The sequence below is a fragment of the Flavobacterium tiangeerense genome (assembly GCF_007830355.1).
GTDB classification, from domain to species: Bacteria; Bacteroidota; Bacteroidia; order Flavobacteriales; family Flavobacteriaceae; genus Flavobacterium; species Flavobacterium tiangeerense.
Window position 1 is genome coordinate 57672 of record NZ_VLKO01000004.1, and the last position, 57671, is coordinate 115342.

General features: G+C 32.4%; 48 protein-coding genes and 1 tRNA gene (2 of these 49 cut by a window edge). 25 read left to right on the top strand and 24 right to left on the bottom strand.

The window, feature by feature from the left end:
- A protein-coding gene (locus tag IQ05_RS05060; RefSeq protein ID WP_144890675.1) for a LytR/AlgR family response regulator transcription factor crosses the window boundary here: on the bottom strand, positions 1–672 show its 5' portion. It extends 78 nt beyond the left edge of the window; 672 of the gene's 750 nt are visible here — the first part of the coding sequence; the start codon lies at positions 670–672; the stop codon falls past the left edge of the window.
- Positions 673–848: 176 nt separating this feature from the next.
- On the opposite strand from IQ05_RS05060, the gene IQ05_RS05065 reads away from it, so the two are divergent.
- Positions 849–1766, top strand: a complete 918-nt coding sequence (locus tag IQ05_RS05065) for a ketopantoate reductase family protein (RefSeq protein WP_144890677.1) — start codon at positions 849–851, stop codon at positions 1764–1766.
- An 11-nt stretch (positions 1767–1777) separates the two neighbouring features.
- Here IQ05_RS05065 and IQ05_RS05070 read toward each other — a convergent pair whose 3' ends face one another.
- From IQ05_RS05070 to IQ05_RS05090, 5 genes are all read right to left on the bottom strand, one after another.
- Complete coding sequence (locus IQ05_RS05070; protein ID WP_144890679.1) at positions 1778–2371, bottom strand: RsmD family RNA methyltransferase; 594 nt, start codon at positions 2369–2371, stop codon at positions 1778–1780.
- Positions 2368–3174 carry a DUF3822 family protein gene (locus IQ05_RS05075; protein ID WP_144890681.1) on the bottom strand — a complete coding sequence of 269 codons (807 nt, stop codon included), beginning with the start codon at positions 3172–3174 and terminating at the stop codon, positions 2368–2370. The genes IQ05_RS05070 and IQ05_RS05075 overlap by 4 nt, the downstream gene beginning before the upstream one ends.
- Positions 3175–3360: 186 nt before the next feature.
- Positions 3361–4194: an OmpA/MotB family protein gene (locus IQ05_RS05080; RefSeq protein ID WP_144890683.1), complete on the bottom strand. Its 834-nt coding sequence runs from the start codon at positions 4192–4194 to the stop codon at positions 3361–3363.
- A 48-nt stretch (positions 4195–4242) separates the two neighbouring features.
- Positions 4243–5241, bottom strand: coding sequence for a glycosyltransferase family 2 protein (locus IQ05_RS05085; RefSeq protein WP_144890685.1), 999 nt, complete (start codon positions 5239–5241; stop codon positions 4243–4245).
- Positions 5242–5255: 14 nt separating this feature from the next.
- Entirely contained in the window at positions 5256–5705 is a 450-nt protein-coding gene (locus IQ05_RS05090; protein ID WP_144890687.1) for a type I restriction enzyme HsdR N-terminal domain-containing protein, read from the bottom strand.
- A 94-nt stretch (positions 5706–5799) separates the two neighbouring features.
- On the opposite strand from IQ05_RS05090, the gene holA reads away from it, so the two are divergent.
- The 3 genes from holA (at position 5800) to ettA (ending at position 8792) form a co-directional block, all read left to right on the top strand.
- The gene (holA, locus tag IQ05_RS05095) at positions 5800–6804 is read left to right on the top strand and encodes a DNA polymerase III subunit delta (RefSeq protein ID WP_144890689.1); all 1005 of its coding nucleotides are present in this window, start codon (positions 5800–5802) and stop codon (positions 6802–6804) included.
- A gap of 62 nt (positions 6805–6866) precedes the next feature.
- Positions 6867–7043, top strand: coding sequence for a CAL67264 family membrane protein (locus IQ05_RS05100; RefSeq protein ID WP_144890691.1), 177 nt, complete (start codon positions 6867–6869; stop codon positions 7041–7043).
- A gap of 54 nt (positions 7044–7097) precedes the next feature.
- Positions 7098–8792 (top strand): energy-dependent translational throttle protein EttA, encoded by a 1695-nt coding sequence (gene ettA / locus IQ05_RS05105; RefSeq protein WP_144890693.1) that lies wholly within the window; start codon positions 7098–7100, stop codon positions 8790–8792.
- A gap of 127 nt (positions 8793–8919) precedes the next feature.
- Here the strand turns inward: ettA and IQ05_RS05110 are convergent, their stop codons facing one another.
- Positions 8920–9336 (bottom strand): thiol-disulfide oxidoreductase DCC family protein, encoded by a 417-nt coding sequence (locus IQ05_RS05110; RefSeq protein ID WP_144890695.1) that lies wholly within the window; start codon positions 9334–9336, stop codon positions 8920–8922.
- Positions 9337–9406: 70 nt separating this feature from the next.
- Positions 9407–11572 carry an endonuclease MutS2 gene (locus tag IQ05_RS05115; RefSeq protein ID WP_144890697.1) on the bottom strand — a complete coding sequence of 722 codons (2166 nt, stop codon included), beginning with the start codon at positions 11570–11572 and terminating at the stop codon, positions 9407–9409.
- Positions 11573–11719: 147 nt separating this feature from the next.
- Between IQ05_RS05115 and ung the strand changes: the two genes are divergently transcribed.
- Positions 11720–12400 (top strand): uracil-DNA glycosylase, encoded by a 681-nt coding sequence (gene ung / locus IQ05_RS05120; RefSeq protein WP_144890699.1) that lies wholly within the window; start codon positions 11720–11722, stop codon positions 12398–12400.
- A gap of 163 nt (positions 12401–12563) precedes the next feature.
- Here the strand turns inward: ung and IQ05_RS05125 are convergent, their stop codons facing one another.
- From IQ05_RS05125 to porX, 5 genes are all read right to left on the bottom strand, one after another.
- Entirely contained in the window at positions 12564–12938 is a 375-nt protein-coding gene (locus tag IQ05_RS05125) for a DUF4258 domain-containing protein (protein WP_144890701.1), read from the bottom strand.
- 35 nt (positions 12939–12973) lie between these two features.
- The gene (locus IQ05_RS05130) at positions 12974–14173 is read right to left on the bottom strand and encodes an alanine dehydrogenase (RefSeq protein WP_167496929.1); all 1200 of its coding nucleotides are present in this window, start codon (positions 14171–14173) and stop codon (positions 12974–12976) included.
- A gap of 81 nt (positions 14174–14254) precedes the next feature.
- Positions 14255–14728: a GNAT family N-acetyltransferase gene (locus tag IQ05_RS05135; protein WP_144890703.1), complete on the bottom strand. Its 474-nt coding sequence runs from the start codon at positions 14726–14728 to the stop codon at positions 14255–14257.
- A gap of 6 nt (positions 14729–14734) precedes the next feature.
- On the bottom strand, positions 14735–15142 hold the full coding sequence (gene tsaE / locus IQ05_RS05140; RefSeq protein WP_144890705.1) for a tRNA (adenosine(37)-N6)-threonylcarbamoyltransferase complex ATPase subunit type 1 TsaE: 408 nt from the start codon (positions 15140–15142) through the stop codon (positions 14735–14737).
- Positions 15143–15214: 72 nt separating this feature from the next.
- Positions 15215–16795 (bottom strand): T9SS response regulator signal transducer PorX, encoded by a 1581-nt coding sequence (gene porX, locus IQ05_RS05145; RefSeq protein WP_144890707.1) that lies wholly within the window; start codon positions 16793–16795, stop codon positions 15215–15217.
- A 485-nt stretch (positions 16796–17280) separates the two neighbouring features.
- Here porX and IQ05_RS05150 point away from each other — a divergent pair, with 485 nt between their 5' ends.
- From IQ05_RS05150 to kdsB, 4 genes are all read left to right on the top strand, one after another.
- Positions 17281–17562 (top strand): hypothetical protein, encoded by a 282-nt coding sequence (locus tag IQ05_RS05150; RefSeq protein WP_144890709.1) that lies wholly within the window; start codon positions 17281–17283, stop codon positions 17560–17562.
- A 151-nt stretch (positions 17563–17713) separates the two neighbouring features.
- The gene (locus tag IQ05_RS05155) at positions 17714–19135 is read left to right on the top strand and encodes an ATP-dependent DNA helicase (protein ID WP_144890711.1); all 1422 of its coding nucleotides are present in this window, start codon (positions 17714–17716) and stop codon (positions 19133–19135) included.
- 98 nt (positions 19136–19233) lie between these two features.
- Positions 19234–20064 (top strand): 4,5-DOPA-extradiol-dioxygenase, encoded by an 831-nt coding sequence (ygiD, locus tag IQ05_RS05160; protein WP_144890713.1) that lies wholly within the window; start codon positions 19234–19236, stop codon positions 20062–20064.
- A 103-nt stretch (positions 20065–20167) separates the two neighbouring features.
- On the top strand, positions 20168–20893 hold the full coding sequence (gene kdsB / locus IQ05_RS05165; protein ID WP_144890714.1) for a 3-deoxy-manno-octulosonate cytidylyltransferase: 726 nt from the start codon (positions 20168–20170) through the stop codon (positions 20891–20893).
- A 12-nt stretch (positions 20894–20905) separates the two neighbouring features.
- Here the strand turns inward: kdsB and IQ05_RS05170 are convergent, their stop codons facing one another.
- The gene (locus IQ05_RS05170; RefSeq protein WP_144890716.1) at positions 20906–21571 is read right to left on the bottom strand and encodes a spermidine synthase; all 666 of its coding nucleotides are present in this window, start codon (positions 21569–21571) and stop codon (positions 20906–20908) included.
- Between the two features lie 61 nt (positions 21572–21632).
- On the opposite strand from IQ05_RS05170, the gene IQ05_RS05175 reads away from it, so the two are divergent.
- Positions 21633–22184, top strand: coding sequence for a 1-acyl-sn-glycerol-3-phosphate acyltransferase (locus IQ05_RS05175; protein ID WP_144890718.1), 552 nt, complete (start codon positions 21633–21635; stop codon positions 22182–22184).
- Positions 22185–22262: 78 nt separating this feature from the next.
- Here IQ05_RS05175 and IQ05_RS05180 read toward each other — a convergent pair whose 3' ends face one another.
- Positions 22263–22733 (bottom strand): helix-turn-helix domain-containing protein, encoded by a 471-nt coding sequence (locus tag IQ05_RS05180; RefSeq protein WP_144890720.1) that lies wholly within the window; start codon positions 22731–22733, stop codon positions 22263–22265.
- A gap of 310 nt (positions 22734–23043) precedes the next feature.
- On the opposite strand from IQ05_RS05180, the gene IQ05_RS05185 reads away from it, so the two are divergent.
- From IQ05_RS05185 to IQ05_RS05200, 4 genes are all read left to right on the top strand, one after another.
- On the top strand, positions 23044–24198 hold the full coding sequence (locus IQ05_RS05185) for a M14 family metallopeptidase (protein ID WP_144890722.1): 1155 nt from the start codon (positions 23044–23046) through the stop codon (positions 24196–24198).
- 76 nt (positions 24199–24274) lie between these two features.
- Positions 24275–24754 carry an Lrp/AsnC family transcriptional regulator gene (locus IQ05_RS05190; RefSeq protein WP_072943262.1) on the top strand — a complete coding sequence of 160 codons (480 nt, stop codon included), beginning with the start codon at positions 24275–24277 and terminating at the stop codon, positions 24752–24754.
- Positions 24755–24841: 87 nt separating this feature from the next.
- Positions 24842–27427 (top strand): phosphoenolpyruvate carboxylase, encoded by a 2586-nt coding sequence (locus IQ05_RS05195; RefSeq protein ID WP_144890724.1) that lies wholly within the window; start codon positions 24842–24844, stop codon positions 27425–27427.
- A gap of 11 nt (positions 27428–27438) precedes the next feature.
- Positions 27439–27954, top strand: a complete 516-nt coding sequence (locus tag IQ05_RS05200; RefSeq protein ID WP_144890727.1) for a DinB family protein — start codon at positions 27439–27441, stop codon at positions 27952–27954.
- Positions 27955–27958: 4 nt separating this feature from the next.
- On the opposite strand, the gene IQ05_RS05205 is transcribed toward IQ05_RS05200, so the two are convergent.
- From IQ05_RS05205 to IQ05_RS05235, 7 genes are all read right to left on the bottom strand, one after another.
- Entirely contained in the window at positions 27959–28432 is a 474-nt protein-coding gene (locus IQ05_RS05205) for a DNA-deoxyinosine glycosylase (protein ID WP_144890729.1), read from the bottom strand.
- An 8-nt stretch (positions 28433–28440) separates the two neighbouring features.
- Positions 28441–30552 carry a DNA helicase RecQ gene (gene recQ / locus IQ05_RS05210; protein ID WP_144890731.1) on the bottom strand — a complete coding sequence of 704 codons (2112 nt, stop codon included), beginning with the start codon at positions 30550–30552 and terminating at the stop codon, positions 28441–28443.
- Between the two features lie 73 nt (positions 30553–30625).
- Complete coding sequence (locus IQ05_RS05215) at positions 30626–31030, bottom strand: DNA primase (RefSeq protein WP_144890733.1); 405 nt, start codon at positions 31028–31030, stop codon at positions 30626–30628.
- A 9-nt stretch (positions 31031–31039) separates the two neighbouring features.
- The gene (locus tag IQ05_RS05220; protein ID WP_086454768.1) at positions 31040–32011 is read right to left on the bottom strand and encodes a deoxyhypusine synthase family protein; all 972 of its coding nucleotides are present in this window, start codon (positions 32009–32011) and stop codon (positions 31040–31042) included.
- Between the two features lie 92 nt (positions 32012–32103).
- Entirely contained in the window at positions 32104–33504 is a 1401-nt protein-coding gene (locus IQ05_RS05225) for a type III PLP-dependent enzyme domain-containing protein (protein ID WP_144890735.1), read from the bottom strand.
- Between the two features lie 289 nt (positions 33505–33793).
- Positions 33794–34861, bottom strand: a complete 1068-nt coding sequence (gene aroB / locus IQ05_RS05230; RefSeq protein ID WP_144890738.1) for a 3-dehydroquinate synthase — start codon at positions 34859–34861, stop codon at positions 33794–33796.
- Between the two features lie 8 nt (positions 34862–34869).
- The gene (locus IQ05_RS05235) at positions 34870–37197 is read right to left on the bottom strand and encodes an O-antigen ligase family protein (protein WP_144890740.1); all 2328 of its coding nucleotides are present in this window, start codon (positions 37195–37197) and stop codon (positions 34870–34872) included.
- Between the two features lie 288 nt (positions 37198–37485).
- Here IQ05_RS05235 and IQ05_RS05240 point away from each other — a divergent pair, with 288 nt between their 5' ends.
- Positions 37486–38655, top strand: coding sequence for a proline dehydrogenase family protein (locus tag IQ05_RS05240; protein WP_144890742.1), 1170 nt, complete (start codon positions 37486–37488; stop codon positions 38653–38655).
- Positions 38656–38717: 62 nt separating this feature from the next.
- Here the strand turns inward: IQ05_RS05240 and IQ05_RS05245 are convergent, their stop codons facing one another.
- Positions 38718–40505 (bottom strand): ABC transporter ATP-binding protein, encoded by a 1788-nt coding sequence (locus IQ05_RS05245; RefSeq protein ID WP_144890744.1) that lies wholly within the window; start codon positions 40503–40505, stop codon positions 38718–38720.
- A 210-nt stretch (positions 40506–40715) separates the two neighbouring features.
- Between IQ05_RS05245 and IQ05_RS05250 the strand changes: the two genes are divergently transcribed.
- Positions 40716–40790 (top strand) — tRNA-Val (locus IQ05_RS05250).
- Positions 40791–41192: 402 nt separating this feature from the next.
- On the opposite strand, the gene IQ05_RS05255 is transcribed toward IQ05_RS05250, so the two are convergent.
- The gene (locus IQ05_RS05255) at positions 41193–44099 is read right to left on the bottom strand and encodes a triple tyrosine motif-containing protein (protein WP_244289526.1); all 2907 of its coding nucleotides are present in this window, start codon (positions 44097–44099) and stop codon (positions 41193–41195) included.
- A 325-nt stretch (positions 44100–44424) separates the two neighbouring features.
- Between IQ05_RS05255 and IQ05_RS05260 the strand changes: the two genes are divergently transcribed.
- The 9 genes from IQ05_RS05260 to bglX all read left to right on the top strand — a co-directional run.
- A complete protein-coding gene (locus IQ05_RS05260; RefSeq protein WP_144890746.1) occupies positions 44425–47553 on the top strand; it encodes a SusC/RagA family TonB-linked outer membrane protein in 3129 nt (1042 codons plus the stop codon).
- Between the two features lie 12 nt (positions 47554–47565).
- Entirely contained in the window at positions 47566–49077 is a 1512-nt protein-coding gene (locus IQ05_RS05265) for a RagB/SusD family nutrient uptake outer membrane protein (protein ID WP_144890747.1), read from the top strand.
- An 18-nt stretch (positions 49078–49095) separates the two neighbouring features.
- Positions 49096–49962, top strand: a complete 867-nt coding sequence (locus tag IQ05_RS05270) for a hypothetical protein (RefSeq protein WP_144890749.1) — start codon at positions 49096–49098, stop codon at positions 49960–49962.
- Between the two features lie 123 nt (positions 49963–50085).
- Positions 50086–51150: a family 16 glycosylhydrolase gene (locus IQ05_RS05275; RefSeq protein WP_144890750.1), complete on the top strand. Its 1065-nt coding sequence runs from the start codon at positions 50086–50088 to the stop codon at positions 51148–51150.
- A 160-nt stretch (positions 51151–51310) separates the two neighbouring features.
- The gene (locus IQ05_RS05280) at positions 51311–52075 is read left to right on the top strand and encodes an endonuclease/exonuclease/phosphatase family protein (RefSeq protein ID WP_317133636.1); all 765 of its coding nucleotides are present in this window, start codon (positions 51311–51313) and stop codon (positions 52073–52075) included.
- A gap of 3 nt (positions 52076–52078) precedes the next feature.
- On the top strand, positions 52079–53533 hold the full coding sequence (locus IQ05_RS05285) for a glycoside hydrolase family 30 protein (protein WP_144890754.1): 1455 nt from the start codon (positions 52079–52081) through the stop codon (positions 53531–53533).
- A 37-nt stretch (positions 53534–53570) separates the two neighbouring features.
- Positions 53571–55028 (top strand): glycoside hydrolase family 30 protein, encoded by a 1458-nt coding sequence (locus tag IQ05_RS05290; protein ID WP_144890756.1) that lies wholly within the window; start codon positions 53571–53573, stop codon positions 55026–55028.
- Between the two features lie 220 nt (positions 55029–55248).
- The gene (locus IQ05_RS05295) at positions 55249–57174 is read left to right on the top strand and encodes a cellulase family glycosylhydrolase (RefSeq protein WP_144890758.1); all 1926 of its coding nucleotides are present in this window, start codon (positions 55249–55251) and stop codon (positions 57172–57174) included.
- Between the two features lie 379 nt (positions 57175–57553).
- Positions 57554–57671, top strand: the start of a protein-coding gene (bglX, locus tag IQ05_RS05300) for a beta-glucosidase BglX (RefSeq protein WP_144890760.1). Its footprint extends 2102 nt past the window's final position; only the first 118 of its 2220 coding nucleotides appear in the window; the start codon lies at positions 57554–57556; the stop codon falls past the right edge of the window.

Sequence of the window (57671 nt, forward strand, 5' to 3'; positions counted from 1 at the left end):
TTTTAAAGTATACGTTTTACTGTTAAAAGAAGCTATCTTTTTCTTATTTATAATGGCGCTACTACTTACTTTAATAAATCTACTTTCTTGTAGTAATAACATCACATCCTTCAAGTATTTATGAATTACGATAGTATCATTAGTTGTTACAATTGTACATTTACCAGTTCCATTTTGTGATTGAAAACTTATAATTTCAGTTGTGTCAACTACTGTAAAACCGTCATTGGAAGGGAATAAAATGGTACTATTTTCACCATTCAAATTATTCTTTAATATCTCGTTCCTATTGATAGAGTTTGCCAAAGCGGTTTTAGTCTCGAATCGTTCAATAATGGCTTTGATGTTTAATGGATTTATAGGTTTCATTAAATAATTCATGGCACTTATCTCAATAGCTTTTGTATATTCGTTGGCATGTCCAGTAACAAATACGACTTCAAAAGGCAGTACATCAAAATTGTTAATCAATTCAAACCCATTTTTTTCTGGCATATCGATATCTAAAAATACTAAATCTGGCTTGTGGGTTTTGATGGCCATCAATGCGGAATCAACGGAAGGACAAAGGGCTGCAATTTGAATAACTCCATTACTATACGATTCACAAAAACTTTGAATGAGTTCTCTCGATTTTTGGTGATCATCAACGATGATTGCTTTTATTGACATAGAATAGAAAAAGTAATGAATTAGTATTTGTTAAAAGAATAGTGAAATGTATTACTTTTTTGGTAAAAAAACTAATTTTGTCAATGGGATTTATACTTTTAATGCAATACTTAATTATAAAGATTATTGTAATTTCGAATCTACTTTAAAGCATTCATCTTAATAACAAACAACTTATGAAACAAAGAATTGGAATTTTAGGAATTGGTGGAGTAGGAGGATATTTTGGTGGATTATTAGCAAAGGCTTACTTAGACTCAGATACAATCGAAATTGTATTTATTGCCCGTGGTAATACTCAAAATACCATAGCGCAAAATGGATTAAAAATAAGTACCGATACCACTGAAAGTAATGTGTTCCCTAATTTGGTTTCCAATGATCCAGCAGAGATTGGAACTCTAGATGTCCTTATTTGTGCTACAAAAACCTATGATATTGAAAACAGTTTGATGTCGATAAAAGATTGTATTACCTCTGACACTATTATTCTGCCATTATATAATGGTGTTGATGGAACGGAGCGGATTCAAACATTATTTCCTGAAAATACAATTTTGAAAGCTTGTGTTTATATTGTTTCTATGATTACCGCTCCTGGAAATATTAAGAAAATTGGTTCTTATGAAAAATTATTTTTTGGTTCTACAACAGTACCAATTTCAAAATTAGAAAGATTACAATCTATTTTTACAAATGCAAAAATCGAAAGCTATCTTGTAGAAAATATCGAGGAAACGGTTTGGGAAAAATTTATTTTCATCTCCGCTTTGGCCTCTGCAACTTCCTATTTGAATCAAAATATTGGCGGTATTTTAAATAATCCTACCAATAAAGAACTCTATATTACATTGTTAAAGGAAATTTCGGCTGTTGCTTTGGCAAAAGGGATCAACTTACCCATGGATATTGTTGCTCAAACCATAACAAAACTAGAAAAATCGCCGCAAGACAATACTTCATCCATGCACAGAGATGTTTTAGCTGGAAATACTACAGAAGTGAAATCACTTACAGAATATGTTGTTACTGAAGGATTAAAATACGGGGTTCTTACGCCTAAGTATCAGCAAATTTTAAAGAAATTGACTTAAAACACTACTATTTACTCTTCTTCTTGATTCAAAGAAATTACTTTAGTATCATCATCATCATCTTGGCTTTCAATTTCGAAAAAACTGAAAATAGATCCTCCGTAACTTTTTTGAAAAGAAAAATGCATCATATGATCGAGTTTTGTGTATTTAGAGTGTTCAATAACCATCATTCCATCTTGGTTGAGTAAATCTTTTTCAAAAACCAACATTACAATTCTTTCAAACGTTTTTTGGTCTAAACCATATGGAGGGTCTGCAAAAATGATATCATAGGATGTCTTGCATTTTTCCAAATAAGCAAACACATCACTTTTTGTAGCGGCTATATTAAAATCGTATTCAGAGGCTACTTGTTTGATGAATTTTACGCAACCAAAATCACCATCAACAGAAGTTATTGGCGTGCTACCGCGAGAAGCAAATTCATAGCTAATGTTTCCTGTCCCTGCGAATAAATCTAATATTTTGAGGTCTTCAAAACTGAAATGATTGTTTAAAACATTGAATAGCGCCTCTTTAGACATGTCTGTTGTAGGTCGAACAGGTAAGCCTTTTGGAGGTGAAATTCTTCTTCCTTTATATTTTCCGGATATGATTCTCATGAGTTAAAAAGTATGTAATGGGCTCTGTTTTCGGCAACAGAAAAATAATTATTCCAACGTAAATCTTCCACGTCAATGAGAGATACATTTCGAATGTATTTGTAAACAATTGTGTAAAAATCACTTTCTACATCTATTTTTCCAATAAATTCTAATGCAAAATATTCAGGATTCATTCCTAACTGTTCTGCAGTAAAAAGAATATAATAAATTAAATCCTCGGGGGTTTTGTAATCAAAAGAATTGAAAAATATAAGTTTTTGATTTTCTATAACTACTATTTCAAAATGACCCGTATTAAGATGAACAAACATTTTTTTACGGAGCTTGTCTTTTGTTAATTCTAATAATTTTGAAACTAAAATACTGTGTGCATGCTTGTATGTAAAGGAACCAAAATGATCTATAAAAAAATTATTAATATTCACATAAGGGATATAAACTGTATTCATTTGGTGGTTCTCTAATGTGTCAAAAGCAAAAAAATCAGTTTCAAAAACCTTAGTATTGTATTGCAAGTAACTACCTAGTGCTTCTTCATCAAAAAATAGAGTAGGGACAAATGTTGCTAAATTATTATTGTGTACAACAAGAATTTCGTCATATTTTTGAGATAATTCCGAATGGTTTTTAAAAGCATTTGCAAATAAATCTTCAATTTTTGTTGTCTTTGGAAAAGCATCAAAATATACCTCATTAAACGAAGAAACCGTATCATTCAAGGTGTCAAAACAACAAAAAGAAAGTCCAGTCAAGGAAACTTGAATAGATAATTTTTTATAATTTTTTTCGATTACATCCATAAAAACACATATTTTTTTGACCTCGCAAACTTACAAATTTAATCAGTAATAAGTATCTCATTACAATGGAAATGATTTCGATTGTTAATTATATATTTTAATACTTTAAACTAAATAAGGGTATCATCTTTATAACAAAAAAAACGCCTCTAATTGAGGCGTTTGATTTATGATTTGAATAAAAAACTATTGTTTTTGTTTTTTCATTTCTTTTTCGATCATTTCATAAAATTGATCAATTTTTGGTAAAACAACAATTCTTGTTCTACGGTTTCTTGATTTATTTTCAGGTGTATCATTAGCCACAAGTGGTATGTATGAACTTCTACCAGCAGCTATCAATTGTTCTGGTTTTACACCAAGTTGATTTGTAAGTACGCGAATAATGGCAGTAGAACGTTTAACACTTAAATCCCAGTTGTCAAGTAAAACACCTGTACCGTTGTAAGGTACATTATCTGTATGTCCTTCAACCATACACTCAAAATCTGGTTTGTCATTTACAACCTTGGCAACTTTTGCAAGTACACCTTTAGCTTGATCTGTTACATCATAGCTTCCACTTTTGAATAATAATTTATCTGCAATAGAAATAAATACTACTCCTTTTTCAACATTTATTTCAATATCCGGATCAGATATTCCTACAGAACTTTTCAAGCTAGTAATAAGCGCTAGTGTCACACTATCTTTTTTGGTCAAAGCATCCTGCATTCTGCTTATTTTTAAATCTTTCTCTTTGATTGATTCTAATGCTTTTTCAATATTTTCAGCACCTTTTGTAGATAAAACAGTCATATCTTTTGAAACACTAATCAAACCTTGATTTTGTTCTTTTAAAGTTGCTGCAGTTGCGGCAAGTCCTGCTTTTTCCTCTAAGCAAGAATTAAGCTTTACAGTGGCAGTATTTAATAAGTCTTGTGTTTCTTTATTTTTCGCCTCTAAATCGGTGTATTTCTTTTTTGAAACACATGATGTCATAAGGGCTAAAACGGTAAGGGTTAATGCTATTTTTTTCATAGGTATTATTTTTTTTGTTACTGAAACAAATTTAGTTTTTTTGGAACACTATACTCTAAATAAATCGTTAAAAACAGTGCGTCCTTTAATGAAGTAATTATAAACGATACTTTTGGTCTTATAGTATTTAGGTGATTGTGTTTTGTCTCTTTTAGCGTAATTTTCCCTAAATAGTTTATAAAATGCCCCATGTGCTCTGAGGATAGCCCAAAAGTGTTTCCCTTTTCCTTGCATTAAGAATTGTATTCCTGCAACACCATCTAAAATCATTCTAGGAAACAAAATAACAAAGAGTTGTTTTTTAGGTAAGTTTTTGGTTAGCATCAACAAGGAATTTCTAAAGTTCAAATACGTTTTTAGAGGGTTTCCTTGCTGTAAAGTAGCACCTCCTACGTGATACACCACGGATTCAAAACAATATTTAATTGTATATCCTTTATTTATTGCTCGCCAACATAGATCTATCTCTTCTTGATGGGCAAAAAAGTCTCCATCAAACCCTTCGAGTTCATGATAAACAGCATTTCTGATAAAAAAACAAGCTCCAGAAGCCCAAAATAGATTTGTTTCATCATTATATTGTCCTAAATCTTTTTCTAGAGTATCAAATATTCTTCCCCTGCAAAATGGATATCCGTACTTATCTATAAAGCCTCCAGCTGCTCCAGCATATTCAAAATATTCTTTATTTTTGAAATCTAGTATTTTGGGTTGAATAATAGCGGTATTTGGTTCTTTTTCAAAGATTTTTGAAATAGGTTGCAACCAATTTTCGGTAACTTCAATATCAGAATTAATGAGTGCATACACATCGGCATTCAAATGTTGAAGTGCTTCGTTATAGCCTTTCGCAAAACCAAAATTACCAGAATTTTGAATAATCTCAACCTCGGGAAAATTTTGTTTTACAAAAGCAACTGAGGCATCTGTAGAAGCATTATCTGCCACATATATAGTCGCTTCTTTTGAAAATTGTACTACTGAGGGTAAAAATTGTTCTAATAATTTGGTTCCATTCCAATTAAGGATAACAACGGCTATTTTCATGGTGTAATAATGTGCTAAAGTGGCCCGTAATTGGGCAAATCTTTCAGAAATTGATATTTTTCATTTTCAAAATCCATTTGGCAAAAGTAGTGATTCAATCCATTGGTTACCATCAAAAAGTTGGCTTGTAATGTCATATTGTATTGGGCTATTTGGTCAAATGTGACTTGTGCTATTTGAATTTGAGGGGCTTTGCATTCTACAAGGATATTGATTGTACCGTCAGTATTGTAAACAACAACATCGTACCTTTTGCGTAAGCCGTTGACTTTTAAGACTTTTTCAACATTTATTAAAGAAAGGGGGTATTCTTTTTGTTCCAATAAAAACCGAACTACATGCTGCCTTACCCATTCCTCAGGTGTAAGAATTATAAATTTTTTACGAATGACATCAAAAATAGCTGTTTTATTTTCGCTATTTTTGAACCGAAAAGTATAGTGTGGAAAATTGAGAATTTGCATGGTGCAAAAGTATTAAATAAGTTTAAAAAGTAAAGTTTAAAGATCCATTCTGATAAAAAGATACTTTGCTTATTAAAACTTGAATTAAATTGAAATGGACGAAGTCATAAAAATTGTAAATGATATTAAAAGTGGTTCTATAAAACCCATTTACCTTTTAATGGGTGAGGAGTCTTATTATATTGACAAACTCTCAGATTTTATTGAAGAAAAAGTATTGTCTGAGGAAGAAAAAGGATTCAATCAAACTGTTTTATACGGACGAGATGTAACTGTTGAAGATGTGATTGCTACTGCAAAACGATATCCTATGATGGCTGACCGCCAAGTAGTAATTGTAAAAGAAGCTCAAGATTTAAATCGAACGTTTGATAAATTTGAAGCTTATGCAGATAACCCAATGCCTTCAACCGTTTTAGTATTGTGTTATAAATACAAAACGGTTGACAAACGAAAAAAAGTAACCAAACTTATTGCGAAAAACGGATTGGTTTTCGAGAGTAAAAAATTATATGAAAACCAAGTAGGCGATTGGATTAAGCGAGTACTCTCTGGTAAGAAATACATGATAGAGCCTAAAGCTACGGCAATGCTTGTAGAGTTTTTAGGTACTGATTTGAGTAAAATAAACAATGAATTAGAAAAGTTGCAAATTATTTTACCTGTCGGAAGTACAATAACACCCCAACATATTGAGGATAATATAGGTTTTAGTAAAGATTATAATGTTTTTGAACTTAGAAAAGCACTTGGAGAGCGCAATCAGTTGAAAGCGTATAAAATAGCTGAAAACTTCGCTCAAAACCCAAAGGAAAACCCTATGGTGGTGACCACTAGTTTAATATTTGGATTTTTTATACAGCTTTTAAAATACCATGGTTTAAAGGATAAAAACCCAAAAAATGTAGCAGCCGTAATAGGTGTAAATCCATTTTTCATGAAAGAATATGATGTTGCTTTGAAAAATTATCCAATGAAAAAAGTGAGTCAAATTGTAGGAGCACTTCGGGATATTGATGTTAAAAGTAAAGGTGTAGGTGCAAATGCAATTTCACAATCGGATTTATTACGAGAGATGCTTTTTAAAATATTCAATTAAAATTATAAAAATTCCGATATTTGCAACTCAAATTGTAACAAAACATTTATAAATAAAGTAACATGAATAAAAATACAATCTTAGGTTGGGCAACACTCATTATGATTTTAATAGGATTATTGCTTATTGCTCTGGGCGCGTTTCGATATGATGATGTTGCTGGATGGGGATTTGCAGCAGTAGGAATTGGATTTTTAGCAAATGCATGGGTTTTTAGTTCACTCAAAGGAAGGTTGTAAAAGTACAAACACAAAGAGAAAAATAAATAAAAAGATAACTGAAAAACATAAATTATGTCAGACGATAAAAAAGTAATATTCTCAATGCAAAAATTGAGTAAAACCTATCAAGGTGCAGATAAACCAGTACTTAAAAATATTTACTTGAGTTTCTTTTATGGTGCCAAAATAGGTATATTAGGACTTAATGGTTCTGGAAAATCATCACTTTTAAAAATTATTGCAGGTGTTGATAAAAATTATCAAGGAGATGTTGTTTTTCAACCAGGTTATACGGTAGGATACTTAGAGCAAGAACCAATTTTGGACGATACTAAAACCGTTTTAGAAATTGTTCAAGAAGGTGCAGCAGAAACCATGGCTGTTTTAGCAGAATACAATCAAATTAATGATTTGTTTGGACTTGAAGAAAACTATTCTGATCCAGACAAAATGGACAAATTGATGGATCGTCAAGCGGCTTTGCAAGACAAAATTGATGCGCTGGGAGCTTGGGAAATCGATACCAAACTAGAAATAGCTATGGATGCCTTGCGTACTCCAGATGGTGATACGCCAATTAAAAATCTTTCTGGTGGTGAGCGTCGTCGTGTAGCTTTATGCCGATTGTTGTTGCAACAACCAGACGTTTTGCTTTTAGATGAGCCTACCAACCACTTGGATGCAGAATCCGTACTTTGGTTAGAGCAGCATTTAGCACAATATGCAGGAACAGTAATTGCTGTAACTCACGATAGGTATTTCTTAGATAATGTAGCAGGTTGGATTCTAGAGTTGGATAGAGGAGAAGGTATTCCGTGGAAAGGGAATTATTCTTCTTGGTTAGATCAAAAATCTAGCAGAATGGCTCTTGAAGAAAAAGTAGCTTCAAAACGCAGAAAAAACTTAGAGCGTGAGTTGGATTGGGTTCGTCAAGGTGCCAAAGGCCGTCAAACCAAACAAAAAGCACGTTTACAGAACTACGATAAATTGTTAAACGAAGATCAAAAACAATTGGACGAAAACTTGGAGATTTACATTCCAAATGGTCCTCGTCTAGGAACCAATGTTATTGAAGCTAAAAATGTAGCTAAAGCTTTTGGAGAGAAATTATTATATGACAATCTAAACTTTACGTTGCCACAAGCAGGGATTGTTGGGATTATCGGGCCAAACGGAGCTGGTAAGTCTACTATTTTCAAAATGATAATGGGTGAGCAAGCTACAGATAGTGGTTCTTTTTCTGTTGGTGAAACTGTAAAAATTGCTTATGTAGATCAATCGCATTCTAATATTGACCCTAATAAATCAATTTGGGAAAATTTCGCTGATGGTCAGGAACTAATTATGATGGGTGGAAAACAAGTCAATTCTAGAGCATATTTGTCTCGTTTCAACTTTGGTGGTGGCGAACAAAACAAAAAAGTTTCAATGCTTTCAGGTGGAGAACGCAACCGTTTGCACTTGGCCATGACATTAAAGGAAGAAGGAAATGTACTTTTACTGGATGAGCCAACCAATGATTTGGACGTAAATACGTTAAGAGCATTAGAAGAAGGTTTAGAGAATTTTGCTGGTTGTGCTGTGGTAATTTCGCACGATAGATGGTTCTTAGATAGAATTTGTACGCACATTTTAGCTTTTGAAGGCGACTCTGAAGTATATTATTTCGAAGGAGGTTTTACTGAATACGAAGAAAATAAAAAGAAACGTTTAGGGGGTGATTTAACTCCAAAACGATTAAAATATAGAAAATTAATCCGCAACTAATTTTCTTCTATTTTATATAAAAAGGCTGTCTATTTGGACAGCCTTTTTCATGATAATATATATTTAAGTAATTAATTAAATAAAGCTAAGTAACTTATTTAAAATGAAATGATAACGAGATACTATTTTAATTTAAAAATTTTGATTTAAGAGCCTCTGTAGGTATCATACAACTTTCTTTTTTACCGTACCATTTGTATCTGTTTTTAGCAACAAAATCATAAGCAAGATTACTAAATGAAATAGGGAGTAATCCCAAAATGCGGGCTAAAGAGAATACTCCTCCTAATTCCTTGGCAATTTCTAATGCTGCTTCTGCTTTGTAATAATAAGCAACTCCTGGATGATATAAGATGATACTATCCATTTTTTGAGAATCAATTCCTAAATAATTAGTGATCTCTTGCCCTAAAGTAGATTGTAAAGCTACAAACCTAAAAATATCTTTTGTATCATGCTTAATAATAAGTTGTACCGAGGTATCACACAAATTGCAAACACCATCAAAGAGTATTATTTTCTTATTTTCTGGAAGATTTTGCATGTTGAAAAATCAGTTAAATTAGATTACTAAAAAGAATTATAGAGTGTTTTTTGTATTTTTTAGCTAGTATTTACTTTTTTCCTGCCTCGACAAATTCTAAAACATCTAAACTTGCTTTTGAAGTAAAAACACCATAATTGACTGTGGCTTTGTTTTTTTCGATACTATCAATCGTACCAATGGCTTTTCCATCAAACATACGCACACGATCACCTACTTTTAGAACTGGTTTCGGCTTTTCAACCACTATTTTTTGTTTTTTCTCTTTCTTCTCCTTTCGGATTTCTTCCACCTGAACGGTTACTTCCTGGATGACTTCTTTCTTTTTTTCAATTTGCGCTTTTGTCTCTTTAGCAGTAGCTTTTTTACGCTTGGAATTTTCAATTTCAATAATTTTCAAAAACTCACCCAGTAATTCTTTTTTATTTCTGTTGTTGAAATACTTTTCAGAAATATCTTCAATCTTTTGTCCAATATAAATGGTCTTTTGATTGCTGTCGTACAACTCTTGATAACTTTCCAGTTTTTGCTTGATTTTTACATTGATAGTTTCCATTTTTTTGCCCTCTTCACGTGCTTTGCTTTCTTCTTCTTTTAACGTTTGCGACGTTTTTTCAAGTTTAGAGCGTTCCTTTTGTAAGGTGGCAATGGTTTTATCAAATCGGACTTTCCCAACTTCAATTTTCTTTTTGGCGCGATTAATCAAGCTAAAAGGAATTCCGTTTTTGAGTGCAACCTCAAATGTAAATGAACTTCCCGCCTGACCGAGCACTAATTTATATAATGGTTCGAGTGTTTTTTCGTCAAAAAGCATGTTGGCATTCGTAGCAAAAGGCAATTCATTTGCAAGAATTTTCAAGTTCGAATAATGGGTTGTGATAATACCAAAAGCTTCTCTATGGTAGAATTCCTCTAAGAAAATTTCAGCCAAAGCACCTCCTAATTCAGGATCTGATCCGGTACCAAATTCATCAATTAAAAACATAGTTTTTCTGTTGCATTTTTTCAGAAAGTAATTCATGTTTTTTAATCGATAGCTATATGTACTTAAATGATTTTCAATAGATTGATTGTCACCAATATCCGTAAGGATTCTGTCAAATAAAAAGGTTTCACTGCGCTCGTGTACAGGAATTAACATACCAGATTGCAACATCAATTGCAATAAACCAACTGTTTTTAATGAGATGGTTTTTCCACCAGCATTAGGTCCCGAAATAACAATAATTCTATTTTCTTGTCCTAACTCAATGGTTTGTGGATGTGTTATTTCGTTTTTTTGTTTGTTATTTAAATACAAAATAGGATGAAAAGCATCTCTAAAATACAATCTGCGATCTTCAGTAATAGTTGGAAGAATTCCGTTTATTTTATTGGCATATTTGGCTTTTGCAGCAATAACATCAATGTCACTTAAGAAATCTTGATATTCAACCAATAAAGGCAAAAAAGGTCTGATTTGATTGGATAAAAGCTTTAAAATTCGGGTTATTTCCTCTTTTTCTTCATACTCTAGATTGCTCAATTCTCTGGAATATTGCAAAGTTGCTTCGGGTTCAATATACGCAATACTACCCGTTTTTGAACTTCCCATGATAGAACCTTTTACCTTACGGCGGTACATGGCTAGAACAGCCAAAACTCTTCTATTTTGTACAAAACTCTCTCTAATGTCATCCAAGTAACCCAACGAATTATAATGCGTAAGTGCTGTCCCAAAACTCTGATTCACTTTTCCGCGCACTGCATTCATGCTCCGACGGATATTCAATAAATCTGGAGAAGCATTGTCTTTTATTTCACCGTATTTATCAACCACATCGTCAATCATAGTGATGATGTCTTTGGTCAATTCTACTTGATTAGCTCTAAGATTTAAGTTTGGATAGTAGTCTTCGAATTTTTTTAAAAATTGCAATAAAAAATTTACGGTACTCGAAAGGTTTGCAATTTTTCTAAAACTACCTACTTCAAGAAAACTATCTTCAATAGCAAGAAATTTGATCTCGTGTGATATGGCTTCAAAACCATGATTTGGGATGGCGTTGTTATTTTGAAAAGACGAAACATACTCTGAGGTTTGCAATAAAGCTTGCATCAAAGTTTCTTTGTCTTTAAAAGGAGTTATTTCAAGTGCTTTTTCTTTTCCAATATCAGTATTGCAAATAGAAGATATTGTTTCTAGTACAGTTGGAAATTGTAAATCTTGTAATGTTTTTTCGGTAATGGAGATCATTTATAGTTCAGTCTTTTGAACTACAAAAATAGCTAATAGTTAAGACTATTTAACAGACTTTCACAAAGAATTAAATAATGTTTATAGCGTTTTACAGAGCTAGATTTCGTGGAATTCAAAGTATATTTGTGTTTTTAACGAAATCAAATGAAATACGATTTAGACCCGTCCTGGGAAGAAATTTTAAAAGAAGAAATAACTAGGCCATACTTTGAAGAATTGATGCGCCATGTGGCTTCAGAATACGAACAACATACTTGTTTTCCTCCGAAAGAATTGATTTTTGAGGCTTTCAACCAATGTTCTTTTGATACTGTAAAAGTGGTAATTATTGGCCAAGATCCTTATCATGGAGTGGGCGAGGCTAATGGTCTATGTTTTTCAGTGGCTGATGGGGTGCGCATACCACCATCATTAAGAAATATTTTCAGAGAAATGAGTGACGATTTAGGAACGGTTTTTTTGCCTACATCAGGTAACTTAGAGTCGTGGGCTCAACAAGGTGTTTTGTTGCTCAATGCTACTTTAACAGTGAGACAAGATAGCCCTAATAGTCATAAGCATTTAAAATGGAGTCAGTTTACTGATGCTATAATTGAATTCATTAATTCTAAAAAAGAAGGTATTGTATTTGTACTTTGGGGCAGTTTTGCTCAAAAAAAAGGAGTGAAAATAGACCGAAACAAACATTTAGTTTTAACATCGGGTCATCCATCGCCATTGAGTGCTAATCAAGGGAAATGGTTTGGCAACAAGCATTTTAGTCAAGTGAATGATTACCTTGAAGCGAATAATAAAAAAGCTATCGTTTGGAATACCGATAATTAGTCTAAGTCAAGATGTTTAATGTTTATAAGTCGTTTTGCGTGACTGATGGTAGTGGAGCTCTTTTTAGGCGGGCTTTTTTGCCCGACTAGAAAAGCGGGAACGTACAGCAGGACCCGAAGCTTTTGCGTAGGGGCACGCCCAAAAAATGAATATGCTGAGAAAATTATTTTTTGATGATATCTTCTAGTACAGCTTTATCACTGTAATTGATGATTTTTAAAACAACTTCTTGATTTTTGATTGTTTTGCCTTCAATGGTGTACATTTTTCCTTTTTTTACAATTAGGTTACTGTTGTCAAAATCAACATCACCATATTGCAATGAGTTTTTTATATCAGCGGTATCAATCCATTTTTGCGCTAGTATTGCAGATGCTTTATCAGAGTAATAGAAAGGTTTGTTTCTCAAGTCATTTAAGACTCTAGCATTTGGAAAATAGTTACAACGGGTGTCTTTCCCACTGAAAACTAGGGCTACAAAAAAAAGTCCGATTATTAAACCAACTAAATAATAGGCAAAACGCTGAAAAAATTTCATAAAATATTTTTGTGCAAAGGTACTTGAAAAATTTCTTAAAAAACTATTAAATTTATATCGCTATGAGGCAAGTCAAACCAGTCTGCAATGGCGCTATTGGTGTGGATACCGTGGTACATATAAACTCCATTTTTTAGGCCTTTATCACAACGGATGGCGCGTTCAATGCCACCATCTTCGGCAATTTTCATTAAGTAGGGTGAAATAATATTGCTAATGGACAAGGAAGCTGTTTTTGAGTAACGAGACGGAATGTTAGGTACGCAGTAATGCAATACATTACTCTTTATAAAAGTAGGTTTTTCATGTGAGGTAACTTCTGAAGTTTCAAAACAACCTCCAGTATCAATACTGACATCAACAATTACGGCACCATTTTTCATGTGTTCTACCATTGTTTCTGACACTACCACTGGACATCGGTCTTTTCCTTTCATGGCACCAATGGCTACATCACAACGTCTTAAAGCTTTTAAAAGTGCTTTTGGTTGAATGGTTGAAGTAAAAATGCGTTGGTTTAAATTGTTTTGTAATCTTCGCAATTTAGTAATAGAATTGTCAAAAACTTTGACACTGGCTCCAAGACCTATGGCTGTTTTTGCAGCAAATTCGCCTACAGTTCCAGCTCCTAGAATTACAACATCAGTAGGAGGGACACCTGTAATATTACCAAATAACAAGCCTTTTCCAAGGTCATTAGTAATCATTAATTCGGCAGCAATAAGAATAGAGGCAGTACCTGCTATTTCGCTTAATGATTTTACTGCAGGATAGGTTCCATCCTCATCTTTAATATATTCAAAAGCTAATGCAATAATTTTCTTTTTGGATAAAGCTTCAAAATATGCTTTTGTTCTCGTTTTTAGTTGAATGGCCGAAATTATAATCGTTTGAGGATTCATCATTTCAATTTCACTAAGTGTGGCAGGTTCAACTTTTAAAATCATGGGACATCCAAAAACTTTTTTGGTATCACTAGTTATTTCGGCACCAGCATTGCTGTATTCTTTGTCAGTATAACTAGAGCTTAACCCAGCACCAGCTTCAATCATCACGCGATGTCCTTGAAAAGTTAAGGAGTTTACGGCATCGGGTGTAAGGCAAATACGTCGTTCTTGAAAACTAGTTTCTTTTGGGATACCAATAAAAAGTTCACTTTTATGTCTAGCAATCTCTAGCTTTTCTTCTTGTGGTAAAAGCTGCTGTTTGGTGAATGGCGTAGTAGTAATTGACATTTTTTTATTATGAATTAAGCGTCCAATTTACGTAAATTTCACTAATTAAAGCACTACATTTTAGTAAATTAAAACTCAAATTTAAGCTATTATTTTTTCCATTTTGATATCGGCTCTTTCATAAATTCCTGATTCGAGTGGAATTTCAGTAAAGCCAAATTTCTCATATAAATGAATTGCTGATTTCAATTTTCTGTTGGAGTATAAAATGATTTTTTCTATTCCTTTTTCTTTTGCTATAGCAAAACAGTGTAAAATCAATTTTTTTCCTACACCCAATCCTTGCAATCTATCAGTTACTGCCATTTTACTCAACTCAAAACAGCTGTTGTCTATTTTGATTAAAGAAACGGTTCCAATTATTGCATTGTTGTACTTGGCATAAAAAATCATTCCCCCTTTGTCAATAATTTCTTTTTTAGGGTCCGAAAGTACAATTTCATCTTTAGGCTCTACCTTAAAATATTTCTGCAACCACTCTAAATTTAAATCCTTTATTGGCGCAGCCAAATTATCAGAAAAAGGAATTATAGTAACCAAGTTGTCTTGTAGCATACTTTTTTATGTCAAAGTTAATTTTCTAGTTCCATCTGTTAATGCAACGATCTGGATCACAGAGTGTGTTTCAGGAATTAAGTTTTCAATCTTTTCAGCCCATTCTATAAAACACCAATGCCCAGAGTACAAGTATTCATCAACACCCATATCTAGAGCTTCCTCTTCTTTATTTACTCTATAAAAATCAAAGTGATAAACCAGTTGATTTTGAGATGCTTCGTATTCATTAACTAAAGAAAAAGTTGGACTACTTGTAGCGCCTTGTACGCCTAATGATATACAAAGTTGCTTGATCAAAGTAGTTTTTCCAACACCCATTTCACCGTGAAAAAGTATGACTTTATTCGGGTTTTGGGCAATAATTTGTTGTGCTACTTCTTCTAGCTGATCAATAGAAAAAAGGATATCCATTCTGATAAAATTATTTAAAGTTGACAATTTAAGTTTTTGGTCTTAGACTGAAAACTGAGACTGATTGCTTTTTTACTTCGGATTAAAAACTAAAAACGGAATAATCATTTCTTCCAGAGAAATTCCTCCGTGTTGATACGTGTTTTTATAATAACTCACATAATGATTATAATTGTTAACGTAAGCTAAAAACAAATCACTTTTTGCAAAAATAAACGAACTACTCATATTAATAGCAGGTAAGCCAATATTTTTTGGATCTTTTACAGCATATACATCTTTGTATTCGTAAGTAAGGCTTCTGCCTGTTTTATATCTCAGATTTAGACTCGTATTTTTATCCCCCACAACCTTTGATGGGTTTTTTACATTTATAGTGCCATGGTCTGTGGTAATAATTAATTTGAAGCCCATTTTTTGTGCCTGTTGAATAATTTCTAGCAAAGGCGAATTTTTAAACCAGCTCAAAGTCAGGGAACGATAGGCTTTATCATCAGATGCTAATTCTTTCACTACGTCCATTTCTGTTTTGGCATGTGATAGCATATCCACAAAATTATAAACAATAGTAACCAAATCATTGTCTTTTAAAGCTTTGAAACTTTCAGATAATTTTTTACCGCCAGCAAGACTCGTAATTTTAAAATAATCTTCTTTAATAGTAAGTCCTAATCGCTTGATTTGTGCGGTCAAAAATTCGGCTTCAAATAAGTTTTTACCGCCTTCTTCTGGATCGTTTTTCCAGTATTGTGGGAACTGTTTTTCCATATCTAACGGCGTTAAACCCGAGAAGATTGCGTTCCTTGCATACTGCGTGGCAGTTGGTAAAATAGAGTAGTAGGGAACCTCTTTTTCTAATTTATAATAATTGCCTACCACCGTTTCAAAGGTTTTCCATTGGTCGTAGCGCAAGTTGTCAATCACAACAAATAAAATAGGCTTGTCTTTTTTCTTAAGTTCCGGCAAAACGAGCTCTTTAAATAAGGTATGCGATTGTATTGGTCGGTCGGCATCGGTAACACTTGTGACTTTTTTAGGCATCGGTGCAAACCAATCTTCATAATTTCGTTCTATAAACTTACCAAACTGCGAGTTGGCTTCTACTTTTTGAGATTCTAGAATTTGAATCATCCCTTGATCATCAATGTTTTCTAACTCAAGCTCCCAAAAAATCAATTTTTTGTACAATTCTATCCAATCTTCAAAGGAATTCACCATCCCCATTTCCATTGCTATTTTGCGAAACTCTTTTTGATAATCGAGTGTTGTCTTTTGAGAAATCAATCGCGAATGATCTAAGTTTTTCTTCAAACTCAGTAAAATTTGGTTTGGATTTACGGGTTTGATCAAATAATCTGCAATTTTAGACCCAATCGCCTCCTCCATGATATACTCTTCCTCACTTTTTGTAATCATGATCATAGGAATTGCTGATTTCTTTTCTTTCATTTCTGAAAGTGTTTCCAATCCGCTCATTCCAGGCATATTTTCATCCAAAAAAACGATGTCAAAATTGTTTTCTTCAAATATCGCAATTGCATCTAAGCCATTGTTACAGGTAGTAACTTCGTAGTTTTTCTTTTCTAGAAATAATATATGTGGTTTCAAAAGGTCAATTTCATCATCAACCCAAAGTATTTTTATCTTATCCATATGGTATGCAATTGGTGTGTATTACTCTAAATTTTTGTGCCAAATTACATTATTTAAAGTGTCAAGCGTGCTAATTTTATTATAATTTTTACTTTAAAATATTTGTTCCCTAAAAAAACTATTTAAAAATTTAAAACTACAAATAGGGCGTTACCTTTCCTTCGTAAACTTCGTCAGGTCAGGCTGTGCGCTGTATCTTTGCTTTTTTAAAGAAAAAAAGCAAAGGATGCCGCTTCCATCCTTAACGCTCATTAAACTACTATATGACATATTTGAATTAAAATTGTTTAAATACAATATGTAGACACTTTTTTTAGTTAATTGTATTGTAAAAATAAAGATTTTTATCCTAAACTTTAATAAAAAATTAGGACTACAAGTACGTTAATAGTACACTTTGTTTAGTAAATTGTAAGAACAAATAATTTTATTTTCAAAAACATTAAATATCACCCTAACTAATTGTTAATTAAAACAGTACTATCATGACCGAAGATTTTATAACTATCGACAAAGAAGCTATTGCTGCACTTAAATTCCCTAATACCGATGTTTTAGAGGATAACGACCAAATAAAAATGAGAATTAGCGAAGTCAACAGAGCGTTATCATTAGGAAACCTGGAACATTCTAAAATAAAAATATTTTTTGAAGATGTTGAATCAAAAAAAGTGGTGGATACTACGGTTTGGGCTGTAACGGACAAAAATATCATCTTGAAACAAGGAGTGATGATTCCTATTAACCGTATTCATAAACTATTTTAAAAAAAGAAGCTTTGCGAAACAAAATTTTTAAAATCTAAAACAAGATGCTATCAATTTTGTTTCGCGTTTCAATCAATATGTAAAAAGTTGTTGTAGTGTAAATGATAGTTAATATGTACCTTTGATACTTATTTATGCCAACAAAATCCCTATGAATTCCTCCTTGTTTTACAGTCTTTTACAGAGAAAATTTCCATATCAGCCCACTTACAAACAAGATGTTTTTTTTCAAAAAATAGCCATTTTTTTGACTGAAACAGAGAATAAGACCATTTTTGTACTCAAAGGATATGCAGGAACAGGAAAAACCACTGTAATCTCTACCATTGTTAACAGCTTAATAGACATTAATAAAAAATATGTTTTACTGGCTCCGACAGGTCGTGCAGCCAAGGTAATTGCTAATTATTCTGACAAACCTGCTTTTACCATTCATAAAAAAATCTATTTTCCTAAAAAATCTTCTGGTGGTGGCGTATCATTTACTTTACAACCCAACAAACACAAAAACACCATTTTCATCGTCGATGAAGCTTCCATGATTTCGGATACGAATTCGGATTCTAAGTTGTATGAAAACGGCTCCTTATTAGATGACTTGATTTCCTATGTTTATTCAGGAGCGAACTGCAAAATGATTTTATTAGGAGATACGGCTCAGTTGCCTCCGGTGAATTTGGATATCAGCCCAGCGCTTGATATTCGAACACTTGGTATGAATTACGATAAAGAAGTTGAACACATCGAATTGGACGAAGTCATGCGTCAAGAAGAAAATTCAGGAATTTTATTCAACGCCACAGAATTACGCGAAGTACTCAAAGAATCTTTTATAACTGATTTTAAATTCGACCTCAAAAAATTCAAAGATATTGTGCGCTTGACAGACGGCTACGATATTCAAGACGCCATCAACTCTGCCTACAGTAATTACAGCATTGAAGATACCGCATTTATTGTGCGCTCTAATAAAAGAGCCAATCAATACAACGAACAAATTCGAACCAAAATTCTCGATAAAGAGAGCGAGCTTTCTACAGGAGATTTTTTAATGGTGGTGAAGAACAATTATTTTTGGCTAAAGGATTCTGACCAGGCAGGTTTTATCGCCAATGGTGATATTATTGAAGTACTTGAAATTTTTAGCATCAAGGAGTTGTACAGCTTCAAATTTGCCAAAGTAAAAATAAGAATGGTGGATTATCCAGATCAAAAACCAATAGAAACTGTTTTGCTTTTAGATACCATCAAAAGCGAATCTCCTTCACTCACCTACGAAGAATCAAACCGACTCTATCAAGAAGTCTTGAAGGATTACGAGGGCGAAACTAAATTCAAACAATTCCAAAAAGTAAAAGCAAATGAATATTTTAATGGTTTGCAGGTGAAATTCTCCTACGCCATTACATGTCATAAATCACAAGGAGGGCAGTGGAATACTGTTTTTATAGAGCAACCTTATTTGCCAGATGGTGTTAACCGTGATTACATTAGATGGTTATACACCGCAATGACGCGTGCCAAAAACAAATTGTATTTAATTGGTTTTAAGGATGATAGTTTTGTAGAGTAAATCAAATAAACATTTAAGTCATGAAAGCTAAATTCAATAAAAAACTTTATTGATGTCATAAGATTTAAATCGTTCACTAATTATAAAATAGTTTAGTTATGAATTCATTAAACGATTTACATAAAATTTCAGGCTCTTTTTCAAACACCGAAAAAATGCCAGTTTTGTTTCTTGGTCATGGCAGTCCCATGAATGCCATTGAAGAAAATCAGTTTGTAACTGGATTTAGGAATTTAGCCAAATCCTTACCACAACCCAACGCTATTTTGTGTATTTCGGCGCATTGGTATACCAACGGAACCAAGGTTACAGCAATGGAAATGCCAAGAACTATTCACGATTTTGGAGGTTTTCCGCAAGCGTTATTTGACGTGCAATATCCTGCAAAAGGTAGTCCGGAATTAGCAGTAGAAACTAAACAATTATTGACGCCAGTCGCGGTTGAACTCGATGAACATTGGGGATTAGATCACGGTGCATGGAGTGTAATTAAACATTTATATCCACAGGCCAATGTTCCTGTAATTCAGCTAAGTATTGATTATACAAAACCTGCGCAATACCATTTTGATTTGGCACAAAAATTAAGTGCTTTACGTACCAAAGGAGTTTTAATTGTTGGTAGCGGTAACATTATTCACAATTTGAGATTAGTTGATTTTCCAAATTTAGATAAAGATAATTACGGTTACGATTGGGCAATAGAAGCTCGTGAAACTATCAACTCGCATTTATTAGACGGAAATTTTCAACCACTCTTAGATTTTGAAAACCAAAGTAAGGCGCTTCAATTAGCAATCCCAACTCCAGAACATTATTTGCCTTTGATTTATACTTTGGGTTTAAAAGGAAAACAAGAAGAACTCAGTTTGTTCAATGATAAGTTATTAGGAGGATCGTTGAGTATGACTTCAGTGAAAATAATGTAACATTGGCAAACCAAACCAATCAAAACCAATTCTAAAATAGCACGAAAATAATTTCATCCTTGGTTGCAATGATGTATTTTTGAACTCAAACTTTTTAAACCATATGAAGATAATAGCAGTCATTCCCGCACGATACGCCTCTACACGATTCCCCGCTAAACTAATGCAAGATCTTGGAGGGAAAACCGTAATACTAAGAACCTATCAAGCAGCCATAAACACGAAATTGTTTGATGATGTATTTGTAGTGACGGATTCCGATTTAATTTATGACGAAATTATTTCTAATGGTGGAAAAGCTATCCGAAGCATCAAAGAACATGAATCTGGAAGTGATCGAATTGCCGAAGCAGTCGAAAATCTAGATGTAGATATTGTGATTAATGTACAAGGTGACGAACCCTTTATTGATGCCGAACCGCTAGCAAAAGTTATTGAAGTTTTTAGAAACGATTTGGATAAAAAAGTAGATTTAGCATCCTTAATGCGCGAAATCACTAATCAAGAAGATATCAATAATCCAAATAATGTTAAGGTTGTAGTAGATCAAAACAGTTTTGCTTTGTATTTCTCCCGATCTGTAATTCCTTATCCACGAGAACAAAATGTAGGTGTTCGATACATGCAACATATTGGTATTTATGCTTTTAGAAAACAAGCTTTATTAGATTTTTACAGTTTACCAATGCAATCTTTGGAAGCATCCGAAAAACTAGAGCAATTGCGCTATCTTGAATTTGGCAAACGAATCAAAATGGTCGAGACCACACACGTAGGAATTGGGATTGATACTCTTGAAGATTTAGAAAAAGCTAGAAAAATGCTCTAAAATAACGAGTTACTACGCTAATTTTTCAATTACAATGAGTTCATTGTGAATTTCTATTCGGGGAATAGTTCTAATTTTAAATTGCGGATGGACGAAATCAGTAATATATTTTTTATTTCTACTGTTCTGATCATCGTTCAAAATCATGGTGTTGAATAGAATAAAACCTTTTGATTTAAGGAGGTAACAAAGCCTATTGGTAAAAAAGGTTTCGAATAAAAAATAAGGCATCGTAGTGTCTTGAAATATATCAATAATGATTAAATCGTATTTTTCTTTAGTTTTTAACACAAATTCAAAAGCGTCGTCGATTACAATTTCTAAATTTTCAACTTCATTCAATTTGAAATAGGTATTTGCAATATGAATAATTTCGGGATCTATCTCAACTCCCGTTAGTTTGCCTTTAAATTTCACTTCGTCTACTAATGTTTTAATAACGCTTCCTCCGGCAACACCTAGAATTAAGATGCGTTCCATTTTTACTATCTTTTCAAAACCAATACTTTTTAATCCGAGTCTTAAAATACGTTGTAAACTACCATAAGAGTAGTTCGCATTTTTTGAATCTAAAACCAATTCTCCATTTGCCCAAGTAACTTCAATTGAATGGCTAATGCTTGATTTTGTTTCAAAAATTTTAACAGGAATTAAATAGCTCAATATTTTTTTGATCATTACGAATGGTTTTAACCAAAAATAAGTTTTTTATCATTTATTTTGTCACAAAATCTAAGTAATGAAAAAAATAATATACCAATTCCTGTTTTTTAAACTAATGGGTTGGAAAATAGTAGGCGGAATAGATCCTAATTTTAAAAAGTGCGTCATGATGGTTATGCCACACACCAGCGCGCATGATTTTTACTTGGGCATTTTTACAAGAGGAATTACAGGACTTGAAATGAATTGGGTAGGTAAAAAAGAGTTGTTTCGTTTTCCACTCGGAATTTATTTTAGATATATGGGCGGGGAACCACTGGATAGGAGTGGAGGATTGAACAAAGTGGATTCAATAGCTGCAATATTTGATAAAAAAGATACTTTTAGATTGGCTGTGGCACCAGAAGGGACTCGTAAAAAAGTAAGTGAATTAAAAACAGGATTTTATTATATCGCTTTAAAAGCTAATGTTCCTATTGTTCCAGTTTCGTTTGATTTTGGGAGAAAACAAGTTCATTTAGGTCAACCGCTAAATCCGTCGGGCAATATAGAACAAGACTTAACAATTCTGAAAGAACACTACAAAGGAGTCTTGGGTAAAATTCCCGAAAATGGAATTCAATTCTAAAATTAAAATTTAGAAATTGATACAAGATTGAATGATCACAAAAGTAAATGCTTTTCTAGAGTTTCTGGAAAAGCATTTTTATTTTGGAGTATATTGTTTAAAGGTTCCGTTTTTATAAAAAATCATGATCGTTTCAATTTCTTCCTGATCTGAATGAGTTGTATTTTTCGCAGGAAATGGAATTTCTGAAATTATATTAGGAATAGGAGGTATAAAGTCAGTAAACAAATCGGCAGTGGAACTATTGCTTTTTATTTCAGTATCAAAATTGGAACTGTTTCTATTTTCTTTAATATTTAAATTATTTGTATCAACTTCTGACAATTTAGGAAAACTTCCTTTACCGTTTAGAATCCAATACAAATCAACTTCGGGAAAAACATCTAAAATTTTCAAGATAAAATCCAAACTTGGTTTGTTTCTTCCAGATAGGAGGTGTGACAAGCTAGAACGTTGTACACCTATTTTATCTGCAAATGAAGAGGCATTAAGTCCGTAATAATCCAATATAATTTCTAACCTTTTAATAAAATCTTCGATGTTTACCATTGTAAATTATATTTTAATTACATCTATTTACAAATGTAACAAATATAAGTGAATAAACAGTAAATTAGGTCTAAAAAGAATTTAAAATTACCATTTGTATTAAAGTAACAGTACTTTAAAAACAATATAAGTGCTTAATAATAAGTATTTTAATAATCGTAAACTAAAGTTAATCCTTTTGTTTACAAATATCTCTTATAGGAGTCTTTTTTGAGAAACAAAAGTGTTTACAATATTAAAAATAATTGTTTTTTATTTGTTTACAATTGTAATTTTAAAGATGTTTACTTTTGTAAATTAAATAGTAATTATGAATTTAGAAGCTTTACATAGTCACAACCTAGTACAATCACTTAAAGGGAAATACATAACGCTTGATCATATTGAGCACATATTAGCTGATTTGAATACTTCAGATGAATTGGCAATTATCGGTAAGTCCGTTTTAGATAAACCTATTTATTCCTATACAATTGGTAAGGGTAAAATTAAAATTTTCCTTTGGTCACAAATGCACGGGAATGAAAGTACTACTACAAAAGCATTGCTTGATTTTTTGTGTTTTTTAAAGAGTGATAACATTTTAGCGACGCAAATGCTAGATAGCATCACTTTTTTATGTTTACCGATGTTAAATCCTGATGGAGCGCAAGCGTACACTAGAGAAAATGCAAACGGTATTGATTTAAATAGAGATTCTCAACTTTTATCTCAGCCAGAAAGTAATATTTTAAGACAAGTGTTTGACGATTTTAAGCCCGATTATTGTTTTAACCTACATGATCAAAGAACCATTTTTGGAGTTGCTGATAGTGGTCAGCCTGCTACATTGTCATTTTTAGCTCCCTCTTTTAACGAAGCGCGTGAAATTAATGAATGTAGGTTAAAAGCAATATACTTAATTGCTACTATTAATGAGGGAATGCAGCAGTTTTTGCCGGGTCGAATAGGTAGATTTGACGATTCCTTTAATATCAACTGCATTGGCGATACTTTTCAGTTTTTAGGAGTTCCTACACTTTTATTCGAAGCTGGTCATTTTCCTAACGACTATAAAAGAGAATTATCACGAAAATTTGTTTTCATGTCTTTTATTTTAGGTTTTAAAGCGCTAAGCGAAAACGATATAGTTAGCAATGGAATCGATAAATATTTGAATATTCCTCAAAATAAGGTCGTTTTTTATGATTTTATTTATAAAAATGTCAAGATAAATTATGATGGTATTGAAAAAATAACGAATTTTGCAGCGCAATATAAAGAAGAAATTGTTGGTAATCAGCTGTTTTTTAATGCTTATTTTTCTAAAATAGACGAATTGGAAGATTATCATGGTCATTATGAGTATGATGCAAATGGTGCAAAATATTCTGACAACACAGGTTTTTTGCCTGTTTTGAATCAAAAAGCCGATTTTTATTTAGATAATAACATAAAATTTGTTAATGGAATGATAAATATTTAATATTTTTGTCTTTTTATTGTTTTTATGTATAATTTTATGCTTTGTTAAAGCAATTAATAATGTTAATTAGAGAGTTATGAGTAAATTTCGTTTAGATGAAGTAGATCACCAAATTTTAGATATGTTGATAGACAACACAAGAGTACCTTTTACAGATATCGCAAAGAAATTATTGATATCAGCAGGGACTGTTCATGTTAGGGTAAAAAAGATGGAGGATGCTGGGATAATAATGGGTTCATCACTTGTTCTGGATTATGATAAATTAGGGTATTCATTTATTGCTTACGTAGGTGTTTTCTTGAATAATACTTCTCAAACAAAATTTGTTTTAGAGCGCATTAATGAAATTCCATTTGTAACCGTAGCATCTGTAACTACTGGTAAGTTTAATATTTTTTGTAAAATTAGAGCCAAAGACACTAAACATGCTAAGGATGTTATTTTTATGATTGATGATATTGATGGCGTTTACCGTACAGAAACGATGATTTCCCTTGAAGAAAGCATCAATGATAAAAAGCGCTTAATGCATACCATATTCAAAAACATGTAATTCTTGAATGCGCTGTAATTAAATACAACCTCAAGTTTATTCTTGGGGTTTTTTTTATGAAAATTAACTAAACCAACTACACAAACTATGTATACTTTACCCAAAATAGAACGTTTTAATCAAGATGTTTTATCTAAATACCATATTTATAATAGTGTTTTTATAACACTACCTTTTCACTCTATAGATAATACAGGTGCTTTATTACCGCTTTTTACAGATATCTGTGATACTGGGTTTAAAAAACAAGAAACTCCTAAAGAAATTGTTGATTTCTTTTCAGAAAGGTATTTGCACAACGCAACAGAGCAAGAGAAAATTGACATTATGTTTCGTTTTATTCAATACATCGAACGACAAATAGTGCTTTTTGATGCCATTGAAGACGCTGCATTTCCGGTTGTGAACAACATGGAGGGAATTGGTTCTTTGCGAGATATCAAGGAAAAGTCCGACGCGAAAGACAATGAGGATGATTTAATTGAATTGTTGGAAAATTTCAATGTTAGAACAGTTTTAACGGCTCATCCTACTCAATTTTATCCTGGAGCAGTTCTTGGAATTATTAATGATCTTACAGAAGCCATTCGTAAAAATGATCTTCTTGATATCAAACAGTTATTAGCGCAATTAGGTAAAACTCCTTTTATTCAAAAAGATAAACCTAGTCCATTTGATGAAGCTGTGAGTTTGATTTGGTTTCTTGAAAACGTTTTTTATCAAACCTCTGGAGAGATTGTTCAGTACTTGCAAAAAAATATTTTCAATTCCTTATCCATAAAAAATCCTTTAATAAAATTAGGGTTTTGGCCAGGAGGTGACCGCGATGGCAATCCGTTTGTAACTACTGAGATTACTTTGAAGGTCGCTGAACGTCTAAGAACCTCTATTTTAAAATGTTATTACATCGAAATAAGAAATTTGAAAAGAAAGTTAACGTTCTCTGGTGTAGATACTTTGATTACGGAACTTGAACAAAAACTATATCGTTCTGTTTTTTATTCAAAAGGGGATATTTTTATAACTCTTGAAGATTTCAACACTCAATTATTAAAAATAAAACAAATTATTATTGAGCAGCACCAATCTTTATATTTGGACGAATTAGATGCTTTGCTAATTAAGTTGAACTTATTTGGTTTTCATTTTGCTACGTTAGACATTAGGCAAAACAGTAAAATTCATGATGCTGTTTTTAGTGATATCGTTGATCACTTTCACCGAATAGAATCGACTATTTTTCCAAAAAACTACAAGAATCTTTCTGAGACTGAAAAGATTTCAGCTTTGGAAACTATCAAAGGAAATGTAGACCCAAAAATATTTCAAAATGAAATTACCCAATCTACGTTAGAATCTATTAATGCTATTCGTATTATACAATCAAATAATGGTGAATTTGGAGCAAATCGTTATATCATTAGTAATAATGAAAGTGCGCTGAATGTTTTAGAAACTTTGGCAATGTTTCGATTAAGTAACTGGGAAAATCCTTCTGTTGATATTGTTCCTCTTTTTGAATCAGTTGATGATTTGCAAAATGCTGATGTAATAATGGAAAAATTATATACTAATACCATTTATGCTGAGCATTTGAAAAACAGGAGCAATAAGCAAACTATTATGCTAGGTTTTTCTGACGGGACTAAAGACGGTGGGTATTTAATGGCAAATTGGAGTATTTATAAAGCGAAGGAAATGCTTACTGAGATTTCGAGAAAATACAACATTAAAGTAATTTTCTTTGACGGTAGAGGCGGACCTCCAGCTCGTGGTGGAGGAAAAACGCATAAGTTTTACGCTTCATTAGGACCAAATATTGAGAACAATGAAATTCAAGTTACTGTTCAAGGTCAGACAATTAGTTCTAATTTTGGAACCTTAGACTCTTGTCGATACAATCTAGAAAACTTATTGAGTGCCGGAGTGAGTAATCAAGTTTTTGATAAAAATCAGAACGAATTATCCATTAGTGATAAGGATATTCTAAATCAGTTGGCAAATTTGGGTTACGATAAATATTTAAGTTTTAAAAATCATCCTCATTTTATTCCTTATTTGGAAGAAATGAGTACGCTTAAATATTATGCTAAGACTAATATAGGGAGTCGACCTGCAAAGAGAAGTAAGTCAGCTCAATTAGATTTTGCAGATTTACGTGCAATTCCGTTTGTAGGTTCTTGGAGTCAATTAAAGCAGAATGTACCTGGTTTTTTTGGAGTAGGTACAGCCTTAAAATACTTTGAAGATTCAAATCAGTGGGATAAAGTACAAGATTTATATGATAATTCGTTGTTCTTTAAAACATTGCTTGAAAACAGTATGATGTCACTGGCAAAATCATTTTTCCCTTTGACCGCTTACATGAAAAAAGATCCTAAATTTGGTCCTTTTTGGCAAATTATATATGATGAATTTTTAGAGACAAAACGATTATTATTAAAAATTGCTGGTCATAAAGAGTTGATGGAGAATTACCCTGATGGTAAAGCATCAATTCAAATAAGAGAACGTATTGTACTGCCATTGTTGACAATACAGCAATATGCATTATTAAGAATTAATGAATTGAATAAAGAATCGCAACCAGACGAAGCCTTAATAAAAGTATATGAGAAAATAGTAACCCGTTCTTTATTTGGAAATACAAACGCTAGTAGAAACTCAGCTTAAACAACACAGATATGAAATCAACACAATTACCAATTAATGAATATGCAGCCTTTTATGCTCCATACATACAAGCCTTAGGAGAGGTAGATCTTATTGAAGAATTAGAAATTTCATTACATGACTTTATTAAATTTGTTCAAAACATTCCTATGGATAAGTTTGACTACAGGTATGCTGATGGGAAATGGGATATAAAGGAAATTATTCAGCATGTAATTGATACGGAACGAATTTTTGCTTACAGAGCATTACGAATCTCTAGAAACGATCAAACGCCTTTGCCTGGTTTTGATGAAAACACCTATGTTATCAATACTGAGGCCACCAAAAGAAGCATTCAAGAATTACTTACAGAATTATCTGCAGTACGCCATTCTAATTTATTGTTTTTTAAAAGCTTAAGTTCAGATCAATTTCAAAGAATTGGAACTGCATCCAATTCAGCAATATCAGTTAGAGCAATTGGATTCATTATGATTGGTCATCAAAAACACCATCAAAAAGTTTTCGAAGAAAGATATTTATAGAATTTCAAAAACCTGTTGACCAAATTTTAAGCTTATTATCAAACGACATAGTATTTGCAGGACTTGTAGAAGGCATCACATAATAGGTGATGTCTTTTATTTGTCCAAATTTCTTCAAAAAGTACTTATGACTCTCTTTTCCGTTGAATACAATTGTTTTTATGGATGGAAATTGTGCAAATAAGGTTTCAAAATCATTTATTTCGTGATTCTTTATATGAACATCCAAACTTCCGTTTCTATCACAACTTTTTAAAACATCCCAAAGCCCAATGTTATTTGCTTGAAGCACTTGTATTTTTAGTTCAAATTCTTCAGTTGCAGGAAAACTATCTAATAGCGTAAACATTATTTTCCAAAAATGATTTCTTTGATGCGCATAATATTCTTGCTTTTCTAATGACGCAATTCCAGGCATAGTTCCTAAAATTAAAATTTTAGTTTGTGCATTTACAAAAGGTGGGAATGAATGAATCATATTAAATTTTAAAGTACTGAATTTTCTTTTTCTAAAATTGCCAATCCTAATCTGATTTTTCCGTAATCTAGTTTTTCTTCAAAGTAATCAAAATAAGGTTTCAATGTACTTGGTGCTTCTAGTTTCGTTTTGGCCACGGCAATTTCTATAACTTCATCATCAGATATAAATGGAGTTAAATCAATTTCCTTACCGTCAATAAAAAGTTTTGCAAGATGGGACATAATTGTACTTAAACCCAGTTTTCTTTTTTGTGCAATTTCTTCAACTGATAATCCTTGTTGGTATAGATCAAAAGTTTCTCTGTATGTTGTTGCCTCTTTTTTCTTTTTAACCCCTTTGACTTTTTGAAAATCAAGTATAGCTTGAATAAAGGCAACTCCGTATTTTTCTAATTTAGCTTTACCAACGCCATCTATGGCTAGTAATTCATTTTCACTAGTAGGCCTTTCGGTTTCCATTTGGCGTAAAGCTGCATCACTAAAAATCACATAGGCTGGAACTGATTCTTCTTTAGAAATTTCGTAGCGCAATTTCCTTAAATTTTCAAAAAGAGAATTTGCTACAGTTTTGCTTTTACTTACTTTAGTTTCTTGCTTCTCTACATTTATTTTTTGAACAGCAGTTAATTGTACCTTTTCATTATCGAATAATACTTTTTTTGCTAAAGTGGTAAGTCTAATCTTGTTCTGCTTATGAAATGCAATTTCACAATATCCCAAATTGATTAGCTGAATTAAGTATTGGTTCCAATCGTACCAAGATTGGTCAGAACCCACACCATAGGTTTTCAAATTTTGGTATTCTTTTTCAAAAATATAAGCATTTTTGGATCCTCTTAAAAAATCAATAATTACGGGTAAAGGCTCTAATTCTTGCAATCGAACTATAGCAGAAAGTGCTTTTTGAGCCAGAACAGTTCCGTCAAAAAATAATGGTGGATTTTTACAAATATCACAATTTCCACAATTTTCGGATACTAATTCTCCAAAATAGGATAAGAGGATTTTTCTTCGGCAACTGAGTGCATCAGCATATTGCTTCATACGCTCCAGTTTTGCCAATTGTACTTCAGCGTTTAATCCTTGTGATGCAAATTTTTGAAGCTGAATAACGTCTCCGTAACTTTCAAACATAACTGTTTCAGATGGCAAACCATCTCTTCCTGCACGACCAATTTCTTGATAATATCCTTCAATATTTTTAGGTAAATTGTAGTGAATAACCCAGCGAACATTTGATTTGTCAATACCCATACCAAATGCAACAGTAGCGCAAATGATATTGCAATCATCATTTATAAATTCATCTTGCGTTTTAGAACGAACGGAGCTATCTAAACCTGCATGATAAGCTTTAGCATGAATACCGTTTTTTTGAAGTTTTTCCGCCAGTTCCTCAGTTGTTTTCCTGCTCAAGCAGTAAATTATTCCGGCTTCATTTGGTTTATCTTGAATAAATTCTATTATTTGCTGCACCCGATCAAGTGCGGGACGAACCTCTAAACTTAAATTTTTTCTGTCAAAAGAAGCTACAAATAACTGAGGATTTTTTAAATTCAACTGATTGCTAATGTCTTTTCGAGTTGCTTTATCAGCCGTGGCGGTCAAGGCCAAAATAGGAGTGGACGGAAACCTGTTTTTTAAATAACCCAAATTAGTATAAGCAGGTCTAAAGTCATGCCCCCACGATGAAATACAATGAGCTTCATCAATCGCAATCAAACTAATAGTTAAAGTATTAAAGAGATTGTCTAAAAAAGACAAGCTTTCAGGTGCAACATAAACTAGTTTAATAGTATTTGATTGTAAACGTTCTGTATAAAAATTCCTTTCACTTTCTGTTTGACTGCTATTGATAAAGCAAGCTTCAATTCCATTAGCTCTTAAACTGTCCACTTGATCTTTCATCAAAGCGATCAAAGGTGATATAACGATTGTAATCCCCGGAAAAAGTAGCGCCGGTAATTGAAAACAAATAGATTTTCCGCCACCTGTAGGCATAATGGCAAGTGTATCTTGTCCTGAAAGAATGCTATTAATTATGTCTTCTTGATTAGGTCTAAATTTTTCAAATCCAAAATTTTCTTTCAATTTGGCGTGTAAAATTTCTTGAGTCATGGTTGGTTTTACCTATTTATACAAAAAAGGAACTCGTTTTAGGAGTTCCTTTTTTTATTATTTTAAAAACTAATTAATCTTCGTCTTCGTCATCTTCATCTTCATCAGAAAAATCTCTGTCATTATCATCTTCGTCATCTTCATCATCACCAGAATCTGTATCAGGTTTATCGATAGCTTCGTCTTCATCATCATCGATATCATCATCTAGATCTAAGCCTTTGATTGGTTCTACTACATCATCTAAGATAATTTCATCATCTTCGTCATAGTTCTCAATTCTATCAGCTAGTTTAGTACTTACTTTTACTAAATAAATTGTATCTTCAGTTCTAACTTCTACTGCTTCAACTAATTCATTTTTTGCGTTTCTAAAACTAATAATGTTTGAATCATCATAACCATCTGGAAATTTATCAACAAGAAGGTTTAAAATTTCATTGGTAAGTTTTGCGTAATCAACAATTACTCTTTTCATAAATGTATATTATAGATCTAATAAATAAGCGAATATTAATGGGGCAACAATGGTTGCATCAGACTCAATAATAAATTTAGGTGTTTTGATATCTAATTTACCCCAAGTAATTTTTTCATTTGGTACTGCTCCTGAGTACGAACCATAACTTGTAGTTGAATCAGAAATTTGACAGAAGTAGCTCCAAAAAGGAACATCATGCATTTCCATATCTTGATACAACATTGGTACCACACATATAGGGAAATCTCCTGCAATACCACCACCAATTTGAAAAAATCCTATTCCATTTGAACTGTTTTTTGGGTACCAATCAGCAAGGAAAGTCATATACTCAATTCCTGATTTCATGGTAGATGCTTTCAAATCTCCTTTTAATACATAAGAAGCAAAAATATTACCCATAGTGCTGTCTTCCCAACCTGGAACAACAATTGGTAAATTTTTCTCTGCTGCAGCATACATCCAACTGTCTTTCAAATCGATCTCGTAGTATTCTTCAAGAACACCTGATAATAACATTTTATACATGAATTCATGTGGAAAATAGCGCTCACCTTTATCATCAGCATCTTTCCAAATTTTATAAATATGCTTTTGCAAACGTCTAAAAGCTTCATGCTCAGGAATACAGGTATCCGTAACACGATTTAAACCGCGCTCTAATAAATCCCATTCATCTTGAGGTGTTAAATCTCGGTAGTTTGGAACTCTTTCATAATGAGAATGCGCTACAAGATTCATGATGTCTTCCTCTAGATTTGCTCCAGTACATGATATAATATGTACTTTATCTTGACGGATAATTTCAGAGAATATCTTTCCAATCTCAGCAGTACTCATAGCGCCAGCCATACTCACCATCATTTTTGCACCATTTGCTAATTGGTCTTCATATGCCTTTGCGGCGTCAACTAAAGATGCAGAGTTGAAATGCAAATAATGCTTTTCGATAAACTGACTGATTGGTCCTTTACTCATTTTTATATAAATTTTTAAAATATTTTTGTGAATTATGTTAAAATTATCTCAAATTTAACATTTTTTTGAATTCGTCCCTTTATTAGTATAGATTATTTTCGATCGTAACCTAATATTTTTAAAACATCTTCAGAGGTCTGTTGCTCTGAGAACACTTCGGTTGCTAGAATTCCGTTTTCATCTCTATCAATTAAAATATGCTTCGGTTGTGGAATTAAACAGTGATGTAAACCACCATAACCTCCAATAGTTTCTTGATAGGCACCAGTATTGAAGAACCCAATGTACAACGGTTTCTCTTTATTGTATTTTGGCAAATAAATAGCATTCATATTTTGCTCAGAGTTGTAATAATCATCACTATCACAAGTCATTCCACCTAGTAATACCCGCTCATAAGTATCATTCCAACGGTTCACTGCTAACATGATAAACCTTTTGTTAATGGCCCAAGTATCTGGTAAAGTGGTAATAAATGAAGAATCAATCATATTCCACTTTTCTCTATCATTTTGTTGCTTTTGATACAAAACTTGGTAAATAGCTCCACCACTTTCACCTACCGTAAAGGATCCAAATTCAGTAAAAATATTTGGAACATCAACTTCAGCTTCATCACAAGCAATTTTTATTTGATTAATGATTTCATCAATCATGTATTGGTAATCATATTCAAATGCTAATGAGTTTTTGATTGGAAAACCTCCACCAATATTTAATCCATCAAGTGTAGGGCATTCTTTTTTGAGCGCTACATAAACTTTAATACATTTTACTAATTCGTTCCAGTAATATGCATTATCATTGATTCCAGTATTGATAAAAAAGTGTAACATTTTCAGTTCCAATTTTTTATTCTCTTTAATCTCTTTTTTGTAAAATGGAACTATATTTTTGTATCCAATACCAAGTCTAGAGGTATAAAACTCAAATTTAGGTTCTTCTTCAGCTGCAATACGAATACCTATTTTAAACTTATTTTTGATTTGACCTTGTAACAAGTCTAATTCCTCAAAATTGTCAATGATTGGTATTGTATTTTTATGTCCGTTATTAATTAAACGAGCAATGTTTTCTATGTATTGATCTCTTTTAAAACCATTACAAATTACATAGGTACTTTTGTTTATCTTACCTTTCTCCATTAAGTTTTCAACAATATTAATGTCAAAAGCCGAAGAGGTTTCTATGTGAATGTTATTCTTGAAAGCCTCATTCATAATGTATTCAAAATGAGAGCTTTTAGTACAGTAGCAATAGTAATATTTTGCTTCGTACTTGTTTTTTTCCATTGATTTTCTAAACCAGCTTTTTGCTTTACTGATGTTATTAGAAATTTGAGGCAAATAGGTAAATTTTAAAGGCGTACCGTATTGCTCAACTAATTTCATTAAATCAATATTATGAAAAAGTAAATGATCTTTATTTAAAGTAAATTCTTCTTGTGGAAAATAGTATGTTTGATTTATTAAGTCAGAATATTTTGTATTCATGGATATGGATTTTGTAGATTAAATATTTAAATAAAATAGATTAATCTATCATTCAAACCCTAATATTAGCATACACAATTTGAAGTTTTTCAGTATCTGATTTCATGTATTGAAAAACATCAAAACTAAAATTTCCCTTTATAGAATAAAAACGCTTTAACATCCTTAAAAAAGACATTTTGTTACTGTTTTTATTAGAGCAATACTTGAATTTATTTCGACTTTTTTTCATTGGTGCAAATGTAAAAAATAATATATACGTAATGCAATCCTTTTTTATAAAAAATATTTAGTTTTTATAATCTTCAAAGGCTTTAAGAATCATTTCATTTTCAACCAATTGATTTATTTTAATTTTACCAATACCTTCGATTAGGGCAAATTGTATCTCCCCATATTCATTTTTCTTGTCATGAACTAGTAATTCAAATATGGGATCGATGTCTTTTTGATCAAATACTATATCCTCGTAAATGTGTTTAATGCATGCTTTTATCTGAGAATATTCGTCTACTTTCAATAGTCCTTTTTGCCATGAAAGATAACTTTCTAAAATCATACCAGCTGCTATTGCCTCACCATGTAACAGTGTTGTTTTTAATTCATTCTCTAGAAAATAACTTTCAATTGCATGGCCTAATGTGTGTCCAAAATTAAGAGATTTTCTAATATTATTTTCTGTTGGATCTTGCATTACAATTTCATTTTTGATTTCAACAGATCGATATATGAGTTTGTCAAAGTCAGCAAAATCAAATGCATCAAGATCGGTAAATGTTTTCCAATAACTTGCATCATAAATTAAGCCATGTTTTAGCATTTCTGCAAGACCAGAACGCATTTCGTTTTGTGGTACGGTTTCTAAGTATTGTGTATCTATCAATACCATTTTAGGAACATTAATAACCCCAATTTGATTTTTGAGATTACCTAGATCAACACCATTTTTTCCACCCACAGAAGCGTCAACCATAGCCAAAAGAGTGGTAGGGATGTGAATAAATTCAACACCTCTTTTAAAAGTAGATGCAATAAAGCCTCCTAAATCTGTAACTACACCACCACCTACATTGAGAACTAGTGATTTTCTATCGGCTTTTAATTCCGTTAAAACATTCCAAATTTGAACACATGTTTCAATATTTTTATTTTCCTCTCCAGATTCAAATTCTATAATTTCGATCGTTAAATCAGTTTCTAAATTTGATAGAAAAATTGGTAAACAGTGTTCATTTGTATGATTATCTACAATAATAAAAATATTAGAAAATTTTTTATTACTAATATATTCATTAAGCGCTGCATAAGCATTTTCATTGAAGTATATGGGATAGTTATTGGCTTGTATGGTTTGCATTTTTATTTTTATTTACAAAGTTTATTAAAAAGGTCTATTGTTCCGGGATAATTTTTATTGACTGCAATCCCTAGGTACTTACAAGCATTTGTTTTGTCTTGCATTTTATAATAACAACCTGAAAGCAAATATTCGGTTTTACCATCATTTAGTGTTGGTTCATTTACTATTTTTAGCAAATAACTAATAGCGGTTTCACTTCTATTTAAACTAAAATAACAAACGGCTATATCTTGGTAAATTACCTTTTTTTCGGGATGTAACGCTAGTTCTTTTTCATAAAGTACAATAGCTTTTTCAAATTGTTTAGCGTCTCCCAATTTTTTTGCTTCAATCATATAATTGATTGCTTTTGGGGCATTTTCTATATCTTCAGATGGATTGTTTTGAATAGTAGAAGTTGGTGATTCTTGTTTTATTTTTTTATTTAATGTAGAATCATTAGGATAAATTCTCACCCCTTCTTTGATAAAGGCCTCTATTTTTTGGGGATTGTAACCCGCCTGTTTGAGAGCAACTGCAGTGTTTTTCCAGTTTGAAGGCATGCTTCTATATTGACTAAAAAGTTTGTGTAGCTTAAATATTTCGGCGGTATCCTTATGTACAACTGCCATTCTAAGGCCATCTAAATAAAAATTAAGTGTCCTTGGTCTGGCATAAAATGCTGATTTCAAATACTCATACGCTTTCTTTTGGTTGCCTTTTAATTTTTCTATTTTATGCAAATACCAGTTTGAAATTCCCATATAAGGATTTATTGTATTTGATAATTTAAAATATTTTTCAGCTTCCTCTAAGTTATTCTCATTAAACAATGCAATAGCTGTGTGTTGGTAAAATGTTTCTCCATAAATACCTACTCTTGTTATAGTTGGGAATTCATTAAGGATTACATTAGAAGATACCGGCGTTTTATCAAATTTTATTCTGTATTCTAACTGGGCTGCTCTCCAGTCCATAAAAGAGATACAAGTTGTAACCACGCTAACTATAATTAAAAACAAACCTACCTTTTGTGAGTTACCATTTAAACCTGAATGCTTGGTTGAATTTAAGACTGTAAATACAATCATCAATGCAAAAGCCAGTTGCATTGTAGGTCTATACAGCGGAAAGTTAAAAAAGGCATCTATAAAATACCCTGTAATAAGCATTAAAACAAGTAAAGAAATAGTTTTATCGGTATCGTTTTTTGTAAAAATATTTTTAATGTTGATAAAAAATATTAAAATAAAAAGACTCAAATACACTAAGCCGTTAATAATTCCCGTTTCGGCTGCTATTTCAAGAAAATCGTTGTGAGTATGTGAAGAAATTAATGCTTCATCTGTGGTGGTTCTTTCATAAGGAATACTTTCAACTCTCCAGTTTCCTAGACCGATGCCCGTTATGGGGTCTTTTGAAATCATTTGCGTTGCATTGCTCCAATAACTCAACCTCCCAGACGCAGAGGCTTCATTTGTATCAGCAATTTGCATAATTCTAGCACTTACGGATTCAAACCTTCCAACACTATTACTATTTTTAAAAACGATAGTACTTAAAAAAACAGCCAACGCTATTGGAATTAAAATATAGGTGGTTTGTTCTACTGTTTTTTTTGCGAATGAATGTATTTTGAAATAGACTACTAGAAAGACTACAACTTGAAAAAACAATCCCAAATAAGCAGCTCTAGAACTGATTAAGATTACTGTAAAACTTGCTAGCAACAAACATAAAGCTAAAAACCATTTCTTCCAGTTGTTATAGTGTAAAATTCCTAAAACTAAAAAAGGAATTTTAACATTAAGACTCGCTGCAAAAATATTAACGTTTCCTGTATTCCCTTTTAAGTTATTTAAAGCACTAGTTACACTTGCAAAGTCATTCAATACTGTACTTAATTGCAAAACAGTTTGTAAAAAAACACTTGCTCCCACAAGTATAGTAATGTAGTACAGCAAATGCAATTTATCTCTAAACAAGAGAATCAAGTTAAGTATCATCACTGCAACAACCAGTAATTGAATAAAACTATTGATTGACAGTGAAAGGTTTTTTGTAAAAAATAGGGAGCAACCACAAAGAATAATAAACAAAAAATAGATTTTTAAAACTAAACCCTCGCTAGAGAAAATTTTAGTCTTTTTAAAAGCTACTTTTTTATTGCTAAAAAGGTAGAGTAATGCAACAATATTAATCACAGCCATGTAAAAAAACTGCGTGTTTAATATTTCAATACTTTTAAAATGAGGCAAAAAATCAATCAAAAAATAACAAAAAAGAAAAAATAATGCCATGAAATTTTCATAAAATGAGTTTTGTACTGTATCGTTTTTAATTTCTGTATTCATTTTAATTTTGGTAAGAATTGGTTTTAATATCTAAAGAGATACGCTAGTTTTATACTATTTTTATTTCAATTCAAAACACTTTAATTTACTCTTTTATTTTTTTTAAAAGGCATTTGGTCATTTCGCATTTTTGAATATAAAATTTTAATTGCCAAATGTATAAATTTATCAATTCTTAAATTATTTAATACCATAAAAAAGTTCGTATTGCATTTTTCTTTTTTTTGACATCAAATTTTATAAAAATATTCAAAGTCTGCCTATATTTGTATAAAATTAAAACAGATAATGGAAAAGATATTTGATAATACACAAGTTGCCTTTGCATTAAAAAGCGATACAGAACTTGATCGTGCATATTTTTTATTTAAAATGATATCTAATCAACCTCTTGTTAGAATAGGAACAGCAGTTACCAATTTTGCAATCAAAGCACATTTACCAGTAGAAGGATTAATAAGAGCAACGGTTTTTGATCATTTTTGTGGAGGTGTTAACGAAATGGACTGTCTTAACGTTGTTGATAAAATGTTTACTAAAGGCGTGACTTCTGTATTGGATTATTCAGTAGAAGGAAAAGAAGAAGAAGATCAGTTTGATGCTGCTTTGAAAATGACATTAAAAACAATCGACTTTGCTAAGAAAAGAGATGCTATTCCTTTTGCCGTTTTTAAACCAACTGGTTTTGGACGATTTGAATTGTATGAAAAGCTAGGTAACAATGAGAAATTAAATGAAGAAGAACAAATTGAATGGAATAGAGTGGTAGCTCGATTTGATTTGGTTTGCAAAGAAGCTCATGAAAAAAATGTATCACTATTAATAGATGGTGAAGAAAGTTGGATGCAAGATGCTGCCGATGATCTTGTGACTCAAATGATGCGCAAATACAATAAAGAGAAAGCGATTGTTTTTAACACTTTGCAAATGTACCGTTGGGACCGATTGGATTACCTGAAAAAATTACATGAGCAATCTAAAAATGAAGGATTTCATATAGGTATGAAAATAGTTCGTGGTGCGTATATGGAGAAAGAAAATGTACGTGCTCAAGAAAAAGGATATCCTACACCTATTTGTGCCTCAAAAGAAGCTACAGATGTTAATTATGATGCGGCCATTAGTTACATGACTGAAAACTTAGATATGATGTCTATATTTGCTGGTACTCACAATGAGTCAAGTACGTATACACTCATGAATTTAATGCATGAAAAAGGGATTAAATCAAATGATAATAGAATATGGTTTGGACAATTATACGGCATGAGTGATAATATTAGTTATAATCTAGCCAATTCCACTTATAATGTTTCTAAATATTTACCTTTTGGTCCTGTAAGAGACGTTATGCCTTATTTAATTCGTCGTGCGGAAGAAAACACATCCGTAGCAGGTCAAACAAGCCGAGAGTTAATGATGATTAAAGCGGAAAGAAATAGAAGAAAAGGAAAATAATAAAACCAAAAAACTCCAATTTGTTATCAAATTGGAGTTTTTTTTTGGCTCTAAAAAAAAAATTAAGAATTGCTAAACTGCAGATTGCTTAAATTTTTATAAATTCCATTTTCAAGGACAATTAAATCTTGATGTGTTCCTTGTTCAGCAATTATACCATTATCTAAAACTAATATTTGATCTGCAGAACGAATGGTAGAAAGCCTATGTGCAATAATGATACTAGTTCTACCTTCCATTAAAATTTCAAGAGCTTCTTGAACCAATTTTTCACTTTCACTATCAAGAGCTGAAGTTGCTTCATCTAAGATTAAAATACTAGGATTTTTCAATAAAGCTCTAGCAATTGCAATGCGTTGACGTTGTCCGCCTGAAAGCTTTATTCCTCTTTCACCTACTACGGTTTCAAATTTTTCTGGAAAACTTTCTATAAATTGATAAGCATTAGCTTGTTTTGCTGCTACTAAAATTTCTTGGTCCGTTGCATTTGGTTTTCCGTAAGCAATATTCTCTTTAATAGTTCCTCCAAAAAGAATAACATCTTGAGGAACAATACTCATATTACCGCGAAGGTTTTCAAGATCGTAGTCGTAAATGTTTTTTCCATCAATTAAAATTTCACCATTGTCAATATTGTAAAAACGAAGTAGGAGTGATGCTATTGTAGATTTACCTGTTCCACTAGGTCCTACTATTGCTATTTTTTGACCAAAATTAGCTGAAAAATTTACATTTTTTAAAACCTTTATTTCCTTTCTTGACTGATAACTAAATGCAACATTTCTGAATTCTACTGTACCCTTAATTTTTTGTATTGCAACTTTTTCTTTGTTAGAGTTTATTTTTTCTGGAGTTTCGTCAAGCAGTTCAAAAACACGTTCTGTAGCTCCTATAGCTTTTTGAATTTGTGCATAAAGCTCTGCTATACCGCCGAAAGAAGCGCCTACAAAGGTAGAGTATAATACAAATGAAATCAATTGGCCAACACTCATTTCACCACTAATGCTCAATTGAACTCCGTACCAAACTACGGCCACAATAGCCCCAAAAAGACAGAAAATTATAAAGGAAGCAAAATAACCACGGTATTTTCCACCCTTAATAGCAATTGATACTACTTCTTTTATTTTAAAATTATATCTAGCAATTTCATACCATTCATTCGCAAAGGCCTTTACAATACTAATACCTTGCATCGTTTCCTCTACAATAACTTGACTTTCTGCTACTTTATCTTGAACATTTTTAGAATATTTCCTGATAAATCTACCGAATACAACAGCTGCAATTGCAACCAGCGGTACAACAGATAACATCAATAAGGTAAGCTTTATACTTTCATTAGCTAATAGAAGAACTCCTCCAACAATTAAAATAAATTGACGTAAAAATTCAGCAATGGTTGATGTAAGTGTGTCTTGTATTTGCGTGATATCTGAGCTAATACGACTATTAAGTTCTCCTACACGTTTTTGGGAGAAGAATGACATAGGTAATTTTACCAAATTTGAATAAAGTGCTAACCGAAGATTTGCAAGTGTATTTTCAGTAAAATTCACAAATAAGGACAATCTAAAAAAGGAGAAAATAGATTGAAGAAACAAGATCACAAGCAATCCGCCTGCAATTAGGTTTGCTTGGTCATTGTCTTTATTCTTAACACAATCAATTAGCATTCCCATCAGCTTAGGAAATGCCAAGGCCGTACCCCCCGTAAAAACTAAAAAAAGTAAACCTACATAAAATTTCCATTGATGCTTTCCAGCAAAACGAAAAATTACAGTTGCTTTTTGCAGAGATGATGCCGTAATTTTAGATTTTGGTAAATCGTTTTCTTTGAACCTAGCCATTGATATTTGTTTATACTGCAAATGTAGGACTAACAGATATCAATACAAAACATATCATGTGTTTCGTTAAATTTGTAGAATTCTGTCTGCTAGATTATTACAATTTAATTCAAATTTTTTTTGATTTTTTTTCAAAAAGGCCTTGCAGAATCAAATTCTAACACTATATTTGCACTCGCAATCAGGTAATGATTGCAACCTAATAAAATAGGGCGATTAGCTCAGCTGGTTCAGAGCACCTCGTTTACACCGAGGGGGTCGGGGGTTCGAACCCCTCATCGCCCACAAGATAAACTCCATTAGAAATAATGGAGTTTTTTTATGTCTATTTTTTTTATAATAATAGATTAAGGATCATGGGATCCAGTATCAGGTGTAAAAGTTAAGGGTAAAGCAAAAAGATTGGATAGTCTGAATAATAAGAAATCAATTTTTCTTCGACCAAACTCATTTAATATTTCAAATTTTCAAAAGCTACTTCAAAATATTTAGTATTTAAAATGGTTTTATAAGGCACTTTTCTAATCTATAACGCCCCAATAATTATCAATTTATTTCAAGACTATGCAAGATAGTTAAACTAAAATACAGCTATTTTTTATTGACTACAAAAAGCAGGGTGTTAATGCTCCAGTATTTATAGTCCAAGCAGTCAAAAACAACTTTAACCAAATAGCCTCTTTTTTTCTATTTTATACTCATAAAGTATCCAATTAAATTCTCTTTTTGATTTAATTCCAGTTTTTTTCTTAATCGATATCTGGCCAAATCTACTCCTCCCGTTGATATGTTCATGAATTCAGCAATTTCTTTTGTAGACATGTTCATTAATAAATAAGTTGACAGGTCCATTTCTCTTGGAGTAATAGTAGGGTGCTTTTCCTTTAATTTTTTTAGAAAATCAAAGTGGACATTTTTCAGGTGTTTTTCAAGATCCTTCCAGCTTTTATCAGTACTAACTTCCTTGATAATGCTTTTGTTTAATTTAGTAAATTGAGTCTTGGCTGCTTCGTCAAATGAGCTTGTATTGATATCTTTTAGCCTTTGAATAATTCCGTTTAATGTTTTATTTTTTTTAACTACCTGTAACGTGTTGTTTACTAATTCTTTGTCTTTTGATAATAGTTTCATTTGCAACTTGTCATTTTCTAGTTTTTCTATTTCTTTCTCTAATTTATATTGTTCTAACCTGATCTTAGTTTCTTTTTCTAAATATAATCTTCGTTGTTCTAAGGTTTCAGCATATTTGTTTTTCCTTATTTTCATTCTTATTCTAAATCGAATATAGTATACCAAACCAGAAGCTATCAGTAAATAAAATAAGTAAGCTGAATAGTGCCTATACCAAGGAGGAGTCACTCTGAATTCAAAAGAAGTTTCACCCGATTGAATCTTAAAGCTGTTTCGTGCTTTCACTTTCATTTTATAATTGCCCTCTTTTAAATTGGTATATTCTTTAATGGTGTTGTTTGACCAAGCACTCCACTTTTCACCAAAGCCTTCCAGTTGATAAGAGAATTCGATATTTTCAAGATTTTCATAACAAGGGGACGAAAATGTAAACTTTACTTGATTTGAGTCATAGGGCAACTCATACTTCATACTTTCGTCTTGCTTATTTCCTAAATAAATGGTGTCTCCAGGAAATGTAAAACTTCTTATATGAGCAATCGGTTTTGATATAGATTTGATTTCGAGAGTAGCATCATAGTGTGCCAGACCATCAGTTAATCCTATAAAAGTGTTTTTAGAATCAATAGTATTTATAGACATATAATTGGCTACTAATTTTCCGGTCAAACTTGAAAAAGGAGTTATGACATGTTTATATTTGTTGTTTCCCACTTTTATCAGCGTTCCCATTGACTCATCATAGAAGTACCAAAGATTTCCATTAGTATCTTCAGTTAATTTTTTAATTTTTGGAATGTACTTAAAGATATTGGTCATTATTGCATCTTCTAAAAAGGTACCTTGTGTTGTTGAATAAGTGTAAAAAATATTATTAGATTGAAAAAATACTTTATTATTTATTATTTGAAGACTTCCAACGCCCATATTTTTTTTAGAAAATTGAGTAAAGGTTTTAATGCTCTTGGTTGTTCTTAAATCATTATTCAGGGCAATCTGATGTATATATTGGTCTTTTTTTAGCCATAAATATTCTTTATCAATTTCAAATGAATTGGATGATTTGTCGATGTCTTCTATTTTATTTCTGAATTTCATTCCTGAACTTGTCTTCTCAAAAACAGAAAAACCATTGTAATTTGCCCCTATGAAAAAGTTAGGATGATTAGGTATTGATTTAAATCCATAATATCCCTTAGGATCAAGGTTCTTAATCATTTTTCCATTCTGTATGAGTAGAGCTCCTTTGTTACTGGCGCATATCAATTCTCCACTGATTACCTGTACATTCCAGGCTTGAGTAGTAGTTCCTTCTATAAGCCTAAAGGAGTCCTCTTTAAAATCTGTGTTCCAAGGATGATAAAAAACACCTTGATTGGTTGCAACATACAAATTCCCTTTATGCACAACAGATGAATAAACAGTACCTAAATTATAGCTAAATCCAAAATAGGTTAGAAATGAATTTTCGTTTACATATGCAATTCCATTATCCAATCCCAGCCATAGATTATTGCTTTTGTCTATAAATGAAGTAAGAACTGTATTGTTTTGAAGCCCTTTGGTGCGGTCGATATGCTGCATGATGTTTCCATTTAGATCGCAAACTATGATGCCATCAAGGACTGAATTAATTACAATGTATTTATTTTTATAAAGGACACATCCTAGAGAGCCATTCTTTTTTATAAAAGTATTTGCTTCGGTATTCCATGACACTGCCTGATTGTTTGTTATTATAAAAAGACCTTTATCCAAAGTAGTGGCTAGGATCTTATTTTTTTCTAATTCAACCATGCCCCAAATTTCTGAATTATTTAAAGTGTTTAATCCTTTAAGATAATTCAGTTTGCCATTTTTATATTCTAAAATTCCAGATGAAATATCTTGAATATACAATTTGGATTTGGTTAGAAATGAGAATTGAAATCTTTTTGGTGCATTTATGATTTTAATTTTGTTGTTCTTGTAGATAAAGATTCGGTCGAATGATTGAAAAACAACTTCATCCTTATAGAGATGTATTTTCCAGATAAAGTCAATTATGCCTAATGTTTTTTTATCTAATGAACTGGAAATAGAAAAGTATTCGAGTTTCCCTTTAGAATTGGCTTTAAAATAACCAAACTCATTATAACAGCCTACGTATATTTTTCCAGATGAATCTACTTTTAAACATTTAATTGCATCCGAATTTTTTGCTTTGTATTTGTTCCATTTCGATCCGTCAAACTGCAAAAGACCGTCATTATTTCCAAAATAGAGATTGCCATTCTTATCTTGGTCAATATCCCAATTTTGTGTTCCTCCCTTATATTCTGTTCTGGTATAATTTTTTATAAGGGGCAGACCAATTTTTTTTACTTGTCCAAAAAATGATGCTGGTAGGCAAAGTAAAATATAAATCAATATAAGCTTAACCAATTTAATGTCATGATCTTTTTTACTATTTTGGGTTTGCATATGATTTATTTAATTATTTGGAATGAGATAAATTGCATTTTCAAATGTCTTTTGAGCTGAATCTAAGGCTCTTTTGCAGATTTTGAGCTAAAGTATTTAATTTATAGTAATTGTAATTATTTTTTTAATTAATATTTTTTTTAAGAAATGTTTTTAAAATTTTAATTTATTTAAAATCAAGTATTTAATATTTTTTTGATAATATTTTGTAATACTAGTATGGTATTGATGATGTGATTTTGTAGTGATTCTAAATTCTGAATTCCGAAATTTAAAACATAATATTGTATCAAATAACCAACGTATAACCAAAATAATCAGAAAAATGAAATTATTAAAAACATTTATTTTTTGTATTTCATCAATCTTATTCTCACTACACGTGCATGCACAAGAAGCATCCGTGGTGGGGAAAGTGATTGATGATAAGGGGATGCCAATTCCAGGGGCAACCATAGTATTAAAAGGAACATCTACATCAGTTACATCAGATTTTGATGGGGGGTTTCAAATAAAAGCTCCAAAAGATGGAGTTTTAACAATTAGTTTTATAGGCTATAAAACTGTTGAGACTTTTATAAATGGTCAAACAGCAGTACAGGTAAAAATGTATGAATCATCACAAGATCTAAATGAAGTTGTGGTAGTAGGATACGGTACCCAAAAGAAGGTTTTGTTAACTGGAGCAATATCTGGAATTAAAGCTGCTCAGCTAAAAGATTTACCTATTAGTAGAGTAGAACAAGCTTTACAAGGTAGAGTTTCTGGAGTTACTATAGCTGCAAATGCTGGACAGCCAGGGTCTTCTTCAACAATTCGGGTGAGGGGTATTACTTCAATTGGTAACAATGATCCTCTTTGGGTAGTTGATGGTGTTGTAGTTGACAATGGAGGTATTGGTTATTTAAACCAAGCAGATATTGAAACTATGGATGTTTTAAAAGATGCTGCATCTCAAGCAATTTATGGCGCACGTGCTGCAGCGGGAGTAATTCTAATTACTACAAAAAAAGGGAAATCAGGTAAAATGAGTGTGTCTTATAATGGATATACTGGTTTTTCTCAAGCGGCTAGAAAGCTAGATTTACTTGATGCTACTCAATACACTACATTAATGAACGAGCGTTATGCTAATGGTTACGTTCAATCACCTAACAATCCTTATATACTTCCTTATTCATCTACTACGGCATACGGAAAAGGAACTAATTGGCAAGATGCTATTTTTAATGACAGTGCATTGCGTACTGGACATGAATTAAGTTTAAGCGGTGGAAATGATGTTTCTACTTTTTATTTGTCTTTTGGATTATTAGATCAAGAAGGAATTGTTGCGACACAAATTTCTAATTACAATAGAAAGAATATTCGTTTAAATTCTACTCACAAAATTTTAAAAGGATTGACTTTTGGTCAAACATTAGGGTACTCTCATGAGAAAAATATCGGATTAGGGAATACAAATAGTGAATTTGGTGGACCTTTAAGTTCGGCAATTAATCTTGATCCTACTACGCCACTTGTAGTTACTGATCCTGTAGAGGCTAATCTTTACCCGTATGTAAATCAAACAGGGATTTTTAGAGATTCAAATGGAAATCCATATGGAATATCTCAGGTTGTAGGTCAGGAAATGAGTAATCCACTGGCATATATTCAATCTAGATTAGGAAATTATGGATGGTCTGATAATTTTGTTGGAAATGCATATTTAGAGCTGGAAGTGATTAAAGGATTAAAGGTTAAAAGTACCGTGGGTGGTAAATTAGCATATTGGGGTTCAGAAAGTTTTAATCCTGTATCGTACTTTAACTCTTCTACTATAAATTCAGTAAACAGTCTGAGTAGAGGAACTAATAAAGGTTTTGGATGGAATGTTGAAAATACAATTACGTACAACAAAAAAATTAGCGAACATAATTTTACGGTTTTGGTTGGTCAGGGCGCTTATGTTGATAATATTTCCTCTGGGACTTATGTAACTTATAAAAATATTCCTGCTAATAATTTTGATGATGCCTCATTTGGTTATGGTGCTGTAAAAGATGATATTACTGCAGGTGCGTATAATGGTTATGAACACATTGTGACATCTTTGTTTGCTAGAGCGACTTATGATTATAAAGAAAAATATTTATTTACTGGGAATATTCGTCGTGATGGTTCATCTCGTTTTGGAGCTAACAACAAATATGGTGTTTTTCCATCATTCTCTTTAGGTTGGGTTCCAACAAATGAAGATTTTTGGCCAAAGAACAAAGTCTTAACAAGCCTTAAACTTAGAGGTGGTTATGGAATTGTAGGGAGTGATGCTATAGGTGATTTTAAATATCTGGCTACTATCAGTGGAGGAAGAAATTACACTGTAGGTAACCAAGGTTCAGTTGTAATAGGGAATAGTCCAAATGCTCCAGCCAACCCTGATTTAAAATGGGAAGAAACCAGCCAAGGGAATATTGGATTTGATGCAATATTTTTCAATGGTCTTAACTTTGCAATAGATTTTTACAATAAAAAGACTACTGGAATGCTTCAAGATATTAAGCTTCCTGGTTATGTAGGAACTACTGGAAATCCTTCTGCAAATATTGCTGACATGGAAAACAAGGGTGTTGATATCGAATTAGGGTATAGAAAAAAAATTGGACAAGTTAATTTTAAATTAGGAGGTAACATTTCCTATGTTGAAAATAAAGTAACCTTTTTAGGTAATGATATTAAATTCATTGATGGAAACGCTTCATTTCAAAGTATGGGTACTATTACCAGAACACAAGTTGGTCATCCCATAAATTCATTTTACGGTTATAAAACACAAGGAATTTTTCAGAATCAAAATGAGGTTAATGCCTATACAAATGCTTCTGGAGGTTTAGTGCAACCGAATGCTAAGCCAGGAGATTTTAGATGGCAAGACACAAATGCTGATGGGAAGATTACAGATGATGATAAAACATTCATCGGAAATTCACTTCCAAAATTTACTTATGGTATTACATTAAATGTAGATTTCAAAAATTTCGATTTAGTAGTATTTACGCAAGGGGCTGTTGGAAATAAAATTTTCCAAGGATTGAGAAGGTTAGATGTTGTAAATGCTAATTATCAAACGTCTGCTTTAGGACGCTGGAATGGAGAAGGAACTAGTAATTCTTATCCAAGATTAACAACAGCAGACGGCAATAAAAACTTCACAAATGCATCTGATTTTTATTTAGAAGATGGTGATTACTTACGATTTAAAACGATACAATTTGGCTATAACTTACCGAGTGAGAAAATTGGTAAAATAGGATTATCAAAAACTAGAATCTATGTAACAGGTGAAAACTTGTTCACATTTACTAAATACACAGGTTATGATCCTGAAATTGGGGGTGGTGTAATTGGTGTTGATAAAGGATATTATCCACAGGCAAAATCATTTATGCTCGGAATTAATTTACAATTTTAAAAATTAAAAGTTATGAAATTTAAAAATATAAAATATATAGGTATTGCAGTTAGTTTACTTTTTACAGCGGGAGCTTGTAGTGAAGAATTCTTATATGTTGATCCTAAGGGTCTTGAATTAGTTGAAAATTATTATAAAAACGAAAATCAAGCATACTCTGGATTAATCGCTGTTTATGACATTATAGGCAAACAATCTAAAGGGTTTGATAATATGATCTGTATGATGAATGCAGGTTCTGATGATTTTTTTGCTGGTGGTGGTAACGTTGGAGATGGAGTAGGAATTCATGCATTTGATAATTATACTTTAGATCAAATCAATATGCCAGAAAGCTTTTGGAGTGATTTCTACCAAGGAATTTCACGTGCTAATATTTTAATAGAGAAATTACCAGGAACTAATATGGATGCTGATAAAAAAGCACGCTTTGTAGCAGAGGCTAAAGCACTTCGAGCGTATTATTATTTTGAGTTAGTGCGTACTTTCAAAAATATTCCTTTGATTTTAAAACCTGTTTCACCATCAGAAACTTATAATATAGTACAAGTTTCATCAGGTGTGGTTTATGCTCAAATCGAGAAAGATTTAATAGAAGCGAAAGCCGTTTTACCTAATAAGTTGGTAGATATTAAAACTGAAGCAGGTCGTCTAACTAAGGGTTCTGTTCAAGCTTTATTAGGTAAAGTGTACTTGTATGAAAATAAAAATAATCTAGCTGCAACTGAACTTGCAGAAGTAAATGGTACGCCAGGAGGCACAAGTGCTTATGGATATAAATTATTAGACAAGTTTGCAGACCTTTGGAAAATTAGCAATAAATTTAATTCAGAAGCCATTATTGAAATTATGCATACAGACAAAAGTGATGCTGATTGGGGATTCTGGGGTAGTGGTGCCGATGAAGGAAATAGTATAAATATTATGGTAGGTCCTCGTGGCTACGAAAAAAAGACTGCTCTTGCTCCAGACTACGTTTCTGGATGGAGTTTCAATACAGTGACACCCGCTTTATATAATGTTTTAAAAGGTGATCCTCGTTTTGATGCAACAATAATAGATATGAAAGCATTGGAGGCTGCAGGTGATGCTAAATGGAAACCCCATTATCAAGACACAGGGTATTTTTTGAAAAAATTTGCACCGTTAAACTCTGATACTTCAACAGGAGGAGGAGCAACAGCCTTGAATTACAAACAGGATGTTTATGCTATCCGTTTAGCCGATACTTATTTAATGGAGGCAGAGGCGCTTGGCGGAACAGGAGCTAGAGCACAAGCATTATTAGATGCGGTTAGAGCGAGAGTAGGATTAGCATCTGTGCCAGTTTCTATTGATGCGATTATGTTAGAAAGAAGAAAAGAACTAGCAGGTGAAGGACATCGCTGGTTTGATTTAGTGCGTACAGGAAAAGCAGCTACAGCTCTTGCTGATAAAGGGTTTATAGCCGGTAAAAATGAAATTTGGCCAATACCTTATAGTAACTTACCGAACACAAAAATCGTTCAAAATCCTAAATACTAATTATTAAAATGAAATTTTATGAACTTACATATAATTAAAAAGAAGGGAATTGTACTAATGTTTGCTATTGCTGCCATAGTAAATTTCACAAGTTGTCAGCCCGAGGACTCGTTTACTGACAATGGCTTAACTCCAACAAGTGTTGATGCATCATTTAAAGTTACACCAGTTGAAGGTAAAACTAATGTATATAATATTGTAGCACAACCAAAAGGAGTGTTAAGATCTATTTGGGATACAGGTTCAGGATTTGCAGATGGGAAAATGAATTTTGAAATTTCATTACCAGACGCTGGAACTTATACTATCTCTCATAAAGCTATAGGTGCTGGCGGTGCAACAGCTTTAGCAACGCAAAATATAATTGTAGCAACCTCAGATCCAGTGAAAGGGAATATCCTTAAAGGAGGAAGATTAACCAATAGTGAGGATTGGTCTAAATGGACAGTTACAAATCCAGCCTCTAGTGCCAGTATAACTTTTGGCAGCGGATCGGCTACTTTGACAGCTACTGGATGGGCTGGTAACGGAATATATCAGGCAATTAATGTTGTCGCAGGTAAAAAATACGTAATTGACATGCTTACTTCTTCAACAACAGGTGGCAGTAATACTTGGTTCGAAGTGTATTGCGGTTATGCTGCACCAGTTACTGGAACTGATTATTCCGAAGGAGGAAAATTAAGAGCTTTAAGTACTTGGGACGGTTGTGCAACAGCTGCTTTTTCAGGAAAAATTTCAGCTGTAGGCTGTAAGGCTGAAAACAATTTAGGAATATTCACTGCTACTAAAACAGGTACAGCATACCTTGTAATAAGAGGCGGTGGTGAAGATATGAAGGCCGGTATTAAAATTCAAGATATTGAAATGAGACTGTCTATGTAGTAGTTTTAAATTAAAGAAATTAATTTTTAGTTAAGTTTTAGTTAGGTTGAGTTTGTAGAATGGTCCATTCTCTATGATTATGGGCCATTTCTTTAATGTAATGTTTTAACGAATAGTGAAAAAATGAAAAAATATTTTTCTAAAATTAATTTGATTATTGTACTGTACTGCTTTCTGTTTATTTCCTGTAGCGGTTCAAATTTGGAGGAACCTGTTGTTGATCAAAAACCAGCAAATCTAAAAGTAACAGCCACAATTGTTGGTGCCAATGATCAAAATCCAAACGGAGATGGAAGTGGCATGGTAAATTTTAATTTAACTGCAACAAACGCTACATCTTATAAAATAGTTTTAGGAAATGGAGAAACAAAGGAAATAACAAACGGAAGCTTTTCTTACACCTATACTGCATCGGGTACTACTACTTATACTTTATATGTGTCTGCTTATAATGCTGGTAAATTTGTTAGCAAATCATTATCTATTACAGTTTTAGTAGAGCCTAAGTTGATATGGTCTGATGAGTTTAACACTGATGGTGCACCTGATGCAAGTAAATGGACTTTCCAAATTTGGGATCATGGGAGAGTTAACAACGAACTACAGTCCTATACCAATCGGTCCGAAAATACTATTGTTCAAGGCGGTGTTTTGAAAATAAAAGCCATCAGAGAAAAATATGGAAAGGCCGACTTCACTTCTGGAAGATTAGAATCCAATGGAAAATTTGATTTTACGTATGGCAAAGTAGTAATCCGGGCAAAAGTGCCTACTGGCGTTGGGACTTGGCCTGCTGTTTGGATGCTGGGTAGTAATATAGGTAGTGTTGGATGGCCTGCATGTGGGGAAATAGATATTTTAGAATCTGTTGGAAAAGAGTTGAATGTCAATCATTCATCTGTACACTCTCCTGGACGTTCCGGAGCAACTCCAGATACAGGAACCATAAAAGTACCTAATGATAATACTGAATTTCATGTTTATACGGCAGATTGGACAGCAAGTTATATAAAGTTTTATGTAGATGATAAGTTGTTTTACACTTTTGCAAATTCAGATAAATTCCCATTCAATAAGAACTTTTATCTAATTGTAAACTTAGCAATGGGAGGCATTTGGGGAGGTCCTGTAGATCCTGGTTTTACCTCTTCTACTTTGGAAGTGGATTATATAAGGGTTTATAATTAGAGAAGCAGTTTTATATTTTTGACTTTAAATAACTGATTTACGTATTAATAAATAAATGATTAATTCCTAAGTAATAGAAAAAATGTCTAAAAAGAATGTAGCAGTTATAGTTTGTTTTTGTTTGGCAAGTCTGTTTTCGAATGCTCAGACTCTAAAAATTATGACCTATAATATTCGTCTAGATATTGACTCTGACAAAGAGAATGACTGGACGCACAGAAAAGATTTTTTTAATGGGCAGATTCGATTTTATGCACCCGATATTTTTGGAATTCAGGAAGCAAAACCCAATCAGGTATTGGATATAGCAACTGCACTTCCACAATACAGTTATGTTGGGATTGGAAGAGACGGAGTAGGAAAAGGAGAATCGTCGAATATTTTTTATGCCAAAGGAATATTTAAAGTAATCGAATCCAATACATTTTGGCTATCGGCAACACCCGAATCCATTTCAATGGGATGGGACGCAGCTTGCAACCGAGTTTGTTCGTATGCACTCTTAAAAAACAAACAAACAAATAATATGATTTGGGTCTTTAATACCCATTTAGATCATATAGGTGAAGATGCTAGAACCAAAGGATTAGATCTAATACTTTCGAAAATAGAGAAATTAAATACGAATAAATATCCCGTTGTTTTGATGGGTGATTTTAATTCAGAACCAGAAACAGAGCGGATTATTAAGTTAAAAAAAATAATGAATGACGCCAAAAGTATTTCGAAAGAAAAACCTTTTGGGCCGTACGGAACTTTTAATAATTTTAAATACAACGAAGCATCAACACATTTGATTGATTACATTTTCTTATCAAAAAGCAACGTTATTACTGTTCAAAAATATGCTGTTTTATCGGATGCTAAAGACTTAAAATACCCATCAGATCATTTCCCTGTTTTTATCGAAATTAATTACAAATAAACAATGAAAAAAATACATCAAATAGGAAAGTTATTTTTTATAATAGCTTTTTCAGCCATGAACATTAGTTGTACCTCTTCAAATGATGGAGGAGATTCACCAACTCCTACGCCAACTCCGGTAGTAAAGAATGAAGTTGATTTTTGGCTGACTAAAGGTAATCAATCAGTTCTTTTGCAAAAGCAAACCAATATTTTAGCTTTTGGTAGTAAAGCAAATATTTATCAGAATATTGAAATTAACGATACTCAAAAATATCAAACCGTGGATGGTTTTGGGTTTACATTGACTGGAGGTAGTGCGCAAGTGATCAATCAGTTGACTGCTCAAAAAAAGAAAGACTTATTGCAGGAATTATTTGGTTCAGGTGATGCTTCAATTGGACTGAGTTACTTAAGAATTAGTATTGGTGCATCTGATTTGAATGCAGCTCCTTTTACTTATGACGATATGCCATCAGGTCAAACAGATGTTAGTTTGACTAATTTTAGTCTAGCTCCTGATAAGATAGATTTGATTCCCTTGCTGAAAGAAATTTTGGCAATCAATCCGAATATTAAAATAATGGGATCACCATGGACCGCACCACTTTGGATGAAAGACAATTCAAATTTTGTGGGTGGTAGTCTACAGCCTAAATATTATGATGTATATGCTCAGTATTTTGTAAAATTCATTCAAAAAATGAAAGGGGAAGGAATTGTAATTGATGCGATTACTCCTCAAAATGAACCTTTACACGGGGGTAACAATCCGAGTATGGTAATGACTGCCTTACAGCAGGCCGATTTTATAAAAAACAACTTAGGTCCAGCATTTAAATCAAACAACATTACTACAAAGATTATTACTTACGATCATAATTGTGATAATCCCCAATATCCAATAACAATCTTAAAAGATGCTGTAGCTTACCCTTTTGTAACTGGTTCTGCATTTCATTTGTATGGAGGTGATATTAGCGCACTTACAACCGTTCATGATGCATTTCCAAATAAGGAGGTTTATTTCACAGAGCAATACACTTCATCTACAGGATCATTTAACGGAGATTTAAAATGGCAAGTAAAAAATGTAATTATTGGTTCCATGCGAAATTGGAGTAAAATTGCACTACAGTGGAATCTTGCTAATGACGGTACTTTTGGTCCTCATACGCAAGGAGGATGTTCAACGTGTAAGGGAGCAATAACGATAAACAGCACGGAATCATTAACGCGTAACGTTGGTTATTACATTGCAGCTCATGCTTCTAAATTCATCCCTGCGGGTTCTATTAGAATTGGTAGTGCTATTGTAGGCAATTTACAAAATGTTGCTTTTAAAACTCCTGAGGGAAAGAAAGTACTATTAGTTCTTAACGACGGAAGTGCTCCAGAATTATTCAATATTAAATACAATGGAAAATGGATTACTACTTCACTAGAAGCAGGAGCAGTAGGAACATATATCTGGTAATAAAGCATCTATAAAATTAATTTTCACTATTAAAATCATGAAAAAAATAACTACCACGTTAGTGGTGCTATCCTCAATTTTTGTTTTTGCGCAGCAAAAAAGTAAATCAAAAAATCAATCTTTTCAATCAATTGGCAAAACAGTTACAGTTTATACAACAGCCGAAAGTACTAATTTAAGATTAACAAAAACGAATAATCTCACGTTTTCAGAATTAATTCAGCCTATTGAAACACAGATTTGTGTTTTTGTAAATCCAGAGAAAACGTTTCAATCATTTCTGGGAATTGGAGGTGCAGTTACGGATGCCAGTGCCGAAGTTTTTGCCAAATTATCGAGTGACAAAAAACAAGAATTCTTGAATGCATATTACAGTAAGGACAAAGGAATTGGATATTCTTTGATGCGAACTACGATTCACAGTTCAGATTTTGCTTCTGCAAGTTATACCTATGTAAAGGAAGGCGATACTGAATTGAAAACTTTTTCTATAGAACATGATAGAGAATTTAAAATCCCTTTGATCAAAAAAGCAATAGAGACTGCTGGCGGAAAAATGACTTTATATGCAAGTCCTTGGAGCCCTCCCGCTTTTATGAAAAGTAATAAAGTTATGCTCAAAGGAGGGACGCTTTTGCCAGAGTATTTCCAGTCTTGGGCAACGTATTATACCAAGTTTGTAAAAGCCTATGAAAAAGAAGGGATTCCAATTTGGGGTATTTCAATACAAAATGAGCCAATGGCAGTTCAAACTTGGGAATCCTGTGTGTTTACTGCCGAAGCTGAGCGGGATTTCTTGAAGAATTTTCTTGGTCAAACAATGAAAAAAGAAGGCTTAGGAGCAAAAAAAATAATAGTTTGGGACCACAATCGAGATTTGATGGTGCAACGTGCCAATACTATTTTTGGAGATCCAGAAGCGGCCAAATATGCTTGGGGAATGGGTTTTCATTGGTACGAAACTTGGGCAGGTGGTTCCCCAATGTTTGATAATGTAGCCCGTGTGCATGAAGCATATCCTGATAAAAACTTGATGTTTACCGAAGGATGTGTCGAAAAATTTGATGCCAAAAACTACCAACTGTGGGCCAATGGAGAGCGTTATGGAAATTCTATGATAAACGATTTTAATAACGGAACTGTAGGTTGGACAGATTGGAATATTCTTTTGGATGAAAAAGGGGGACCCAATCATGTTGGAAATTTTTGTTTTGCACCCATTCATGCGGACACTACAACGGGTGAATTAATTTATACACCATCGTATTACTATATTGGACATTTTTCAAAATTCATTCGTCCAGAAGCTAAAAGAGTGAGTACTGCTGTGAGCAGAAGTAGTTTGTTGAGTACTTCATTTTTAAATAAAGATGGTAAAATGGTAACTGTTGTAATGAATCAAAGTGAGGCTAGTGTAATTTACAATTTGTGTGTAGGAACTCAAGCTACCCAAATTACTATTTTGCCAAATGCAATTCAAACATTGGTTTATTAAGGTAATAGGCTAATCTTTTTCTTATAGATTTAAGTATAAAACTAATTACAAAATATAGCCTAAAAGGTCTTAATGACCTTTTAGAATTGCTCCTTACAGATCATATTCATTAATGCTACATATTTTTAGTATTGATATATTGATGTCTGGTTGAAAAGTGATTTTTTTTGAGATCAACTCTTTTGTATAATCTTTATATAATATTAACTAACCAAAAACTATGAAGAACAATAAACCAAAAACCAGAATAAACCAGAAACTTAGATTTCAACAAAGTAGTATTAGCATGATGCTCTTATTTCTTTGTTTACAAGTAAACTCCCAGAGACTGACTGTTTCAAACACAGGAGCCAAGATACTCAAAGACGGAAACCCTATAACCTTAAGAGGTGTGAATTTTGGCAATTGGCTTGTTTGGGAGGGATACATGATGAATATTGAGCCAGGTGGCAATGTGAGAGAAAAATCGCCTACTCAAATTAGAGGATTATTTAAAGACTTATTTGGAAATGATGAAGCAAAAACAGTAAGTTTTGAAAATAATTGGAGAAATTCATACATCACAAATTCTGATTTTGCTCAAGCAAAAGCGCTAGGTTATAACGTTGTTAGAATCCCGTTTGCATATAATATGTTTTGGAATCAAAATACTGGTACTCTTACTAATGATGGATTCATTTGGCTAGATAAAGCAGTGACTTGGGCCAAAAATAATAATATACACGTAATTCTTTGTTTGCATACAGCACCAGGTTATCAAAGTAAAAGTTATACTTGCGACAATCCAAACGGTGCGATACCAGATTTTTGGAACAACTGGAACAATGTTAACATTGCTGCGAGTATTTGGAATCATATAGCAAATCATTATAAAAATTTTGTTGGTAATGAGTGGATTGCGGGCTATGACCTACTTAATGAACCAGTTTTGGACAATGGAAATGGTCAAAAAAGTAGTTTAATGGCTTCTTATAAAGTAATGACTGCAAGAATCAGAGAGGTCGATTCAAATCATCTCATTTTTGCACAAGGAAATTATTATGGCAGTGATTTTTATGATATGTTGCAACGATGGGACTCAAACCTCGTATTCGAAAATCATTATTATGGACCACAAGGGCAGTTAGATCCCAATCCTGATTTGAATTTAATAAAAGGACAAGGTGCCGCATTGAATATTCCTGTATGGGCGGGAGAATTTGGAGAGAATACCTTGGATTGGATTCGTGATGCCAGAATAGATTATGATGCTGCCAACGTTGGTTGGGCATTTTGGGCTTGGAAAAGACAATACACCGATCGATCTATTTACTCTTTTCCTGGTACTCCAAAATGGGATGCGCTTTGTAATTATGTGAAATTTGGAAGTGCCAAACCTAGTATAGCTGATGCAATAACAGCAACTAATGAAATTTGTAATAAATCTTTATTAGCCAATTGTAATTTAGTCAGCACATTACAAGACAGGCTCAGACCTATTGCTCCTATTGGCAGCGTAATAGCACTCCAAAATAGCGGTAAATATGTTTCTTCAAACAATAGCGTGGGAGTGGTAACTGCAGATAGAGGTACAGCTCAAGGTTGGGAAAAATTTACAGTTGTAAATGCGGGGGACAATAAAATTGCTCTAAAAGACAGTAATGGAAAATATATGAATTCGCAAAACGGAGCTTCACCTGTTACGTCTAATAGTACTGCTGTTAGTGGATGGGAATCATTTGAGTGGATTAATATTGGACAACAAGTAGCCTTAAAAGGATTCAATGGAAAATTTCTTTGTTCAGAAGGAGGCGCAGTTACTGGCATGAATTGTAACAGAGAATCCGTGTCTGGTTGGGAATCTTTTAATTACGCTTCAACTACTGCAAAAATATCGGTTGAAAAGACTCTAATAAATGAGAATGAGTTTGCCGTATTTCCAAATCCAGTTTCTGATAAATTAAATTTTAGTGTTCCAGAAGGCTTTACCAAATACACTGCACAAATCTTTGACCTTACTGGCAAACAATATTCAATCACAAAAATAGATTCAAAAGAAAGTACAAATTCAATAGACATGAATAATTTACCTGATGGAGTTTATATTTTACGCTTGACCAATAACCTCGAAGTTAAATCTGCAATCGTAATAAAGAAAAGTCGTTAAAAGTGATTTTAGGTACGTTCATTTATTCTAAAGTAAGTAGAATAAAGGGAATTCAATAACCTATCGCAACAAAACAGACATACTATAATACTTGCATAAAACTCCCGGAGACCTAGAAAAAGATGCTGCAATATCTAATTACGATGCTTTATAACCATCGCTCTGGGAGCAAATGCAAATTCAAAGTTGAAGTGTAATAGCAAAATGTTTTCTATTTATTTGCTAACACGCTACACTCAGAAAATATAATTCTTAAACATAGAATCAATAAAATTCGCGGATAATTCGCAGGAGGAAATTTTAATCTTGATTTTTTGGAGTTTAAAAAAGAAGCTAAGTCATACTAGCGATTTGGCTAATTGCATATAAAATTTTAATAATGAAGAAAACAATAATATCAGCAATACTATTCTTCTCTGTTTTTGCCTTTTCACAGCAACAAACTACAGACCAAAAAGTGGAAATTTTGCTAAATAAAATGACGCTCGAAGAGAAAA

What these genes read in the sequence shown, in the direction of transcription:
- IQ05_RS05075 (WP_144890681.1), bottom strand. Translation starts at nt 3,174, where the DNA reads ATGGATGTAATCGAAAAAAATTATAAAAAATTATCTATTCAAGTTTCC.
- IQ05_RS05275 (WP_144890750.1), top strand. Translation starts at nt 50,086, where the DNA reads ATGAAAAAATATTTTTCTAAAATTAATTTGATTATTGTACTGTACTGC.
- IQ05_RS05090 (WP_144890687.1), bottom strand. Translation starts at nt 5,705, where the DNA reads ATGCAAATTCTCAATTTTCCACACTATACTTTTCGGTTCAAAAATAGC.
- IQ05_RS05195 (WP_144890724.1), top strand. Translation starts at nt 24,842, where the DNA reads ATGTATACTTTACCCAAAATAGAACGTTTTAATCAAGATGTTTTATCT.
- IQ05_RS05155 (WP_144890711.1), top strand. Translation starts at nt 17,714, where the DNA reads ATGAATTCCTCCTTGTTTTACAGTCTTTTACAGAGAAAATTTCCATAT.
- IQ05_RS05070 (WP_144890679.1), bottom strand. Translation starts at nt 2,371, where the DNA reads ATGAGAATCATATCCGGAAAATATAAAGGAAGAAGAATTTCACCTCCA.
- IQ05_RS05265 (WP_144890747.1), top strand. Translation starts at nt 47,566, where the DNA reads ATGAAATTTAAAAATATAAAATATATAGGTATTGCAGTTAGTTTACTT.
- IQ05_RS05135 (WP_144890703.1), bottom strand. Translation starts at nt 14,728, where the DNA reads ATGCTACAAGACAACTTGGTTACTATAATTCCTTTTTCTGATAATTTG.
- tsaE (WP_144890705.1), bottom strand. Translation starts at nt 15,142, where the DNA reads ATGGATATCCTTTTTTCTATTGATCAGCTAGAAGAAGTAGCACAACAA.
- IQ05_RS05280 (WP_317133636.1), top strand. Translation starts at nt 51,311, where the DNA reads ATGACCTATAATATTCGTCTAGATATTGACTCTGACAAAGAGAATGAC.
- porX (WP_144890707.1), bottom strand. Translation starts at nt 16,795, where the DNA reads ATGGATAAGATAAAAATACTTTGGGTTGATGATGAAATTGACCTTTTG.
- IQ05_RS05190 (WP_072943262.1), top strand. Translation starts at nt 24,275, where the DNA reads ATGAGTAAATTTCGTTTAGATGAAGTAGATCACCAAATTTTAGATATG.
- IQ05_RS05295 (WP_144890758.1), top strand. Translation starts at nt 55,249, where the DNA reads ATGAAGAACAATAAACCAAAAACCAGAATAAACCAGAAACTTAGATTT.
- IQ05_RS05225 (WP_144890735.1), bottom strand. Translation starts at nt 33,504, where the DNA reads ATGAATACAAAATATTCTGACTTAATAAATCAAACATACTATTTTCCA.
- IQ05_RS05150 (WP_144890709.1), top strand. Translation starts at nt 17,281, where the DNA reads ATGACCGAAGATTTTATAACTATCGACAAAGAAGCTATTGCTGCACTT.
- IQ05_RS05205 (WP_144890729.1), bottom strand. Translation starts at nt 28,432, where the DNA reads ATGATTCATTCATTCCCACCTTTTGTAAATGCACAAACTAAAATTTTA.
- IQ05_RS05215 (WP_144890733.1), bottom strand. Translation starts at nt 31,030, where the DNA reads ATGAAAAGAGTAATTGTTGATTACGCAAAACTTACCAATGAAATTTTA.
- IQ05_RS05245 (WP_144890744.1), bottom strand. Translation starts at nt 40,505, where the DNA reads ATGGCTAGGTTCAAAGAAAACGATTTACCAAAATCTAAAATTACGGCA.
- IQ05_RS05270 (WP_144890749.1), top strand. Translation starts at nt 49,096, where the DNA reads ATGAACTTACATATAATTAAAAAGAAGGGAATTGTACTAATGTTTGCT.
- holA (WP_144890689.1), top strand. Translation starts at nt 5,800, where the DNA reads ATGGACGAAGTCATAAAAATTGTAAATGATATTAAAAGTGGTTCTATA.
- IQ05_RS05285 (WP_144890754.1), top strand. Translation starts at nt 52,079, where the DNA reads ATGAAAAAAATACATCAAATAGGAAAGTTATTTTTTATAATAGCTTTT.
- kdsB (WP_144890714.1), top strand. Translation starts at nt 20,168, where the DNA reads ATGAAGATAATAGCAGTCATTCCCGCACGATACGCCTCTACACGATTC.
- IQ05_RS05220 (WP_086454768.1), bottom strand. Translation starts at nt 32,011, where the DNA reads ATGAGTAAAGGACCAATCAGTCAGTTTATCGAAAAGCATTATTTGCAT.
- IQ05_RS05255 (WP_244289526.1), bottom strand. Translation starts at nt 44,099, where the DNA reads ATGCAAACCCAAAATAGTAAAAAAGATCATGACATTAAATTGGTTAAG.
- IQ05_RS05180 (WP_144890720.1), bottom strand. Translation starts at nt 22,733, where the DNA reads ATGGTAAACATCGAAGATTTTATTAAAAGGTTAGAAATTATATTGGAT.
- ettA (WP_144890693.1), top strand. Translation starts at nt 7,098, where the DNA reads ATGTCAGACGATAAAAAAGTAATATTCTCAATGCAAAAATTGAGTAAA.
- aroB (WP_144890738.1), bottom strand. Translation starts at nt 34,861, where the DNA reads ATGCAAACCATACAAGCCAATAACTATCCCATATACTTCAATGAAAAT.
- IQ05_RS05170 (WP_144890716.1), bottom strand. Translation starts at nt 21,571, where the DNA reads ATGATCAAAAAAATATTGAGCTATTTAATTCCTGTTAAAATTTTTGAA.
- IQ05_RS05080 (WP_144890683.1), bottom strand. Translation starts at nt 4,194, where the DNA reads ATGAAAAAAATAGCATTAACCCTTACCGTTTTAGCCCTTATGACATCA.
- ung (WP_144890699.1), top strand. Translation starts at nt 11,720, where the DNA reads ATGAAATACGATTTAGACCCGTCCTGGGAAGAAATTTTAAAAGAAGAA.
- IQ05_RS05115 (WP_144890697.1), bottom strand. Translation starts at nt 11,572, where the DNA reads ATGATCTCCATTACCGAAAAAACATTACAAGATTTACAATTTCCAACT.
- IQ05_RS05235 (WP_144890740.1), bottom strand. Translation starts at nt 37,197, where the DNA reads ATGAATACAGAAATTAAAAACGATACAGTACAAAACTCATTTTATGAA.
- recQ (WP_144890731.1), bottom strand. Translation starts at nt 30,552, where the DNA reads ATGACTCAAGAAATTTTACACGCCAAATTGAAAGAAAATTTTGGATTT.
- IQ05_RS05175 (WP_144890718.1), top strand. Translation starts at nt 21,633, where the DNA reads ATGAAAAAAATAATATACCAATTCCTGTTTTTTAAACTAATGGGTTGG.
- IQ05_RS05290 (WP_144890756.1), top strand. Translation starts at nt 53,571, where the DNA reads ATGAAAAAAATAACTACCACGTTAGTGGTGCTATCCTCAATTTTTGTT.
- IQ05_RS05100 (WP_144890691.1), top strand. Translation starts at nt 6,867, where the DNA reads ATGAATAAAAATACAATCTTAGGTTGGGCAACACTCATTATGATTTTA.
- IQ05_RS05110 (WP_144890695.1), bottom strand. Translation starts at nt 9,336, where the DNA reads ATGCAAAATCTTCCAGAAAATAAGAAAATAATACTCTTTGATGGTGTT.
- IQ05_RS05240 (WP_144890742.1), top strand. Translation starts at nt 37,486, where the DNA reads ATGGAAAAGATATTTGATAATACACAAGTTGCCTTTGCATTAAAAAGC.
- IQ05_RS05125 (WP_144890701.1), bottom strand. Translation starts at nt 12,938, where the DNA reads ATGAAATTTTTTCAGCGTTTTGCCTATTATTTAGTTGGTTTAATAATC.
- IQ05_RS05200 (WP_144890727.1), top strand. Translation starts at nt 27,439, where the DNA reads ATGAAATCAACACAATTACCAATTAATGAATATGCAGCCTTTTATGCT.
- IQ05_RS05065 (WP_144890677.1), top strand. Translation starts at nt 849, where the DNA reads ATGAAACAAAGAATTGGAATTTTAGGAATTGGTGGAGTAGGAGGATAT.
- IQ05_RS05260 (WP_144890746.1), top strand. Translation starts at nt 44,425, where the DNA reads ATGAAATTATTAAAAACATTTATTTTTTGTATTTCATCAATCTTATTC.
- IQ05_RS05185 (WP_144890722.1), top strand. Translation starts at nt 23,044, where the DNA reads ATGAATTTAGAAGCTTTACATAGTCACAACCTAGTACAATCACTTAAA.
- IQ05_RS05130 (WP_167496929.1), bottom strand. Translation starts at nt 14,173, where the DNA reads ATGTCAATTACTACTACGCCATTCACCAAACAGCAGCTTTTACCACAA.
- ygiD (WP_144890713.1), top strand. Translation starts at nt 19,234, where the DNA reads ATGAATTCATTAAACGATTTACATAAAATTTCAGGCTCTTTTTCAAAC.
- IQ05_RS05085 (WP_144890685.1), bottom strand. Translation starts at nt 5,241, where the DNA reads ATGAAAATAGCCGTTGTTATCCTTAATTGGAATGGAACCAAATTATTA.